The organism is Methylobacterium marchantiae (assembly GCF_042679825.1).
In the GTDB taxonomy this organism is placed as follows: Bacteria; Pseudomonadota; Alphaproteobacteria; order Rhizobiales; family Beijerinckiaceae; genus Methylobacterium; species Methylobacterium marchantiae.
Map to the genome: position 1 here is coordinate 1 of NZ_JBHTND010000035.1, position 41,782 is coordinate 41,782.

General features: G+C 63.5%; 25 protein-coding genes and 1 tRNA gene. 7 read left to right on the plus strand and 19 right to left on the minus strand.

The window, feature by feature from the left end; translation table 11 throughout:
* Positions 1–173: 173 nt before the first annotated feature.
* The gene (locus ACFQ4G_RS19030) at positions 174–494 is read right to left on the minus strand and encodes a hypothetical protein (protein WP_238209241.1); all 321 of its coding nucleotides are present in this window, start codon (positions 492–494) and stop codon (positions 174–176) included.
* Positions 495–717: 223 nt separating this feature from the next.
* On the opposite strand from ACFQ4G_RS19030, the gene htpG reads away from it, so the two are divergent.
* The 3 genes from htpG (at position 718) to ACFQ4G_RS19045 (ending at position 4,588) form a co-directional block, all read left to right on the plus strand.
* Complete coding sequence (htpG, locus tag ACFQ4G_RS19035; RefSeq protein ID WP_238209242.1) at positions 718–2,550, plus strand: molecular chaperone HtpG; 1,833 nt, start codon at positions 718–720, stop codon at positions 2,548–2,550.
* A gap of 136 nt (positions 2,551–2,686) precedes the next feature.
* Positions 2,687–2,776, plus strand: a tRNA-Ser gene (locus ACFQ4G_RS19040).
* A 99-nt stretch (positions 2,777–2,875) separates the two neighbouring features.
* Positions 2,876–4,588 carry a DUF6538 domain-containing protein gene (locus ACFQ4G_RS19045; protein WP_379040846.1) on the plus strand — a complete coding sequence of 571 codons (1,713 nt, stop codon included), beginning with the start codon at positions 2,876–2,878 and terminating at the stop codon, positions 4,586–4,588.
* 209 nt (positions 4,589–4,797) lie between these two features.
* Here ACFQ4G_RS19045 and ACFQ4G_RS19050 read toward each other — a convergent pair whose 3' ends face one another.
* A complete protein-coding gene (locus ACFQ4G_RS19050; RefSeq protein ID WP_238209244.1) occupies positions 4,798–5,604 on the minus strand; it encodes a metallophosphoesterase in 807 nt (268 codons plus the stop codon).
* Entirely contained in the window at positions 5,601–6,140 is a 540-nt protein-coding gene (locus ACFQ4G_RS19055; RefSeq protein WP_238209245.1) for a metallophosphoesterase, read from the minus strand. The genes ACFQ4G_RS19050 and ACFQ4G_RS19055 overlap by 4 nt, the downstream gene beginning before the upstream one ends.
* Before the next feature lie 1,228 nt (positions 6,141–7,368).
* On the opposite strand from ACFQ4G_RS19055, the gene ACFQ4G_RS19060 reads away from it, so the two are divergent.
* The gene (locus ACFQ4G_RS19060; RefSeq protein ID WP_238209246.1) at positions 7,369–8,298 is read left to right on the plus strand and encodes a phage exclusion protein Lit family protein; all 930 of its coding nucleotides are present in this window, start codon (positions 7,369–7,371) and stop codon (positions 8,296–8,298) included.
* Between the two features lie 100 nt (positions 8,299–8,398).
* Here the strand turns inward: ACFQ4G_RS19060 and ACFQ4G_RS19065 are convergent, their stop codons facing one another.
* The 5 genes from ACFQ4G_RS19065 to ACFQ4G_RS19085 all read right to left on the minus strand — a co-directional run bounded on the left by ACFQ4G_RS19065 (position 8,399) and on the right by ACFQ4G_RS19085 (position 14,114).
* Positions 8,399–9,640: a tyrosine-type recombinase/integrase gene (locus ACFQ4G_RS19065; RefSeq protein ID WP_238209247.1), complete on the minus strand. Its 1,242-nt coding sequence runs from the start codon at positions 9,638–9,640 to the stop codon at positions 8,399–8,401.
* Positions 9,641–9,785: 145 nt separating this feature from the next.
* The gene (locus ACFQ4G_RS19070; RefSeq protein ID WP_238209248.1) at positions 9,786–10,166 is read right to left on the minus strand and encodes a helix-turn-helix domain-containing protein; all 381 of its coding nucleotides are present in this window, start codon (positions 10,164–10,166) and stop codon (positions 9,786–9,788) included.
* A 606-nt stretch (positions 10,167–10,772) separates the two neighbouring features.
* Complete coding sequence (locus ACFQ4G_RS19075) at positions 10,773–10,904, minus strand: hypothetical protein (protein WP_379040850.1); 132 nt, start codon at positions 10,902–10,904, stop codon at positions 10,773–10,775.
* Positions 10,905–10,920: 16 nt separating this feature from the next.
* A complete protein-coding gene (locus tag ACFQ4G_RS19080; RefSeq protein ID WP_238209249.1) occupies positions 10,921–11,310 on the minus strand; it encodes a hypothetical protein in 390 nt (129 codons plus the stop codon).
* 899 nt (positions 11,311–12,209) lie between these two features.
* The gene (locus ACFQ4G_RS19085; RefSeq protein WP_238209250.1) at positions 12,210–14,114 is read right to left on the minus strand and encodes an AAA family ATPase; all 1,905 of its coding nucleotides are present in this window, start codon (positions 14,112–14,114) and stop codon (positions 12,210–12,212) included.
* Positions 14,115–14,914: 800 nt separating this feature from the next.
* On the opposite strand from ACFQ4G_RS19085, the gene ACFQ4G_RS19090 reads away from it, so the two are divergent.
* Positions 14,915–15,649, plus strand: coding sequence for a DNA-binding protein (locus tag ACFQ4G_RS19090; RefSeq protein WP_238209251.1), 735 nt, complete (start codon positions 14,915–14,917; stop codon positions 15,647–15,649).
* 157 nt (positions 15,650–15,806) lie between these two features.
* Here the strand turns inward: ACFQ4G_RS19090 and ACFQ4G_RS19095 are convergent, their stop codons facing one another.
* The 7 genes from ACFQ4G_RS19095 to ACFQ4G_RS19125 form a co-directional block, all read right to left on the minus strand.
* Positions 15,807–17,177, minus strand: coding sequence for an FAD-binding protein (locus tag ACFQ4G_RS19095; protein WP_238209252.1), 1,371 nt, complete (start codon positions 17,175–17,177; stop codon positions 15,807–15,809).
* Between the two features lie 15 nt (positions 17,178–17,192).
* Positions 17,193–17,756 carry a hypothetical protein gene (locus tag ACFQ4G_RS19100; protein WP_238209253.1) on the minus strand — a complete coding sequence of 188 codons (564 nt, stop codon included), beginning with the start codon at positions 17,754–17,756 and terminating at the stop codon, positions 17,193–17,195.
* 787 nt (positions 17,757–18,543) lie between these two features.
* Complete coding sequence (locus ACFQ4G_RS19105; protein ID WP_238209254.1) at positions 18,544–20,103, minus strand: hypothetical protein; 1,560 nt, start codon at positions 20,101–20,103, stop codon at positions 18,544–18,546.
* 220 nt (positions 20,104–20,323) lie between these two features.
* Positions 20,324–22,192, minus strand: coding sequence for a UvrD-helicase domain-containing protein (locus ACFQ4G_RS19110; RefSeq protein ID WP_238209255.1), 1,869 nt, complete (start codon positions 22,190–22,192; stop codon positions 20,324–20,326).
* Positions 22,189–24,159, minus strand: coding sequence for an ATP-dependent nuclease (locus ACFQ4G_RS19115; RefSeq protein ID WP_238209256.1), 1,971 nt, complete (start codon positions 24,157–24,159; stop codon positions 22,189–22,191). The genes ACFQ4G_RS19110 and ACFQ4G_RS19115 overlap by 4 nt, the downstream gene beginning before the upstream one ends.
* A 12-nt stretch (positions 24,160–24,171) precedes the next feature.
* Positions 24,172–25,308, minus strand: a complete 1,137-nt coding sequence (locus tag ACFQ4G_RS19120; protein WP_238209257.1) for a PD-(D/E)XK nuclease domain-containing protein — start codon at positions 25,306–25,308, stop codon at positions 24,172–24,174.
* Positions 25,309–25,460: 152 nt separating this feature from the next.
* Positions 25,461–27,596, minus strand: coding sequence for a hypothetical protein (locus ACFQ4G_RS19125; protein WP_238209258.1), 2,136 nt, complete (start codon positions 27,594–27,596; stop codon positions 25,461–25,463).
* Positions 27,597–28,766: 1,170 nt separating this feature from the next.
* On the opposite strand from ACFQ4G_RS19125, the gene ACFQ4G_RS19130 reads away from it, so the two are divergent.
* Entirely contained in the window at positions 28,767–30,212 is a 1,446-nt protein-coding gene (locus ACFQ4G_RS19130; RefSeq protein ID WP_379040854.1) for a hypothetical protein, read from the plus strand.
* A gap of 220 nt (positions 30,213–30,432) precedes the next feature.
* Positions 30,433–31,566 (plus strand): hypothetical protein, encoded by a 1,134-nt coding sequence (locus ACFQ4G_RS19135; RefSeq protein ID WP_238209303.1) that lies wholly within the window; start codon positions 30,433–30,435, stop codon positions 31,564–31,566.
* A gap of 154 nt (positions 31,567–31,720) precedes the next feature.
* Here the strand turns inward: ACFQ4G_RS19135 and ACFQ4G_RS19140 are convergent, their stop codons facing one another.
* From ACFQ4G_RS19140 to ACFQ4G_RS19155, 4 genes are all read right to left on the minus strand, one after another.
* Positions 31,721–32,791: a hypothetical protein gene (locus tag ACFQ4G_RS19140; RefSeq protein ID WP_238209302.1), complete on the minus strand. Its 1,071-nt coding sequence runs from the start codon at positions 32,789–32,791 to the stop codon at positions 31,721–31,723.
* A 412-nt stretch (positions 32,792–33,203) separates the two neighbouring features.
* Positions 33,204–35,522, minus strand: coding sequence for a DEAD/DEAH box helicase (locus tag ACFQ4G_RS19145; RefSeq protein ID WP_238209301.1), 2,319 nt, complete (start codon positions 35,520–35,522; stop codon positions 33,204–33,206).
* Entirely contained in the window at positions 35,519–36,871 is a 1,353-nt protein-coding gene (locus tag ACFQ4G_RS19150) for an ATP-binding protein (protein ID WP_238209300.1), read from the minus strand. The genes ACFQ4G_RS19145 and ACFQ4G_RS19150 overlap by 4 nt, the downstream gene beginning before the upstream one ends.
* Entirely contained in the window at positions 36,868–40,161 is a 3,294-nt protein-coding gene (locus ACFQ4G_RS19155) for a TerB N-terminal domain-containing protein (protein WP_379040857.1), read from the minus strand. Before ACFQ4G_RS19155 ends, ACFQ4G_RS19150 begins: the two co-directional genes overlap by 4 nt.
* Positions 40,162–41,782: the final 1,621 nt, after the last annotated feature.

The following is a 41,782-nucleotide window of genomic DNA, read 5'->3' on the forward strand; positions in this document are numbered from 1 at the left end:
GCCCACTCTGGCAGCCTGATCGTCCCGGCCCAAGCCGGTGATCGTGGTGGTCCTCACCGAGCTACACCACGCCCAGGCACACGACCGACGGAACGCGATTGCCCGGTGCTGGTGAGCTATGTCGATCGCCGGAGTTCGCGGCGCCGGGCCGAGCCCCGGCGCCGCGCCGATACTCAGTCGACGGTCTTCAGGTCCTTCACCGACACGTCGCCCTGCCGGGACGAGAAGGTCGGCGCGGAGCCGTTGCTCTGGGAAACGCCGCTGATCTGGTGGTCGCCCGTATCGTAGGTCGTGCGCTTGCCGTCGGTGTCTATGACGAGGCGGCGCGAATCCGGGAAGAAGGCGTAGCGCATTCCGTTCTGTCCGCCGCTGGTGGAGGGCTGGCCGAGTTCCTGCGGCCACCAGGCCTCGCCGCCGGACATCGGTTTCATGGGTTTCATGGGTTCCATGGGCTTCATTGGCTCCATGGGTTTCATCGGCTTCATCGGTTCCATCGTCACCGTCCCTCAAAATGTTGCGTCTGGCACGGCTACGCCTGAGAGCGGACATGGTTGCATGTCCGCGAAGATGCGCTCCCTCGGCGGCGTGCGGAGATGAGCCCCCGGTCCGTCCAGGTCCGGACCGGCTCTCCGGAAGGCCAGGCAAACGCCCGCGCGCATTGAATTTCCGTGCAGCAGGGGTCATATCGCCCAGCGTTCGATCCCCGGAGGCAACCCCTTGAGCGATACCCTGGAACGGCACGAATTCGGTGCCGAGGTCGGGCGGCTGTTGGACCTCGTCGTCCACGCCCTCTATTCCGACCGCGAAATCTTCCTGCGCGAACTGGTGGCCAATGCCGCCGACGCCATGGACCGGCGCCGCTTCGAGGCGCTGACACAGGCGGTCTCGGCACCGTCGCCCGACGCGACGATCACGATCTCGCCCGACAAGGCCGCGCGCACCCTGACCGTCGCCGATGCGGGCATCGGCATGACCAAGGCCGAGCTGGCGCAGAACCTCGGCACCATCGCGCGTTCGGGTACCCGCGCCTTCAGCCAGTCGCTCGGCGACGGGAAGGCAGAGGACAAACCCAGCCTGATCGGGCAGTTCGGCGTCGGCTTCTACTCCGCCTTCATGGTGGCCGACCGCGTCACCGTCACCTCGCGCCGCGCCGGCGCAGACGAGGCCTGGACCTGGGCCTCCGACGGCCAGGGCAGCTATACCTTGGAGGCGGCGACCCGCGACGAGCCCGGCACCGACATCGTCCTCCACCTCAAGGAAGATGCCGACGAATACCTGGAGAGCTACCGGCTCGACCACGTCGTACGCAAATGGGCCGACCACATCACCGTGCCGGTCGCCATCGTCTCCGAAGGCAAGACCGAGACCGCGAACCAGGGCACGGCCCTGTGGCGCAAGTCGAAATCGGAGGTGACGAAGGAGCAGTACACCGAGTTCTACCGCCATGTCGGCATGAACTTCGACGAGCCCTGGGCGACCCTGCACTGGCGGGCGGAGGGCGCGCTCGAATTCTCGGCGCTGCTGTTCATCCCCGGCATGAAGCCGTTCCAGGCGGTGGAAGGCGAGCGCGCCAGCAAGCTGCGCCTCCACGTCCGTCGCATGTTCATCACCGACGAGGCCGAATTGCTGCCGACCTGGCTGCGCTTCGTCCAGGGTGTGGTTGATACCGAGGACCTGCCCCTCAACGTCTCCCGCGAGATGCTGCAGGCGACGCCGGTGCTGACGAAGATCCGGCGTGCGGTCACCGGCCGCGTCCTCTCCGAACTGACGACCAGGGCCAAGGATGCCGAGGGCTATCAGCCGTTCTGGGAGAATTTCGGCCCCGTCCTCAAGGAGGGCATCTACGAGGATTACGAGCGCCGCGCCGAGATCGCCCCGCTCCTGCGCTTCCGCTCGTCCGCGGTGGACGGCTGGACCTCGCTGCCGGATTACGTCTTGCGCATGAAGGACGGCCAGGAAGCGATCTACTATCTCGTCGCCGACGATGCCGACGCCCTGGCCTCCTCTCCGCAGCTCGAAGGGTTCCGCGCCCGCGGAGTCGAAGTGCTGCTGCTCTCCGACCATGTCGACGCGTTCTGGCCCGAACAGCTCGGCCGCTTCGAGGAGAAGCCCCTCCGGTCCGTGACGCAGGGCGGCCTCGACCTCTCAAAGATCGCTGCCGGTGAGGAGAATGGCGAGGCACCGGCTTCCGTCGATGCCCTGATCGCCGCCTTGAAGACGGCGCTCGCCAAGGACGTCGCCGACGTGCGGACCACCGATCGCCTCGTGGAGAGCGCCGTGGTGCTCTCGGCCTCCGGCGGCGGGCCGGACCTGCAGATGCAGCGTCTCCTGCGCCGGGCCGGGCGCGGCTCGGGCGGGCTGCCGATCCTCGAGATCAACCCGCGCCACCCGCTGATCGTCTCCCTCGGCGCGAAGGCGGCAGCCGGCGAGGACGTTGCCGAGGCCGCCTCCACCCTTGTCGATCTCGCCCGCATCCAAGACGGCGACACCCCGCGCGATCCCGTCGCTTTCGCCCGCAAGGTCGCCGCAGCGCTGGGCGCCCGCGCCTGAACGATGGACCGGAGGCGGCCGCTGGCAGCGGCCGCCTCCGGTAACGGGGCGGATCATCGGTTGGCGGGGCGGTTCTCGTCTTGCGATCTCCGCCGCACTCGTGCTAACGAGCCTCCGTCTCATCGAGGCGCCCCGCGGAGAGGTGGCAGAGCGGTTGATTGTACCGCACTCGAAATGCGGCATGGGTGCAAGCCCATCGGGGGTTCGAATCCCCCCCTCTCCGCCAAGCACTCCCCTAAGTGCCTGATCCGACTCAACCTATTGATTATCTTGGCTTTCTCGTCCGCCTGGTGGTACACACAGGTGGTACACATTGCCCTTGCCAATGGCCCGACCCTGGAAGCATCCGAAGACCGGCGTCTACTACCTCCGAAGGCGCGTGCCTCAGGACCTGATCGAACTCGTCGGCCGTACCCACGAGAAGAAATCGCTCGGGACCAAGGACCCGGCCCAGGCCAGGGCCCTCCAGTATGCGGCCGCCTCTAAGCTGGAGGAACGCTGGGCGAACCTCCGCAACGGTGTCCAACCCCTCACTGCCAAGCAGGTCAGTGCCCTGGCTGGCGACATCTACCGGGCAAAGGTGGCCGAACATTCCGACGAGCCGGGTCCAGCGGAGCACTGGCGCCGGCTGATAGGAGCGGACAGGGTCCTGCAGGAACTGCGTGACCGCTTTCAGCCCGCGCCATCGACACCTCATCCGACGGAAGCGAAAACCGGCCAGCCGGATTTGCGTGGACGCTTTGAGAAAAAGCCATCGGCGCTCAGGCTTGCGGCCGGCTGGACCGAGGCCGATGCAGTGGTCGACATCCGTGTCGGCGCAACCGTGGACGAATTCCTGGCTTCCAAGGGCTTCGTCGTCTCCGAGGAGGACCGTCGCCGCATCGTACTGGCCGCCGGGGAGGCGGCCCGGATGGCGCATGAAACTCTCCTGCGGAACGCCCAGGGCGATTATACCCCGGACGCGAACGCCCTCCGCTTCCCGGCGTCACTGTCGGCTGTCACACCCCTGAAGTTCGAGGAGCTTTGGGCCAAATACGTAAAGGAGACAGAGGCAAGCGCGGCGACCGTTAAGCGGTGGCATCCGGTCCTGAGGAGGTTCATTGCTTTCGTCGGCTTCGACGACCTGCGTAGGGTTACCAAGGAGGACGTGATCCGTTGGCGCGACAAGGTGTCTGGCGAGGGCTCTAAGCTTGCGCCGCTCACAATCCGGGACGTTTACCTGGCAGCACCCAAGGCGCTTTTGGGCTTCGCAGTGGAACAATCCATGCTCGGTTCCAACCCGGCCGCCGACATTACGGTGAGGGTGAAGAAGAAAAAGACCTTCAGGGAGCCTGACTTCAAGGACGAGGAAGCTGAGATGATACTGTCGGCATCGCTGGCGCCACAGAACGATCTTTCCTCGCGCGAACTGAAGGATGCCCGCCGCTGGGTGCCGTGGCTCTGCGCCTACTCGGGAGCCCGCGTCAATGAAATGACACAGCTCCGGCGGCAGGACGTGAAACTAAGGCAGGGTATCTGGGTCGTGGACATAACCCCCGAGGCGGGTACGACAAAGAACGGCAACGCACGTGAGGTCCCGATCCACGAGCACCTTATCGAGCAGGGCTTCCTGGACTTCGTCAAGAAGAAGCCAGCAGGTCCGTTGTTCTACAACCTGGGGCGTAGCCGTAACGGCTCTCCCGCGACCCCCCCCAGCGTCAGGATGGGGCAGAAGATCGCCGAGTGGGTTCGCGTGCTCGGCGTCAATGATCCGAACGTCCAGCCCAACCATGGGTGGCGTCACCGGTTCAAGACGGTGGCCAGGATCTCCGGTGTCGATTCGACAAAGCTCGACTACATCCAGGGGCATGCGCCCAGCACCGAAGGCAAGAAGTACGGGCATTTCCCGCCCCGCTCACTCAAGCCAGAAATCGACAAGATCCCCCGCTATGAGGTGGTGGCAAGCGATACCGTAGACAGGCGAAGGAGCCCGCGCAAACTTGCTGGCAGACGTACGGTACCTCCTACCGCGAAAGTGCCAGGGGACGGCACTTTATAATTCGGTAATGGGACTGTCCGGACAACTTGTTTTCTACATCCGTATCGTCCAACGCCTCGTCGCGAAGTGAATCCCTGCATAAGACGTCGGGCCTAAGCCTACGGCCATACCGGGACAACGGTACGAACCCCAGAGTGGTAACCAACGAGAGCAGGCTAATGTGTTAAGTGGGGCCTGTTCCTCACTTGGTGTTGAGCGCTTTTACCGAACTACGCCCAGCCAATCTGAAGCACCTTGCCAGGCCGGAAACCGGTACGCTCCCCGGTATGCCCCCTCGCATTACAGACCACTCGCGTCTCACCCACCCGGTAATCCGAGGCATGGTGGACGTGGCCGTGTACCCAGACGTCCGGGCCCCGGGCCAGGATAAGATCGGACAGGTCCGAGGCATCGCACCACCGAAGGTCCGCGTCGGCCCTGGGAAGGCTCGCCGGGTGGGGTGCGTGGTGGGTCACCACCACCGTGGGGCAGGGATGATTCACGGCCAGGGTGTCCTCGATGAAGGCACGGGTGATCCGGTGCATCGCGAGCACCTCCTCGGGCTCGATGCGATTGCGCGACCTCGGACCCGTCCGTATCCGGCGGTAATCCACCATCCCGCCACGCCCCTGGGCGGTCCGAAAGCCATGGTTCAGGTCGAATGACCCCAGGCGGAAGTCCGTCCAGAGGGTGCCACCTGCGAACCGAACGCCGTCGATGATGACCGCGTCGTCGATCAGGAGATGGATGCCGAGCGCGTCCGCCCGCTCACGCCCCCGGGTCAGCTGGTCATGGATCGTGTAGCGCTCCTCACCCCGGTCCCACCAGAAATCGTGGTTGCCGGGCACGTAGACCACCGGAACGCCGGGTAAGCGCTCGCCCAGCCACTCCAGCGCCCGGACCAGGGGCATGTGCACGTCACCGGCGACGACCGCCACGTCGAAACCACCCGCCGGCGCATGCGCAGCAGGGTCCCAGGCATTCTCCGGCCAGTCCTGATGCAGGTCGGAGAAAACCCAAAGGCGGGAGGCAGTCATGTCCCCGATCCGTTCGTCGCCAAGCGCGCTAGGATCCGGTCCAACGTCACGGGGGCCCAGTCCCAGCAATCCACGCCGACATCTGCCCGCGTCGCCGTGCCCGGGACCGAGCCATGGGAATGCCCATGCAGGTGAAGCCCGCCCCGGTTCGAGCGTGGATAGCTCACGTGGGGGTAATGGCTCAGCCAGATGGACCGCATCACGCCCTCCGAGTCCGGCAGGGTGATCATCGCCACGTCCCGGACGGGCTCGGCCCAGGGAAGACGCTCACCGATCCTTTCGTGATTGCCCCGGATGAGGAGCTTACGTCCGTTCAGGCGCAAAAATATCGAGAGAGCGTACGCCTCGGTGCACCGGTAGGCGAAGTCGCCCAGGTGCCAGACTGTGTCCTCCGTGCGGACGACGGCGTTCCAGCGTTCGACCAGGGTCTCGTCATGCTCCCGGATCGAAGCGAACGACCGTTGTGTCTGCATCCTCGGACTGAGGAGGGCCTGGTGCCCAACGTGGGAATCCGAGACGAAATGAACTTGGGGCATGGCAGCCTCTCGCAATGGCGGAGGCTGGGCGCGCGGCATCGCTCTCCGGGATCAGGCGGTCGGGGGCGGCACCAAGCGTTTCATCGTTACGGTCCTTTATGAGTCCGCATGATCGCCTGGCCGGACCTTGAACGCAAGGGGTGCTTGCGATCCTGCTGCTAGGGTCGCCCCGGCGATTGACGGGCGAACCATATCAGCCCAGCTGGCAGCCACAATCGGCGAGTGCGTCATGCCCTGGGCCATAAAGACCATGGCATCCCGGCATCGTAGCGGCGCCAACTCCAATCCGCGGACACGTCGTCCTGAAGTTCGCTTGCATCGACCGATAGGTATCCGGATGCAGCCAAGCACTGGTCGAGAAGATCCCGTTCTTAGGGCGTTTATGGTTCGACGTCCGCGTACGGGCATCGGGATCGGAGGAATGCGCGGCTGGGTCGGGTGGAATGTAGAACGGCAGTTTCGGAGGTTCGGCAGGCCTAAGCAGTCATTGCTACGCCATAATCGATAGCGCTCGGGTAGGCGTGCGAAGGCACCTGCTAAGGACATCTTGGGCCGCTTGAGACAATGGGGCGTGCTCCTCGACATGATCGAGGTTCGCCAGGATACGCGCCGCGAGGGTCTTGAGGAGGGGACCTCTCGGATAGCCCAATTCCGAACTCCTCGATCGTATGGCCGCGTAATCGGCAGAGGCTTAACATTCAGGCGTCCGGGGCGAGCACCTAAGACAACTTCGCCTCATCAGCCACCTAAAAACCGGGCGTTTTGAGTTTGGAACGAGTTTGGTGATTTAGGGCCCGAAGTGATGCAATGCCTGCAGATCCATGCATCGCAGATGCCTTGATTGAAATGCCAATCCCATGCTTGCCGCAGGAGGCAAGCGCCAGCAAAATCAGCCACTTATCCATCTCAGGTCGAGCGAGATTAGGGCTTTTTCCGACTTACCCTCTAAACGGAAGCAGGAAGTGTCTCACTTCATTTTGTCGCCAGGCTAAGTCATTGGAACGGCTTAAAGATGCCCCGATCACGCAGGGCGATTTGGAATCAATTTCGGGACTTTGTGTGAACCGGGCGTAGTGATCGCCGCCGAGCAGCATAGACACCACTAAAAGCCCGGCCTCAAAATGGGCCCTGGGCAAGCGGAGGATCCGCTCACCGGCATATGACGCCAGCCTGCTGTTGCTATACCCAGCATCGCTGACCAAAGCCGACGTCGCCTGAGGAGGACGTGATGGACGTTTCAGCAGCTGTGGATACGCTTTTTAGCGGCGCCGTACCTGAACGTGAGGCTGAACTCAAAGCCCAATGGGGGCTAGCGCAGGACAGAGTGCGGCTGCTCGACCGAGACGGTTTTATGCTCGGCTTCGTTCCCGGAACAGAAACGATCCAAGTCAATGAAATCGCACTCCGCCAGATCTGGCTTACCGGCTATGCAGCCTGGCGCGCTACCCAGGCCTACAACTACGCCCTCACGGTCCTTGCGTTCGAAAATCTTGATTTTGATCCCGTTAGCTGGGGCGAGGTGCCAGCGCAGGCCGAGCGGGATGGGGCCTTCGACAGGGTCTACGACAAAGTGCGCGGCCTCTCGGGGATACTTTCGCTTGCAGACTTCGACTGGCCATCGGATGTCCCCTTCCCGGCCGAGGGGATGAAACTGCCAGACCCTGAGGAGAAGGCGACATTCGATCTCGTATGCATGGCCGGAACATATGTGTTTGCTCACGAGATCCGGCATGCCCTCTTTGATGCGGGCGGAGATGCACCGCATGACATCATTGAGGAAGAGCGTGCCTGTGATGCATGGGCACTCAGCCTGATGCTCGACGGAGCCGTCAAATACGAGCAAGAGCATCACCCAAATCGTCCTGGCTGGGTTCGTGCTAAGCGTATCCTGGGTGTCATTATCGCTCAGCTTACCATCCTCGTCGTAACCCCTCGTGATCTTTGGGACGCTTCCGAGGATCATCCGCCGGTCCGCGAACGCCTTCGGGCTGTTTTAGATGCTGCAAAGGATCCCGTACCCGACTGGTTTTGGGTATCCGTGGCATCCATGCTGACGGCATTCGCTAGGCGCCTTAGTACGCTCGGGGAGCCGAGAGACTTCCCGCCGAGCCACCGTGATTTGGCCTATGATCTCTGCGACCGCTTGCGCAGCGTTTGATGGCCTACTGACGCGATTGTTGCGACCGCAGGCTGACACCTGACAAAAAAGCGGGGGCACCCCTTCGAGCGCCTCCGCTTACGTACAAACTGCACCCGGCCTACGCCTCGTTGGCCTCTGATGGGTCAGCCCCGCCCTTCTTTGCGCTCGCCAAAAGCTTAGCGTAGTAGGCGCTTGTCGCCAGCATTCTTTGCTTCACGTCTTGCGAAGTGATGCGAATGTAGTGCTTCCGTGTGAGTGATATGTTCGCGTGGCCCAACAAAGACTGAACCGCGACCAAATCACCTGTCGCTCGATGCATGCGCGCGCCTGCAGTCTTTCGCAGGTCGTGGATGCGGATGTCCTTTAGCCCAGCATTTGCACGCATCCGGGCAAAGTTAGAGCTGAATGAGTTGTAGGTGATTGGATAACGCTCACCTACGCGGAAAGTATCTCCTGTCTTCTTCCTGGTCCAATTTCTGGTCTCCACGTAAGTCCAAACGAACGTCTCGTGATGCCCCTGCTGCGCAAGAAGCATCTTTTCGATTTCGTCCGTGATCAGCACCTCATGATGCTTGTCACCCTTGACTGTGGTGCGTATGACGCGATCTTCCCAGTCGACGCTTTCCCAGATGATAAGAGCGTCGCGCTTCCTTAACCCTGTCACGAGTACGAACTGGCACAAAGCCCAGTAATCTTGACGCTGCCCACTCAAGGTTATTTCCTGGCGAACCTTGAGTTCCTGCACGCGCTCCTTGATTGGCAACCGATGGAGCTTATAATCTGGCTCATCAGGGAGCGGGATCTTCCAGCTCTTCCGTGCCCGGGTCAACACGACCCGGATAATATCTAGAACGTGCTGATTTACAGTGTTTGTCGAAACACGCCCCCACTTTGGCTTGTCGTAGCGGTACATCTGGCGCCGCTCCGCCATCAGACGAGCCACCATCTCGTCGTCGATACGAGAGATCATGGTCTTCTCACCAATGCGATCGGTGAGCCAATCGAGCGCCATCTCGATCTTGTAGCTGTTAGTCGCGAACTGCCCACGCTCGCTGAAGTAGCGGTCAGCTGCGGCGAGGAAAGTGATGTCGCGTCCCCGCGCGGCTCCAAGCTTTTGCTGAAGCGCGATGACCTTGTCTCGCTCAGCCTTAGCAAAGACAGTTGCGGCACGCTTATCACTTAACTCTGTCGAGCCTGTGACCCTCTGCTTCTTCACGCGAAAGTCCATGTGGTAAAACGGACTATTCTCCGGCTTCCAGACTAGTGCAGGAGACTTGCCCTTCTTACTGGCAGCCTTGCACTTCTTGGTGGCAATCGCCTGGATGGCGGTGATCGTGCTGGTGTCGGTCGTTGTGCTCATCGTCCGGTCCTACCTTTTTTGGACATGCGGCTCCTGTCTCCACGGGCGGTGCCGATGGAGTGGTTCAGGGCCATTTCGGTTGAGGGGTGGTTGGGACCGCCGACGGATTGAGTTCCGTCGGCGGTCTGGCGCAGACCGTTGGGTATCAGCGCCGAGCGGCTAGTCGTGCCTCCCTGCGGGCGGCGTAGCCCTTCGGCGCTGACGGCAATGGCGGAGGGGTAATCGGATCCCTAGCGGCGCGCAGCGTCGGAACGGCACCGGTCTTTCGACGGCGCACGAAGCCTTCCAAATCCTCATCGAGGATCCGCAGGTCTCTACGTTCCTTGCCGCGCCCAACATCGACGGCGATGAGGTTGCCGTCGTCGATGTGAGCCTTCACTTGTCGAACGCAAAGGCCAAGCTTTTCCGACACCTCGGCGATGGTGAACACGCGCTCGAAATGGAGGTCGACTTCACCGCCGTCGCCGCAAGGCAAGCCTTCCACTTCGCCGCCTTCATCGGCAGCGTACCTAAACGCTCCCCTCATCGTACTGACTCCCGGTTGCCCATCACGAGGGCGGGGACTTGGGAGGCGGTCCGCAGGCGGGCCGCCGGTTCGGTCAGTCGGATTCCGACACGCTGCTCAGGAGCCTGCTTTGCGGAAGTCGGACTGACCGGAGCCGGCCGGGTTCATGAGACTGCTGAGTTGAGCCGTCTGGTCTTCAGTGTTCTTGCGACCCAGTGTGGGCGTTTCAGAGAAGAACGCGTCGGACGCGTAGCTTCTTAACGGCTTCGAGGGTGTCATCGAGGCATCCTCCGGTTGAGTGACCCGTCGCGTAAGAGCGCGCGGAGCGATGAAGGGATACAGGTGGGTGGGCGGCAGAACTGTCTTTCGACACGACCGCGGGCATGGCTGTTCACTTCCAGGCAAGGGTGATGAGACGGACCCAAGGCCTCGACTTGTTGTGAGGCAGGGATCTGCCGGCGCGCAAATGCACTAACCGGCGTCAATTGCCGTGCAAGACGTGGGGGTTTTACATTAAGGTACATGATAGCCTCCCGGTCCGGCATTGCGCCGGTGCGTGGCCGCTGGGCGGCCGTCCCTCGGGGGCTTAGGTCGGCCGGTGCTCCCGGCCGAAGGTCCGCAACGACCTCAGGCTTTGGAGCCGGACTGACGGTAGGCCCACGCGAAGGCGGCCATGTGTTGCGTTGCGTTCGTCATGGTTTCCTTATGCCAGAAATGGCGTTCGGCGCCCAGGACGAAACGATCGGTTTCAAGAACCATCGACTCCTTCCTTGGGTCATGCTTGACTATTCCTTTCCGGGCGTAGACCGGGGAACCGGACCACGTTCGGGCCGGTGGGTCGGGTGTGAAATTCCTCCAGCGACCGCTCCTCCGCCACGTCCAGCCCAATCTGGATCTCGGCGAGGACCGATCCCAGGAGGTTGTCGAAGGTCAGCGGGTCAAGGGCGCGCCGGACACGGATCAGGCCGACGATGACCTGGGCCACCTGATCGTCCACGTGAGCGTCACTCAGGGTGACGCCCCGATCACGGTGCACGCGCTTCATCAGGCTGGCGCCTCGAACCGGATCGCTGACCGTACCGACCTGAGGGCCCGTCTTGCGAGGGGCGAGCTTCCGGTCCGGGGTCATTCCAGCGAAGTCGACGCCGATGAGATCGGGCTGCACGCGAACGGCTGCGCCCATGTCTCCCTTTGGCAACGACGCGCCTGTCCCCCTTTGGGATCGAGGAAATCCGCGATGTGGCCGGGGATGTTTTCGCCGGAGGCCATTGCGGCGAGGATGCGTTCAAGTCCTGACATGGCGAACTCCTGGGGATCGGGCAAGACACCGCACGCCTTCGGGCGTGCCTTCGGAAGGGTGCGAAGGTTAGGGCACCGCTGAGGTGCCAAGTCAGCTCCGGCGGGGAAGCACCAGCATGGAAGCAGCGCCGGACGGAGGGTATGAGTTCGGGGATGATATGGGCGAGAAGGGCGCCGGTACTCAGCGAAGGGGCGAGGCTATCGGGAATATCGGCGGCATCGCGTGATGATGGGGGCCTTCGGTCGATGTCGAAGGTGTGGGCGCCCAAGAGGGCGCCGGGTCATTTCCAACCGGGAAGGCGTGCAGCGTTCATAACGCCACCGAGCCGGAGAGCGATGCTGGTCATGCAGATCATGTTTGCCTCCTCCGGTCTGGGCCAGGTCATGGCCGGGTTCGCGTCTGTTGGTCGGGAGTTTTATACTGCCAGAGTTCCCCTGCCATCAGGTTAACAAAACCCTGGGCGATTGATCAAAGCCCAGGGAATGATGGAACGGTCGAGCGTTTTTCGAGAGTGCGATCCAATTCGTGACGTCATGGCCGGTTAGTTTCAGGCATGACCAGGATTGCCCGGGAATGCGATGACAACCCCCGGGGCGTGGCCATGGGTAACCATTGAGCGTCGTCCCCGGATGGCCCTCCGCTCCGCCTCAACGAGCACTTCGTGGGCAACGGCGACCCTGGCCCGCTCGATTGCCGCCTCGTAGACACCCTCGCCGAGCTCGGATCGCACTTCGACCAAGGTGCCTAAGAACGCGAGAAGCTGCTCATCCATGGCGGGGTCCCCCATTCCGGGTGGCGGGACCCTGAACGAGCTTGCGTTCATAGCCATCAATGAGTTCACGGAAGGCAACGCCGTCGATCTGGCGGTCCTTGACTAGGCGATTGGCCAAGACCTCGACGAGGTCGCGGTAGCGGGTGATGATCTCCACCGCCTGGGCGCTGAAGGCCTTAAGCGACATCTCGATGAGGCGTCTAAAATTCGCATCCTCGTCGAGCAGTGAGGCAGCGCGATCCATTAGCCGCCGCTGCACCAGACCTTCGCCCATGCCGAAGCTTGCATGGATGGAGGCCGCGAGGTTCGTGGCGGTCGTTAGGTCGCTATACGACCCGGTAGAGGCCTCCATGCCGAAGACGATCTCGCCGGCACGTCCGGCCAGGGCGGTGACGATCATGTTCTCGATGTCGGCACGGGTACGCGTGACCTCTCCGTCGGGGTAGGCCCCGATCATGCGACCGCCCTGGGTGGGGTTTGCGAGGATCGAGATCGTCTGGACAACGCATGAACCGGTCATGTGCGCCGCGAGGGCGTGTGAAACCTCATGGACGGCACATCGCCATATCGCCCCCGGTGACCGGTTATCCGGGGCAAGGATCTCGGCCATGAGGTCGCCGATCTCCATCGGGCGCCGTGCCACGCGAGCCCGTCGCCTTGCCCCCTTCGCCCACCCCGCGATAACCGCCCCCGTGGCACCGACGGCGACACCTCCGATGTGGCCAAGGTCGACGCCTTCGAGATCCTTGCCCAGGTGCTGGCGCAAGATACCGGGAATGGCCTCCTCATCGGGCGGCAGGATCTTGATGACCCTCGACAGCCTGCCCGGGCGTACCAAGGCCGGATCGAGGGCATCACCGAAATTCGTCGCACCGATGATGACGAGGTTAAACGACGATGGCGCGCTGGAGGATATGCCGTCGAGGAACTGCAGGATGTACCCAACGATAGGTGCCCAGTAATCCGCATTCCGCGAACTGGTGGTCGCCCGATTGGGAATGGCGTCGATCTCGTCCAGGAACAGGATCGCCGGGGCAGCATCCGCAGCCTTCGAAAAGGTGGCCTCGGCCTGCTTCAGCACACTGTCGAGGTAGCCGGTCCCGTCGATGAACCACTTGGCAACGCTGGTCGTGATCAGAGGCAAACCGGATGACTTGGCAATGCTTGCGACAAGCGTAGTCTTTCCTGTGCCTGGCGGACCAGCGAAGACGATTTGCCGGTCGATGGTCGAGAAATCTGGGATCTCGCCTCGGCGCCATGCATTCACGTCGTCGACCAGCCTCTTCGCCCATTGGCCCGCCTCGCCGTAACCGCACAAGTCCTCCAGCGGTGGGACATGCGCCTGGAACTGGGTCACCACCGTCATGCCGGCGGTCGCCCTCGCCAGACGATCCAGGCATGACCGGGCATCGCTGCCGACCCTGATGGCGCTCACGAGGTCGAAGAAATCGAGCCTAGCCCCAAGCTTGTCGGAGCCAGGCCTGGGCCATGTTCCGGTAGCGTCACGGATGGCCTTGCGGATCACCGCCGCCGTCGGGTGGCCGGTCCGGATCCTCATATCCGCGGCAGCCACCACGGAAGGCGGCAAGAGGCGTTCAGGAGCGTGGCTCACGGCCACCAGGCGATGCCCTGCTCCCAGAACGCGGGCGAGCTCGTTCTCGCCCTCGGTGGGCTTCCGGGCGTGCCTGGCGGTCCCGTCCCTGGCCTCGATATGCTGCCAGTTTGCCATTCCCGCCGCCGCAGAGCGCAGGGGGGCGACCCAGGCCGGGGTCGGAGCCTCGATCAGGACAGAAAGGCCGGGCGAGTACCGAAACCGCCGCAGTTGCGCCGGGGTCATCGCCGCTTCCAGCAAATGACCCCCGAGGCTCAGATGCGGGGCAACCAAGCCCGACGTCACGGTGGTAGGTTCGTCGGTCCCGTCGTCATCGGGCTCGGGATAGGCGAGGAATTCCTCGGTCGAAGTATTGCGTGTCATGGCTGCCTCCCCACACGAGGCAGCCGGGCACGCTCTTCGGCGCCGGGTCAGCCCTCGCGGGTGTCGGGGTCGGGACGGCGCTTGGCGCGCCAGTGACGGGTTGCAGGCGAGGCAATGCTCGCCGCGATGCCGGCAGCGGGTTTTCGAAAGGGGGAATGGGATCGTGTCATCGGGAGTGGTCCGTCAAATGGGTCTCCCGGGGCATCGCGTTTGGACGCGAGGCTATCCGCAGGAGGAGGAATCAGTGCGCGCCGGTCCGGGATGCCCCGTCCCGTTCGCCGAGAATTTCATCATCGAGGTCATGCCCCCCGAGATGCAGCTGATCCCATACGATTTCAAGTCATAATCTAGCGGGAGCTATGGAATTTTGTGTTTGCACTAGATGTCAGCAAGGTCGCGATGAGCAGGGCTGATTGTATAGCGATCATGAAAATGATTCATTCTCAGTAAGGTAGCGGGCTTGGCAGGCCTATCGGACAGGAAATGGGGCGCCCAGGGTCCCGTGCAATTTTTACCTCCCGATTGGTGGCGTGGCCCGATGAGGGGCGGTCGATCACCCACAGAAAGGGTTCGTCCAGGCGTTCCGGGCGACCAGGCGCAGCTAGTAAGTGCGACTCGTATGGAAGCGGGACGCGGGATGCGCATCCCGCAGCCTGCTTCCCAAACGGCAGGAAGAATTAACCCTGTGCGGGATAAGATCCGTTGTTTGACAGGGGGTTGAGATGCCGGACGAGACGCAGGTATGGCGGGCTGCGGACGAGGTCCGTCGTTCGGGTAAGCGTGTCAGCCAGCGGAATGTGATCGAGGTTTTGCAACAACACGGGCGGGGTGGGACGTCCCGAGAGGTCGGTCCGCACCTGCTGAGTTGGAAGGTTGCGCGGAACTACGACGCCCGTCTTGAGGTGAACGACATCCCCGATCGCATGAAGGGCGACCTCGTGAGCTTCGTTAGGGGCCTATGGGGTGCTGCGATGATCGAGGCGAACCATCGACTGGAAGCCGAGCTCGGGCGATTGCATGCGGAGCAGCAGGCGGCACGTGAGTTGATGGACGAGGCCTATGTCGAGGCTGAAGTGGCGACACGAGAGAACGTGCTGCTGCGGGCTCGGTTGGCGGAGATGGAGGGCGAGGTGGTGCCCCTCCGCGCGCGTCGCGTGGACTTGGAGGCCGACGTGGCGGCGTTGCGGAAGCGGGTTTCGGACCTGAAGGCGGCTGAGTTCTGGGATAGGGTGATGCGTGCGATTGCGGATGTTCTTCCGCAAGATGTGTGGGTGCCGGACCGGGATATCCTCAGGCTCCTCCCGGCATCATTGGCCGGCGAAGCCAACGCCCTTGGCGAGCCGCTGACCCGGGGCATGCTCAACAAGAAAATGGGCGTCCGTATAACGCATTGGAAATACTTTGACCTCGACGAGGATGAAGATGGCGCCAAGCGATACCGTCGTACGGCGACGTAATCCCCCGCCAATGAGGTGACGACGAATGCTTAAGGATCCGGCGGGACTGTACGACGCGGTCTAATCCTCACCACGAGCGGGCTGCCGGTTTCAGACGTCGGACTTTTTCGTCCTCCGGCGCACCGTAACGGGAATGAAGTTTTAATCCTTGAATGGCTTATTGCTGGACGCAATACGGCAGGATTTGCCTGACCCTTACGGCCTTACCTGGAAGGAAGCGCTTCGGGCCCACGAGGCCATGCCTCAGGATGACGACATCGTACGTCGTGGTGGTGATGGCACCGGCAGCATCCCTGATGCTCACGTCGTGGGCCTTGCCGTGGCAAGTCCTTGGTTTCCCCTCGCAGATGTGACCTTTGCCCACGACGCGGACGACCCGGGTGTTCGGTTTTCTGATCTCCCCGGCGGCAACGGCGATGAGTAGCAAGCCAATGAACCGGTTCAATGGGTAGCACTGAGCGAAGTACGGCTTGGAGTGCACCAAGTGGATAAGGGGCATCGAAGGGATCAGCATCGCCTTGATGGCACGGTCGACCGACGGCCAGGCAGCCGATCCCTGGAGGTGCGCGATGGCCCTGATATGTGCGGCTTCAAGGCGCTTGAATGCCATGGCGTCATGCTTCTCGTGCAAGTTCCAGGACAAGGCACGCCGGGCGATGTCCTCCGCCTCGCGGATCTCTTCCGTCATGGCCGCGAGCACGCCGGCATGGCCTCGCAGGGCGTCCAGGATGAGCGCGAAGGCCTGCGCCGCGCTTTTGCGCGTCAAGATCCGGATAAGGTCCTGGAGAGCACCGTCGCCGCCTCCCGAGATCAGGATGTTCGGCTGCGACGACAATCCGCAATTCAGGCCCTGGAACTGGTCCGTATCCCAGAAATCGAAGCCGCGATAACTCTGGGCATGAGGCGTCGAGATGGCCTCGCAACTTTCACTGCCCCACCCGATGCAACTGACGACCGCCCCAAACCGCTCCGTTGCGTATGTTACCGTTGGGGAGTTGAACGTCGCCTCAACGTCATCCCGCATGCTTCCGGAAGGGGAGAAGGCGAGCTTGACCGTTGTCGAATACCGGATGTCGAGCAACGAACCGAGCTTGCTCCGCCAGGCTCTGAGTTGATTGCTCCAATCGATGGCAATCCGGCTGGCGACCATGGCCTCCCAGGTCAGTGGCATGGTTTCACCGGCCCATGGGAAGCGCGCCTCCGGCCAGTGCGAAGCCGGCCAATCGTAGAGCGTCGGCTCGACGTCTCTTGATAGGCAGCGTCTCAATCGAAAGCCGGGCTTGTCCTTGCTCACAACGACGGTCCTGACGCCCAAGCTTGCTGCGCGGATCGCCGCCGTCAGGCCCGTGGATCCTGCCCCGATCACGAGAAGGCTAAGGCTTTCGTTGTCGAGGAGGCCGTTTTCGATCAGGCGATCGACGACCAAGCGCGCCCTGACCATCTGGTCACGGATGCTCGCAGGCGCGAACTCACCACTGATCTCGAAGCAGTTGTCGCCAGCGGCATGCGCCACCAGCACCGGGTCCATGTGCATGCGGTCGACTTATGCGACCCGCTGAGCTTCATCCAGCCTACGAAGCCATTCCTTGACGTCCTCCGCGTCAAGGCCTGAATTCCTGGCGGAATACGCACCGACAACCCTCTCGGACAGCTTCATGTCGCTGGCCGTGATGTCAGGGAGCAAGTGCTCGATACCCTTAGGCTCAGGAACCAAGCCTCGGCAAACCTCGATCCGGCCCGTGGCATCAAGCGCCCAGAACGTTTCCGGCACCTCGACGAGGTAGGCGCCCGTCTCGCAAATCGCGTCGGTTTCCTCGGAAGGCAGCTTCGGTATGGCCACCACCAACGTGGAGTCCTCGCCACCTCTCTCAGAGAGAAGCTCGCTCAGCCTAGCGGCTTTCTGCGGTGCCCCATCGATCCCACTCAGCGAGCCAACATAGGTCGGGCTCGTGTACTCGATGACCGCAATCCCATCCCATACCGGAAGGAACCCAATGTCCCGCCCAAGGGCTGCCCAAGCAGTGTCAACGCCCGGTGGGACCGCATGAGGTACCGAAGCAGCTTCGCTTTCCCGGCGAGATACATCTTCGTTTTTGAGGGCTTCCAATCCCTCCAGGAGGGTTGGTCCTGTTGCGCCTACACGCGCGATCCTCTTTTTGAGCCTGCGCAGAGCTGCTCTCTCGATATTTGAGCTTCCATCGACCCGGGGGCGATCTCCTGCGGCCAACGCACTCCCACTTGCCTGAGGCTTCCGCGGCTGCCTGGTCGAGCGGCTTAAGTCGTCGAGAGAGGGGCCAGGCGCAAGCGTCGCGGGACGGGAGGATCCCGCAGCCGCGATGAATTCGGAAATCTGCCGGAAATCACTCATTCGACTGACTCGACGCAGGGTCCTCCCCACGTCCCTTCCTGATGGAAGCAGATGATAAGGCTTGCAGACGCCAAGCGGAAGTCCCCCATCCTCAGGTGTCAACGGAAGGTTCAAGGAAACCGGTTTCTCGACACGAGTGCGGTCCCGGATCGCTGAATGGGCGGACCTCATCCGTAGCCCACCAGAGCGGCCTTTCGTTCGGAAGCGCAATGCTTCGTAGACGAAGGGATCAGCGAACCGCGACAGTGGGACTGTGTCCTTATCGTTCGCCGCACGGCCTTCCACTTCCTAGGCTGAGAGAGAGGGAACGTTGGAGCTCCTCCCCAATGGCCCCGATAGGCGGTAGGCGCCGTGCTACCTGGGCGAAGAAGGCAGGGCCCTATGGACTGGATGTCACCACGAGGCTTGGCACCGGTAGCTCGGGATGGAAAAGTCGGCCTTGCCGAGCCCACCGCAGACTTCTCCGTTGCCGGAGCGTGAAAGTCCCTTCAGGCCTAACTCTCAGTGTCGGACGCGTTTCGCTGCCCTAATCGGGCCCGCAAGTCTGGTTCCTGAAGGCCTTGCCCTGACGCAACAGCCATCCAAGTGCTTCGGGCGTTGCATCCGGTGCCACCCCGGACGCGTGTGCGAAGCTCGTCAATGCCGCTCGCAGCTCATCCTTCGCTGCCAACCCGTAGCGGAGTCGAAGCGCCCAGAGGTCGCCGGAGATGTCCCTGTGAACCGTGAACTCCCAATCCGCCCGCTGTAGGTCGAAGTTGCCTTCGGCCCTCTCCGCTGCCCGGTCGAGGTCAATGTGGGTCTTCTCATTGTCGCGGATATCGCCGAGGCAATCGCGAACGTCCTGCAGTGTCAGCATGGGCGTTCCTAAATCCGGTCGGGCCCTCCGAAGTTCGGAGCTCACGTCGCCGCAATCCGAGCAGACGAACCTCTGACGCCTATCCGATACGACGGGGGCGTCGAGATGCTCGGGGTAGAGCTCACGTCGGTAAGCTAGGTTCTCCGCGTTGCCCTCCAACCGCACGCCTTCGTGGATCCGGATTTCGCCGAACCACTGCCCGGAGCCCCCCAGCCTTAGGATCGCGCGCTTGCCCCTCCCGCAGCCCGGGCAGGACCAATCCGAAGAGGTTCTCTCCCAGGCCCGCTTCGGCTTTTCCTCGAAGGTGGCATACTCCACGTCCGTAGGTGTTCTCGCGCGGGATAAGCGCTGCGGTCGCCTCGACCTTCCGATGCCATCGCGGCTCAAGGAGCGCACGCTCAAGTCAGACCAGAGACGGCCGCGCCACGAACAAAGTTCCCGAACCGAACTCTGTTTCAGGAACTGGCGGCCAAGGAAGTCGTCCAGGGCCGAAGGCTGCACCAATGGCCGGGAGTTGGCGTTGCGCTCTACCGCGAAAGACCCGGTGGCGAGACGCTCCACCAAGACCTCGACGAACGCGAGCCTATCTTCGAACCCTGCTCTAAGATCGAGCCAGATGGCTCGCGCCGTCTCGATGTCGACCTCGTGTAGGGCGTTCGCCCGCGGGCGAACGAAACGCGAGATCTCCGAGGGCGTGAACGAGAAATGTCGATGGACGTCGCGCCCAAGCGCCTTCTTCGCCTCGCCCTCGGCAGCGTTGCATCCGTCGCAGACCATCGTGTCGAGAAAGCGCAGCACGAGGGCTCGCATGTGGTCGCTGGCATTGCGTGCCGCCGTGGGTACGTTCTTGGCCCAGGGGATTCCAAACCGCTCGTTTAAACGTCCTCCCAGGTGCTCGCGCAGATGGTCGTGGTGAACGTGCAGGTGCGCCAACAGGGTGCCGCCCTCGATAAGACGCACGATCTCGGGTTTGCGGCGTCCGCAACAAGTGCACTGCCAGTCGGTGGCGGTCTCGAACCAGTTCCAGTTTAGGTCGAGGCCCGACGCGGTGAACCGCTGGACCAGCGCCTTGGTCTGGTCGGTCCATCGCCCATCGAGATGGGGGAACCAGCGTGCCAGCCCTGCCTCGTCAAGGCCCCATACATCAGGGAGCGTCAGATCGACCCTGGTCTCGCCCGCGGGAGTGCCGGCCTCCGGGAACGGGCCGCAACCGTCTTGATCAAGCGCCATGACGGATTGCCCAACTCCTTCTCCTAGGCAGGAATTCATGTCTCGTTTTTAGGGTCAATAGCGCGGCGGTCATAGACGAATGTCCGGCACGGTCTGGGTTCCTATGGTTCATATCCGGGGCATTGCGATCCGGGACACGAACGCCAGTCAATCCACGACGGCGTGCCGCGCCGGCACCAAGGGGACGGGCGTCATGCGATTGATTGCCAACATGCCCGGATTAGGCACCGTCTCGCGGGATAGTGTCGACGGGCCCGCCAATGACGCGGGGAACGGCATCCCCAAGCAGTTCCTCCACCCAGCCGATCGGTCGACCTCGCTCGGCGCAACAGGTGAAGAATGCCCGCTGCTCGGCCCTGGTCAACGCGACGAAGAAGGAGTTCATTTCCTCGGTGTTCATGGGCTTCAGGCTCCACCAACTCTGACCGTCGAGCCCAAAGAACACGACGGTATGGAACTCCATCCCCTTGCTCTTATGGATGGTCATTAAGGGGACTTGTCCCTTGCCCTCGAAGCGATCCAGCACCTCCTGCCAGTCACGGGACGCGGACATGCACTCGCCCAGCAGGCTGACGAACCCGTCGCGTATGCGCCCATAATCGGCCCCGCGCTGATAGGCAGACGTGGATTGCCGGATCAGGTCCTCGCCGATGCCTTCGACAAGAAGCGACACCAGGGACTCCGCGAGCGCCTCCTTCGGCGAGGTTTCCGCCATGAACCGGCGGACTGAGATCGTGAGGGTTTCCACATCACGCATCACGCGGCGCGGCACGTCATCGTCGTGAACGAACCGAAGCGCCGTCATCCGTTCCACCGCCGTGGACCAAGCCTCCGGCGCCCGCGTACTCGCGCTGGCTCGTAGGAGAGGCAGGAGGAGCGTCGTCAGCTCCTCCGTCAAAAGATCTTGGAGCGTCACTTCGCCGACGCTGCGCGCGAGGTTTCGGAGGACGATGCCCTCCGCCTCGAAGGCGGGTTGTAGCTCCGCCTCAACCCTGTCGGCGTGGAGTCTCACAAGCAGGACGATGTCATGTGCCTCGACGCGACCCGAACGGATCTCCGTCGCAAGCCAGGATGCCAACCTGTCGACCTCGGCTTGCCTGTTCCTGAAGACCCAGATCGCAGATACTTGACCGTCGACTGACCGAGTTCTCTTCGCCTCCGCCCGCTCCACCCCGGGGTCGATATGGGCAGCCACCAAGTGTTGGATCGCGACAAGGTCCGCGTGCGACCGCCAGTTGGCCAGCAGGCTGACGCGTCGGGCGTGGAACGCCTCGCTGAATGTCTGGAAACCGTTCGGCATCGCCCCGGCCCAGCCCATGATGCGCTGCTTGTCGTCGCCCACCGTCGTGATGTGCGTCGTGGAGGGACAGAAGGCCGTTCCGACGAGCTCGAACTGCGCGGAGGTCGTGTCCTGGAACTCGTCGAGGAACACGAAAGGGTAGGTTGCTCGCAGCGCCGCCCGTATCCCGGCATGTTGGCGCAACATGCATTCCGCAAGCCGGTTTATCATCGTGAATGTCAGGAGTGTCGTCTCACGACCTTCGTACTGGTCCTGCCAGTAAGCTTCGAGGAGCGCCCTCGACCCCCGGGGCAAGTCCTGTCCCTCAAGGGGAAGTTTCGTGGCGGCGACCAGATCTTCAAGCTGTTTCGCAGTGAGGCTCGATCCAATCCTCGCGAGTTGTGCATTGGCGATGTCGCGAGTTGGAAAGCTGATGTCATAGTCTGCGTCCGGGGCGTAAGGCGATGGGAGCGCACGCCGAAACTGGTCCAAAAGTCCTTTGGTCCAGGCATCGAAGGTCATCGATACGAAACGGTAGGAATGAGCCCTGGGGAGTCTCAACCGGACCCGGGCACTCAACGCGGCGGCGGCATCCCTCTTGAAGCTAATGGCCAGCACCTTTTTCGGCGCAGGGCAGATTCCGGTCTGTAGGAGATAGGTCGCCTTTTGAGCCAACAGTTCGGTCTTGCCGGAACCGGCGCCGGCCGTGACGCAGACGCACTGGTCGGTCTCGCGCAATGCCTCCCATGCCCGGTCCTCAAGACTGGCGATGCCCTGCGGTCGCCAATCCTGCGGGCGCACGAGCGTCATGCTGGCAGTCCCGCCCTGATGGCTTCCACGAGCGAGACAAGTACCTCTGGCGCCCCGGTCCTGAGCGTTTCCTCATCCATCAACCCTAAAGCCGCCAAATGCGCCCCGGGCTTGCTGGCGCCTAGGAATAGATAGGGGTACCAGACGAACGCGTTGTCGTAGGTTTCATCCTCATCGTACAACGCAACGTCGCCATTCGTCTTGAGGGTGGTAGCCTTTTTCTCGGTAAGTGCCCCCGGACCGTTCCTCGGACCTCGCTTGCCCTCCGGCGTGCGCATGTAAACATCGGGAAACGCCTGTATCATCGCGAAATCGATGTCGATGGGGAAAGAGAAGTAGACGTCTTTCTCCCTGAGGGCCGTCAACCAATCGTTGTCATCACCGTCGTCCAAAAGCCTCGCATCATCGATCTCGTCGATCCTGTCGAGGTCGATGTCGCCTATGACCACCTCCCAGGTTCCTTCGAGAGAGCGGCCAACCGCCCCCAACTCCTGGACGATCTTTTCGATAGCCTTGCCCCCGCCGTGCTGGCGCCCGAGATCCAGGTCCAGAAGTGTGGCGTATGGGATCTGAAGGCTTTCGAGTAGCCTCCAGAAGTGGGTGACGAAGCGGCCGCCCAAAGGCACGACCGGCACAAATGACTTATCCAACGGAACACCCATGGCCTCCGCCAGACGTGGAAGGATAATGGCCTCGGATTCACCCTCCGCAAGGACGACATAGCGGGCGAAATACAGCTCCGGGTAGGCCTTCACTGCGAGCCGGACGAACTTGCTGGCCTCGCTTTGCTGGTCAGGAAGATTCAACTCCCGGATATGCGAGATGCCGGTTCGTGGATTGAGCCTGGCGTAGCGCACCTCCTCCGGCTCGACACGCGCAAGGATGCTCGGGCTATGGCTGGAGACGACGACCTGCGCCCCGTCCATGGCCCCGATCTCTCGCGCCTGCGTCATGATGCGGGAGAGGAAGAACGGGGAAAGGCTGTTCTCTGGTTCCTCGATAACCAGCAATGTCAGGTAGGTCCTACGTAGACGTTCCTGGTCGAAGGCTCCTTCCGTAGGCTCCCCCACGAAGGCGTCGCGTTCCATCTCCAATGTGGCTGCGGTCAGCGCGATGTGAAACAGCGACCGCTGGCCGTCGCTCAGGTCGTGCAGGTGGCGAGCCTGTCCTGATGCGTCCGGAAGGAACACGAACTCCGCTTGGCGCACCAGATCCTCAAGCCGGTTCTCGACGAGCCGTAGCACGGGTCTGGCAGCGGAATCCCCGCGATGGACCTGGTTCCATCGCCTCTCCAACCGTTCGATGATGAAACGGGAGGGAGCTTCCGCGTCGAAGCGCGCCTGCAGTTCACCAGCGGTTGCCGAAGCCGCCTCGGACATGCCGCCCGACCACCGCGCAGCCCGCCAGAGTCTGCCCTTCAGAAGGCTTGTGACTTGATCGAACGCGTTGCGGTTCGCCGGCACATAGACCAATTGAATGAGGCTGCGCTCCAGCGCCGCTACCCTTCGGCATCTTGCCCAATCATATTCGTTGTCGAACGAGGATATCCAACGGATGTCCTCCTCGACGACACCCCCAGGAGTGGTGTCGTCGGTCCAGGTCGCTTCCAACCTGATCCTCACTCTCAGGGGCTCGCCGGGCCCCGACACCCCCATGTGACTGAACACCTCCGGGACCGCAGCGTCGTCCTCACCTTCGCCGAGATGAGGAAAGCCAAGCACGCAGTCGATGACCAGTTTCGCCCCGGAGGCGACCTCGTCCAGATCCGGCGGGGCATGGAAGTCCGATCTCACGACGCTCCTTTGCGCCGTCGAGACGCCGAAGAGCCTGCCGAGCGCGGCGAATATCGCCGTCTTGCCCGAACCGTTGTTGCCGACGAAGGCCGTGACGCCCTCGTGGAACTTGATGAGGGATGGCTCGGGACCGAAGCAACGAAAGTTCTGAATTGTCAGTCGTTCAAGCTTCATCGAATTCGCCTGTCATCCCGGTTCATGGTCGCACGACCCCGACCGTGCCGAACCGGCCGGCATCGTGTCCGGTCCCCTACGCCCGGCCCTCCGGGCAACGGGGCCATTGATGACCGGAGGAACCATACGTTCCATCTTGCCCGGCCGCTGCACGACCACCGCATCGTGGACCATCTCCAGCTTGCGCAGTCCCTCGACCAGGGTGGCGTGCTCCTCGGAGCGGCGGGAGTCGTCCCATATGAACGGGATTAACACCTCCCACTTAGGGTCGGCCCCGTAGAGGGACGCGTCAGCCGCGACCTCCTCAATGATGTCCGCGAAACGTGCCCCGGGCCGCACGAACTTGACTTCCACGACCAGCCGGAGGCTGGGCACCGTCAGATCCATCCGCGGGTTCTTCTGGCCTACCGGAGGCGTGTACTCCTCCGCGTTCAGATCCGGGAACAGGGGCGCCATGACTGACCAGAGGAGGTTCTGGACATGGTACTCATGCTCGATGTCCCAGCGCACCGTTGGCGAGGTCCTGGTCCGCGGCCTGTCCTCCCAGGTCCAGTGTCGGAACGACCGCACGACACCCTGCAGGACGCGAACCACGTCATCGGCCTCAAGCCGCCCGAGCCGCGCGGGCATGTTGCGTTCGCACAGGGCATTGAAGGCACGCAGGGTCAGGACCGTCTGTGCGACCCCGCCTTCTACGGCGACATGAAGCATGGCGTTGCGCCAGGCATCGCGGTGGGTGCCGGCATCACCCGGTACGATACCAAGTTCAGCGAGAGCGACGCGAACCTCCGGCAGCATCGTCGAGAGATCCGGCCGCCCCGGCGCCTTGAGGAGGTGGGCCGCGGCCGCCATTAGTGAACGGTTAAAGGCCGATAGGCCCGAAGACGCGCAACTTGCGACCGCGAGCGCCCCGAGGCCGCCCACCTCGGTCGAGGCTCCGATGCTGTTCGCACCCAGGGCCACGCCAAGCATCGACACGCCGTCGACCTCCAGCGTCGGCGGCCGGAACGGGCGGTTCCAAGGGCGGGCGGCGAGCCAGACAAGTCCCTCCCGAAGGACCGGCAGCAGGGTGGGGTCCAGATGCTCGGACCCGGCAGCGTAGCCAAGCACGGCGACGTGTCGGGCGGAGCGCTCGGCAGGGGATGCCATCCCTTGCGCGGCCATTTCCGATAAGCCGGCGAGAGCCGCACCATCTCCGAGCGTCCAGGCTCGATGGGCCAGCAGGTGAGGCGAGGCGTCGGCTTCGAGGATAGAGCCGGCTGTGAGCCCGGCTAGTATCGCCGCGACGGATGGGCCCTCTGTCACAGGAACCACGGTCGCCTCATGACGCGGCTGCCTTCCATTGCGTCGACATCCCAGTTCGGCGTGCGTTCGAGACCCGCCAACTGCCTGGCTATCTCGTTCGCGTACCCGAGGGTGATGGGCAGCCGGGCCGGGCCGAACGTCCTCCAGGAATGGTTGGCGAAATCGGACACCTGACGGGCGAGCGTGGGCATATCCCGATAGGTCGAGAGATCGTGCAGGCGCAACAGCACCGGATCCGGCAATCCATGCATCTCATTCCTGAGCTGGTCCCGGCCGGTCAGGGTGAGAAGCCACTCCCGGTCGCCCAACTCAACCGCCTGTCCCCGTTCGGGGCCATAGGCGCCCCTTCCCGAGGTGACCGCGCGGTCGAATGTAACGAAGGCGCTGTCCTCGACGACATGGAGGAACGCGAATGTCGCCCGCTTCAAGCCCAGGTCCGCGACCGCCGCGGCGACGGCCTCCACGGCCTCGCGCCGAAGTTGGATGAAGGCGTGGAAAACGAGGCGGACCGCATCGTCCTCCCGCCAGCCCTCCTCGTGCCTGATGCGGCCGACCGCATCGACAATAGTGGCCCTCAGTGCCGCGGGATACTCTGCGAAAGGCACGGCCGCCGTGCGGCTGTCGAGGTAGTAGTGACCCTGCCCGGAGAACATCGTCGCGATGCCGACCATACGTTCGCCGGCGCCACGTCGACCTTCCTTGGTAGTATGGGATCCGAGGCCGAAGACGAGTTCATGGTCCGTGGCGGACCGGACCGGCAGCAGCCACGGTGCGCCGCCGAGCTTGGCATAGATGGCGAGGCTCATGTTCGCCATGGCCATGGCGTACCCGAGGTCCTCCAGTGCGGCGAGATCCAGGAACAGGGCTTGAACCGGCGTCTCCTGCTTCAGGAACGCAGCCTTGCTCGACCAGTATGGGCTGTCGTCGTAGGGGCGCTCCTGCCAGGACCGCCGCACCTGGACAATCGCGAGATCCCATCGCTCGTCTCGCGCCGACGCGGCGGAGACGGCCTGTCGGACACCCGCGACGTAGGCCTTGGCGCTATCGTCCGGGACCTCGAAGAAACTGACCGCCGGCTCGGCCAACCGGAATCGCCCGAGAAGACCCGTCCCATGCGGCGCAAGCGGGTTCGTACCGCCACTCCTCACATCGGGGAGCCCGCGCAAAAGGTGGTCGACTGCCACTTCCGTCCGGTGCCGGTTCTCCGCCTCGCAGATCACGGCGATGCTCAACCTCTTCTTAACGAACGACTGGCGGTCGTATGGCCCGACCTGGTCAAGGCCTTTCTGCGCCCATGTCAGGCTTGTTTCGGGCGCGATGCTCGGGTCGAAGGATAATTTCGGCTTCCAGATGCTCTCGGTGCGCGGGAAGCGCCGCGACATCGATTGGTCCATGAGCCCGTCGAACTCCAATGGCACGCCATCGGCGAGTTCGAGGCTCTTCCTGGATAGCCAAGTGAGGCTCGACTGAACCGTGTCGAGGGTCTTGCCTCCGGCATGCCATTCCGCCTCGGCGGCCTGAATGTCCCTGAGGATGCGCTCCGACCGTCCCTGGGTGAGCGCCTCGACGACCTTGTTGAAGTTTGACCGCGTCGGTTCGAGGAAGAGATCCCCGGCCGCGACAGCCTGCGCCCCTTCGCCGTGCTCATCGAGCGTGAGGACGCCGGGGTCGACGGCGACGATCCGCCCCGCATACCTCAGACGTCCGGAGACCTTCGGATCTGGATCGTCCGCGTAAGTGGTGACGGCGGACCCTAGCAAGGGTACCCCCAGATCCTGCAGATCGGCGCAGGTTGCCGCGATTGTCGTTCGTAATCGTTTCGAGCAGGTCAGGACCACGTAGGGGGCGGCATTGCGCGGATGCAGGACGCGTGTCTGGAATTCGAGTACGACGCGCTTCTTGAGCCAATCCGGAAGGCCCAGCCCCGGCGGGATCACGTTCGCATGCTTGGCGGCTTCGACCGTTGGCGGCCGCCGGCGCGTCACCCGGTAGCCTTGCTCGCCCATGCCGGCCAAGAGCCGGAACACCGTCTCGCGGGCCAGGGCGGAAACCAGTGAAAGGTTCTCGTGGGCCGGGAGACCCTGGCGCTCCCCGGGGAGAACGGCGCCGGACACCAACGGAACGACCACCATGTCCGTGGCACCGTGCCGGATTGCGAAAACGTCTTGGTCCTCTCTGTCCAGCAGAGCGTGGAGCGTGTCACGGTCATAGGGGACCAGTGCAGCTGGCAGTGGGACGCTCGGGGTGAGAAGACGGATGGCATTGAGAGCCAGGACCGGTGGTTTTCGCTCTCTTGCCTTATAAGCCATGCCTATCCACACACGGCCACGCACGGGACCGACTTGGCGCGAGCGTGCCCTCTCGCCATCTCCCGCCGAACTCGTCGGACGCCGCCTTCCGACATGTTCCTAGACAACGACTGCTGGAAATCACCCGCGGCGGTGCCTCTCGAACTGATGACGCTGCCGGATTTAGGCGTTCGTGAACAGTGCCGAGACAGGGTTATCAAGGGCGTTCAATGCCTGCGTCCTCAACCACTTCGTCGCGCCTGACGTAAGCATCCCGACCGTTGAGCTGAAACCCGGTAGGTGCGGGCAGGATGGGCAGGGAGTCAGCCCTGAGCTGACGAGGTAACTCACGGTTCCCAGTGCGTGCCCCAACGGCTGCCCGCCTCGTGAGGCAATACCAGAAATCCTGGGAGCAACGGCCGGGGGCTCGATCCACTGATGCATTGCCATTGCACTGTCTCGTCGAAAGCCCAGGCTTCCATGGGCGGACTCCCTGGCACAAGATAGTGGCAGTATACGTCCTCAAGGGGCTTCCCCTCGGGATCGAATTTTCCCGTGCCTGCGAGGATCTTTCCGTAGCGGATTCGCTCGACGTCATCCCCGTCAACGGCCTCGAAGCCAATGTGAACTATGCCGGGAACGTCCGTTGGAAGTTGGTCCGTTGCGTCGGCAAGCCGCTTGAGGACGTCCCGGGCCTTGGCATCGATAGCTGCCATGGATGAGGATTTCCAACGTAGCATCACCGCAAGGTTGCAATCTCGCATGTAGCACGGCGCCATGCCGTACTCGAACCTAGCCGCCTGAAGGTAGCTTGCATGCCTCACGAACTCGATAGGCCTACCGTGAGACGAGGGGCGCGGTAACTTCCATCCGCAAGGCTGCGCAATCGACGCAATGGGCCCCATCGGCTGGGTACGTGGTAATTCCGTCTCATCTAATGCTGGCCATATGCGAGTTATGGGGCGTTGCGCAGGGAGAACAACTTCGGCGTTCCGGAGATAGGGGAAAGCAGCCGTGGATCATTACGACCTGCTTGCCCGACCGGACTGGAGGGCGAGATCGGTGCTTGTCGTGACGCCCTACGTCGAGGGCAAGTTCTTTCGGCGCCTCGTCAGGGATCTGGCCCCGGGAATGTTGACCGTCGTCATCGACGATGGCTGCCGCCCAGAGGACATAAGGATGATCCAGGCGCTGCGCTCCAAGGGCCAGCAGATCCAGGTGGCGCTTGGCGGCGCGACGGGCCTCATGCATGCGAAGGTGTTCCACGTCGAATGGGAAACGCCCGGCGGGAGGAGCGCGCACTCCCTCGTCTACGGCTCCGGAAATGCGACGCGACAGGCTTTCGAAGGCGATATCAACGCCGAGTTGATGTGCAGAGCCCGGCTGACCGCCGTCCACCATCGACCTATTCTGCAGTGGACGCGAGCCGTACGGGATGCGGTGGCGTCCATCGCGGATGGGGACGCCAGGGTCGAAGGGGTGCGGGATGTCGCGCTGGCGGACGGCATCGTCGTGCGGCTGCCGACCATCGTGGTCAAGGACGCAACGACAAAGGCCGGCAACTTCGACCTTTGGCTGCAGAGGGGCCGCCTGGCTGCGGCTTTCCGTCCCGATCCGTCCTTCCTGCGCGTGCACATAAACCTGCACTCGGATCTTCCGCCCGGGACGTTGGAACAGACCGTGCTCGACCTCGGCTTCGAGACGCAGCGGACCCGACGGCTCGGCATACCGTACCTACGGACCGGGGGGCTCCTCGACGGCGGTACGGAGGGTCACGGGCATTGGCGCAGCCGCTACTTCGCCCTGACCCATCTGGGCGATTGGTGCTCCGCGGCCTGCCACGCCGAACGCAAGCATCAATTTCGGAAGGCCGGCCACGTAGGACGGGCCCGTACCCTCGCCCTGCTGAATGGGCTTAAGGACCCCTCACGACGCAATCGAACCCGGGCACGATACCTGGACCGTATCGAAGGCCTTTGGACCGCGTTGGGCCCGGACGCGAAAACCTATCTGTCCTCGAACGGAGGCCGGGTCGACTTGGAGCGGTATGGAAGGCTGTTCGAGCAGCGGGTCGATTATGATTTGACGCGAGCCGCCGACGAAGAATTCCGAACCCGGTTCATCGACGGCGTCGAGATCATCGACGTACCGCGTTTCCGCGTCGACACACGCGCTTGGAACGCCTTTGTCGAGAGCTTCGCGCGGCAGCTTCGCATGGAAGACATGAAGCGGAGGAGCGTCTCGCTGATCTACCGAAGAGTGAGCGCGGCGCTCGGCGTACGCCTGACGGATCCGTTTGAGAATCCCCTCCATGCGGTCAAGCTGCTCCGCAAACATTGGAACCACGAGATCCAGGACGACGACGGCGAGCCGACCACGGTTGGTGCGTACATCGATGGTTACCACTACGCCGGAGCGGACGACTTAGGTGATGGCCCGTCCTCCTCTCGTCCATCCTGAACCGTCAGGATGGTTCTTGCTCGCCCGATGCGGATGCCGGTACCCGGCTGGGCGCGATTGGCTCGTCCCCCGGTGCTCCCAGTGGATTTCGGCGAGATGCCAGAGACTGGACGGGATAGGACAGGGATCGGCTTGGAGAGCCCTGGCTTTCCTACCTCCGGGCATGGGAAAGAACCTTGGACCTAGAAAGGTCTCCGGCTTTCCGGGATAAGGACCGATCATGTCACAATCTGGGGTGTTCGTATTGAAGGGCGACGAAGCGCTCGTCCCCATGCTGCCGGCGCAGTTTGAAGCCGAGGTCGACTTCCAGAGATTGCTATCAAGGTTTCCATCCTTGCTGGTCGGCGACCAGATCGACCCTGAAAACCCGAGGCGCTTTATTCTGGTAAAGCCGGAGCTTTCCATCGGTCACGAGCAGGAGACTGCTCGCTGGTCCGTTGACCACCTCTTCCTGGATCAAGACGGAGTACCGACCCTCGTGGAGGTCAAGCGGCAGACGGACAGCCGCTTACGTCGCGAGGTAGTCGGTCAGATGCTCGACTATGCCGCAAACTTTCAGTCCTTCTGGAGTGCGGAGAGAATCGCATCGGCCTTCGAGGCCGCTTGCAGCCAGGCAGGAACGGAGGGCGACGCGGTGCTCGCCGAGTTCCTCGGCCCCGAAGTGACATCCGAATGGTTCTGGACTGCCGTGGACACGAACATCCGTGCGGGTAAGCTGAGGCTGATGTTCGTGGCCGACCACGTTCCCTCGGAGTTGCGCCGCATCGTTGAGTTCCTGAACGAGCAGATGAGCCCGGCCGAGGTGCTGGCCCTGGAGCTTCGACAGTTCGCCGGTCAGGGACTTCGAACCATCGTGCCCGTCGTATTCGGGCAAACCCGGGAAGCAGTCGGCCGCAAGCAGGCGGTCAGGGGAAGCCGCTGGACCGAGGAGCGCCTGATGGCAGCCTTCGAGGACAAGTTCCCTCCGGAGGTATGCTCGGTCGCAGCTGCGGTGATGGATTGGATGAAGGGCACCGGCCTTCCGATCGTCTTCGGCACCGGTCGCGAAAATGGATCGGCGTACCCACTCCTGAAGCCTCAGGGCGTGGCGATCAACCCGGCGTATCTTTCGACGGAGGGCAAGATCTGGCTCCAGTTCAAGTCGTTGGAAGGCAAGCCTGTGTTCGGCGACATGGAGCTGCGACGCGAGTTGCTGCGGCGTTTTGCTAGGGTCGACGGCACGGACCTCAAGGAAACATCGCTGACCGGTTGGGCGGCAGTGCCATTGGCGCGGGTCGCCGCCGACCTGGACGGGTCGGCCAAGCTGATCTCAGCGCTGGATTGGATGGTGCGGCAGGTGAAGGATGCTCCTTGAGAAGTTCGTCGGGCAAGTATCCAGGGATTAGGGCGTTTCGACCGACAACCCGGCGTTCGATTCTTCCAGCCCTCACCGGAACCGACCGAAGGCGTGGCCCGGCCGTCAAATCAGCCCCCGGAAAGGTTGGTCTGCTCATGTCTCGCGGCGGACATCAGGCCCTTGGCCGGATCCGCCTCTCCTCGAATGACCGGCCGGAATGCTGGTCGCTGTTCTGATGCCTACGCCAGAAGTCGAACAGGTCCAGTCCCTGATCGAGCCTTTCGAGGTGGGCCACCTGCGTGGTTCCGTCCTCACGCATCGGTGCTTCCAGCCCCGCGACCGTGGAGGCGTCACCCTCCACGATGTAGTCGAACCGCTTCAGGGCGGATTGTATGGGCGAGATGCTCAGGTCGACGAACTTCAGCGTCGCGCCCGGGCTCATCGCCACCCGGACGATCTCGGACCCGACGATCTCATAATATGCGGGATTCGGGGGCACATAGGGATGGAAGAGGAGGTGGGCGGGGGCCACGATCTCGCATGGCACCTGAAACGGCAATGTGGCGGTACGGTCGGCCGTGAAGCTGCGATAGACCGGAAGGTCCAATGCGTCCTCGCGTGGCCTGTCCGACGTGGTCTGGAACGCGATCTGGCCACCGGAGCTCATCGCGATCCGGCGCAGGTCGGCTTCGTCGATGATCTTCGGCAACGTCGTGAAATAGATGTGTGAGACGTTGTCGAGCTCGGCCGTGCCAGCAATGTTATACGGACCGGACCACAGCTCGCCGCTGGCCAGGATCTTTTCCACCGTCGGTTCGACGGTGTGGTGAAACACCTCGATGGCGAAATCGCCTTCCGGGAGGCGAGCGCATCGTCCGGAGACGAGCGGCGCGAGGCGCGTGTCTGCCGGGCCGGTGTAGGTGCAGCGATAAAGCTGCGCTCCATCCTCATAGGACCGCACATGCTCGTCCGACCGGAAGGTTACCTGCAGGCGCGTTGCGGTCTCGCCCCGTGGCGCCGCGACATCCAGGCTGAGTTTCGCCTCGTGGATCCGATCGCCTGAGCCGGATCCAACCGGTATGTTGAAGGTAAGGCACGGTGGCCCGAAGAAGCTCGGGACGAAAAAACGTGTACCTCCGAAGCCTATGAGGATGTCCGGTAGAAGATAGGACCGGCCGCGGGAGTGGCACAGGCGGAGCTTGATCCAGCCGCGAAACGTATTTCCTTGTTCCCCACTCACCATGGGGGAGTATCGGACGGGGGGGCCTGCCAGGTTACCCCAGAGGGATCGGTTCGTGCTCATGGGTTCCCAGTATCGCGCATTCGAGCCCAGGCCCAGGCCCGCCATCCACTCGATGTAGGTCGACACCCTATGAGGCCATCTGCAAGGCACGATCCGCCAATGCAGGCCGCTTCGGGTCGAACCCGCTCCATCAAATGCTTGGATCTTGCATCCCACGATCAGATCAAGGCCCCGGATCGTCAGACCGCTCGCATCGCGGAATGGGCGGCGGCATCAAGCGTCTAGATCGACTGATATGTCCGGGAGACCGAATTCCGCATGAACGACCGCCGCAAGGGATTCAGCTCGGGGCGCCGTTGCCCCGGCTGTGGCTGAGACGGTCAGCCGAGGCCGACACGTTCGTTACGATCATTCACAACGGTTCGAAAATCGATCGCGCGATGGCTGGGATTGCATGCGCCTCCAAGCGCTCGACTGCCACGACTTTCGCAAGCAGGGGCTCGGTAAGGTACTGATCATACTTCTCACGCAGCTGCTTCGTTGCAGCCAACGCAAGTTCCTCGCCGTCGGGAGGTGGCGAACTCGCCATCTCCGATAAGACCGCCCGCAGATTCTCGGCCGAGCAATCCTTCACCTCGATCATGTGCCAGGTCGGCGACGCCTGGAAATGCCGCATCAGCAGCGCGAGCGCGAGCGTCTCCAGTTTCGGGCCCCCGACCCAGGGAAAGATCAAGCAGTCCCGCCCGACCGTGACAATGGACGTTCCATCCAGGCCATAGCCTTGGAACGCGCCCCTAGCCTGTTCGAGGAGCGCACGGGCCCCCGGATCGAGGAATGTCGGGGTGTGCGTCCCTGCCAGGCATTGCCGCATCACGGCCACGACCTCGTCATGGACGCCGGCTCCTTCGCCGCCGAACCGTGGCGGCAGCGCGGCGGTCGTCGGTCTCACCAGGAGGACCTTGGCGCGTGCGTCGATGGTTTCGAGGCGCCAACGACGCCCGTTGAAGATGATCGTTTGACCAGGGGCGAGCGTCGCGTTCAACGGCATCGTGCCGAGGGGCTTCCCACCCACGACCACCACCCGGTATTCCTCGGGGGTCTGGAACACGGCGTAGAACTCGTATCCGGCGACGAGGCGTTCGCCGACGCGGCCGAGCATCAATAGGCCATCCGGCGACATCTCGATCAATGCCGCCTCCGGTCGTGCGATGGCCCGCAGCACTTTGACGAACGACGCCCGATCGATGTTCCGGAAGGGGCCGCGCTGGCAGAGCACCTGCCAGGCCGTATCCGGACGGAGGCCACCGGTCTGGGCGATCAGCGCGAGCGTCTGGTGGATGAGGGTGGAGAGGTGGAGACCCTCCACCCGCGGCGGCTCGCACCATCGCCGGAGCAGGAGCTCGACCATCGCCACGGCCTGCATGAGATTGAGCCTGAGGCGATCGGCGGGATGGAGTGTCGGGCCGAAAGCGATCTCCGGGACGTAGACCCGCAGGATCGACGGTTTTCCCTTCCGTCGGCCGGACCGTCCCAACCGCTGGCGTAGCGAGGATACCGACCACCCGGGACCGATCTGCGCCACGCTCTCGACGTCGCCGATGTCGATGCCGAGTTCGAGCGTCGTCGTCGCCACCGCCGTTGTCGGACGGCCGTCCTCCCGCAGGCGGGTCTCGACCGCCTCTCGTTCGGCTCGGGCAAGGTTGCCGTGATGGGCGAAGAACTCGTTCGGAAGTCGCGCCTCCTCGGAGAGTAGGCGCAGCCGATCGGTGTAGACCTCCACGTTCTGCCGAGAGCCCGCGAACAACAGGTTTCTTCGGCCGCGCAGCACCTCGAACAGGTGACGGGCGACGGCCTCGACCGCGATCGACGGCCCCGGGTCGGCGTCCGCTTCGCGAACCGACATGAGGGAGATTTTGCTCCGGTCTGCCACGGGTCCGGCGCTCGACGGCGGTGGAAGTAGACCCTGCGGGGTTTCCGGGCGAGACGGGCGTTCGTAGCCGCGGATCTGCAGCAGAAGGTCGGCGCCTCCTTCCGTGCTCTCGACGAGTTCGACCGAGGTGGCATCGCCAGGACGCAGCGCCTCACGGGCGAGATGCATGTCGCCGAGCGTCGCGGACAGCCCGATCCGGTCGATCCGATCCCGTCCCGTCCCGGCCTCGATGCGGGAGAGGATGGATTGGAGCTGGCGGCCCCGCTCCGTCCCGATGAACGCATGCAGCTCGTCGATCACGACGGCATCGAGGCTTCCGAACAGGCGTCCCGCGTCGGCACCGCGTCGTACGAGCGTCGCCTCCAGCGACTCCGGTGTGATGAGCACCACGCCTTGCGGGCGCTCCCGGGCCTTTCGCTTGGCCTCCGCCGAGACATCGCCGTGCCAGCGGTGGAGTGGTAGGTCGCAGGCTTCGAGGAGGCTCTCAAGGCGTCTGAACTGATCGTTGATGAGGGCCTTGAGGGGGCTGACATAGAGGACGGTGAAGCCGGGCCGCCCACCGTCCAGTTTCGGAAGAATCCGCGAGAGCAGCGGCAGGAAGGCGGCCTCCGTCTTCCCCGCGGCGGTGCGCGCCGCGAGGATCACGTCGCCACCGGCCAGGATGGCGGGAATGGCCTGCTCCTGCACGTCCCGCAGCTCGGACCACCCCTGCTGCCAGATCCAGCGACGGACCGGCTCGGCGAGCAGTTCGAACGCCCGCGAGGCACCGTCCTCGGAGACCGCCGGCCCCGTGCCACTCACAGGCGCAACTGGGTAAGTTCGTCGTCCGCGTTTCGGGGCCCACCGTCACCATCGGTGCCGCCCGCGACCGCCATCTCATCGACGCCGCCGCGATCCGCGGCCACGTCCAGGACGCCCAACCGCTCGCGCCAGTCCGTCCCGGGATTCTGTTCGAGTACGGCGAGAAGGTCCACGAAGGCCTTCACCGTGTTGCGTGGCGTCCGGAAGTACGCGTCGCCCACCCGGGCCCGGCAGTGATCGAGGAAGGCGTGCAAGGCCTCGTCCGGCACGAGATGGCGTGTGGGGTTCCCGCCAGCGAAGACAGTCCTGAGGCGTTCCAGCAGTACGAACATCTCCTCGGGTGTCAGGTTCTGGAGCCGGACCACGGGTCCCGAGAGGTCGACGAGTCCGTCGGTGGCGAAGCTGTTGCCGGCGAGGCGGGATTGAAGCGCCTCGTAGGAATACAGGCCGCGTCGCGTATCCAGCATGAACTCGGGCGTTCCGCCAAGCACCAGTCCCAGCCCCTCTACCGTGCCCTGCAGGACGTCGTTGAGGATGCGTAGGATCTGCTCGTAGTTCTGGTTACGCGCCTGGGCGCTCTGGAGCTTGTAGAGGTTGACCAACTCGTCGAGGCAGACGAGCAACCCTCCGTAGCCGGCGAGGCGCACAAACCGCGCAAGCAGTTTCAAACAGTCGTAGAAGTTCGCGTCGTCGATGATGCTGCGCACCCCGAGGTCCTGGCGCGCCTCGGTCTTCGTGGTGTACTCGGCGCGAAGCCAACGCAGGGCGTTCGCCTGCTTGGTCTCGTCGCCATCCTCGTGCGCCGTCGCGTAGGCCGCCACGACCGTGGCGAAGTCGTACCCCCCGACCTGTTCCTGCAGGTCGACGAGGCGGGTCCGGATCTGGGCCTCGGTGCCCCGACCTTCCCGTTTGCCGTCCTCCATGGCCTGGGCGACGAAGCGTTCTAGGACGTTGCGGAGGGCGCCCCCGTCCGGCGCGGTGCGGGTAGCGAGATTTCGCGCGAGTTCCGCGTAGAGCAGGCGCGCCTGACCTCCCGTCGCGTGGAGACGGCGGTCCGGCGCCAGGTCGGCCTGCAGCACGACGAGGTTCTTGGCGAGTGCGAGCTGCCGCACCAGGAACAGGAAGAAGGTCTTGCCCGCCCCGTATTCCCCGACGACGAAACGCATCGCGGCACCGCCGTCGGCGACGCGGGTGACATCGGCGATCAAGGCCTCGATCTCGCGTCTCCGACCGACCTGGATGTGCTGGAGGCCGAGGCGCGGGACAACACCGGCTCGCAGGGCATTGATGACGGTGTCCCTATCTCGGGGCTTGATGGATGGCGGCGACTTCGTTCCGACGGTGGTCATACGGCTTCCAACAGCGGTTCCGGGATCAGGTGTAGGTTGATGTGGACGGGGTCGCCCTCCTCGACGAGGGCGTCCTCGAAGCGGTCGAAAGCCCAATCGTTCAGGTTTTCCATGGCGGCGCCTGGCAGGAGGCCGAACTCACGCGCCAGGCGATCGAATTCCGTTCGGGGCCAATCGGACCGCACGACGAGCTCGCGGAGGAGCTGGGCGTGTCGCAGGTCCAGGCCGGCGAGGACGTCTTCCGCATCCGTCCCCTTGTCCTGTGCATCGACGCCCGTGGCGGCTTCGCCGTCCGGCGTCACGGGATCCGCGTCAAGCTCGAAGACGCTGGAGAGGACTGAACTCACCGCCACTGTCTCGGCGCGGATAGCCGCCAGGAGGTCGCTGTCGACCCGCCCCGCCGATCCGACCGTCACGCGACCCTGGACGGGCGATTCTTGCGCGAGCGGAACGCTTTTGACGAGCGGCGCGCCGGGGATGGCGTAAGTCCTCTCGTGATCGGCGCCGAGCGTGACGCGGACCAAGTCGTACCCACCCGCGGGAGTCTCCTTAGATGCCTCGGGATCCGGTCCTGCCTGGTGCAGCGCCGCGTATAGCTGGCGTTGGTCGAGACCCATGTGACGGAAAGCCTTTTCGAGCAGGGAAATCTCGGCTCGATGATGGCTACCGTCGCTGGAAGCCACACGAACCAGGCTAGCGCCGATGCTCTGCCTGTGCTCGACGCCGAGTTCGGCGAGGCGGGTACGCAGCGACGGGAGTTCCGCCGGGTTAACCTCCAACCAAGTCGCGTCAGCGGCGAGACGGTGACGTTCATCGATGCTGAGGCCAGGCGATGCGGAAGCCATCTCGCGCAGAACGGCGCGCTCGTCGTCGGAGACTTCGCCATCCGCCTTGGCCACCAACATGCCCACCGAAAGGGCCAGGAACGCTGCCCTATAGGCGTCTGATGGGACAGCGACAGTCTCGCACGGGGCGTCCAACCGGAACGGCATGACGGTCAGGGATGCCGGTAGACGCGCGGGGAAGCGTGGGTCCGGTATCATTCCCACTCCGAAGCGGCAGAGAGTGTCCGCGAGATCCCGCAATTTCGTCGGTGTCGGCTTTTCACCCGGCTGCCCGAGAACCCGTTGGCTCAATTCCATGTATGGGACGGATGTGCCGGACGCGGCGTGCATCCTGACCCAAGCCAGATCCTCGGCGGCGGTCGGTTCCAACGCCTCCTCGCGCCGAGCCGGCGGTAGCAGGGCGAAAGCCTGGAGCGTCGTGGCGCTCGCCGTCGCGGAAGCCTTCCCGAGACGCCTGCTGTAAGCATCCAGCCTGTTGGTGCAGATCTCCAACAACTCGCGTCCGGCCGTGAGTGCCTCGGGATACCGCGACAGGTCCGGCAGTGTTTCCACGCCGTCTGGCTCCAGACCGACGGTGAAGCTCCCGCTTGCGGCCCGATAGGGGATGGATGCGCCTTTGCCTTTGCGGGCCTTCAGGAGCAAGCCGCCCGACGGGTGGCGCTGGGCGAACTCCGCGGCGAACTCTGTTCTGAGATGATCGAAGGCGCGACGTGCCGGAGTGCGGACCCGTGTCTCCGGATGCGACATGGTCCATGCCAGAAGCCAATCGGCTTCGATCGGCCGGCCGTCCCGGATGCGGGACCCGACCGCTAGGCGGACCGAGGGGGAGACATCACCGCCACTCGGGACGAAGACCGGGGCCGGATCCTGCCCCGGCGTGAGGTCGAGGATTTCGAGGGCTGACAGGAGGTCCGTCGCGTAGCGGTGGAACGAGCCGTGGTGACCGTAGACCGAAAGCAGCCGTTCGACCTCCGCCCGGATGGCAGGCCGATCCTCCTGGGACCTCTCCAACACACCTCGCCGTTCCAGGCCGTAGAGGTGGACGAAGACATATCCGATGTGCGCGCTTGGGTCCGAGCGGCTGCCCGACAGCCATTCGAGGAACGCGCGTCGGGACGAGGGGCGCATGCTCTCGTAGGCCGGCCAGTAATCCATGTGCTGGCCGCTGGTGTCGCCGTTGCTCTTGGCTACGGTCATTCCCGGATCGATCAGGCAATTATCGTTGCGCCCGTAACCATCCATGCGCGGTAGTACCCGGCCGACATAGACGAGCCCCGGAAGGCTGAAGCCGGCCACGGTCGCCTTTGCGCCCGCAGGGACCCACACGCGGTCGCCCGCCAGCCGATACGGGGATAGGACGGCCTTTGGCTCGGGCGAGCGGGGAATGTTTGCTGGCCTGGCGCCGCCTACTGCCGCGGGGAACGTCGGGGGATCGCTCGCCGGGATCCGTAAGGCGGTCGTCCGTGTTCCGAACGTGATCCGGGCAACGGGAGTTGCACCCTGCACCGGAACGCCCTCGGTGGTTACGACTGGCACCGGAGGATCGGGTAGGGCCCTCGCCGTGGCGGGGGCCCGCGGAGGTTCAGGGAGGGCCGGTGTCGGGAGGGGTGAGCCGATGGGGGAGGTGGCCTGGAGGAGCCTGCCCGGGCCTTCGACGCTGTTCGGCACCGTTTCATAAGCGGCGTTCGAGGTAGCGCCAGGCGTGGCATCATCCGGTTGCTTCCGCCGCCTACGCAGCAGGCCCCACACCGCCAGGATGCCTCCAAGGACCGAGGCTGCGATCCAGGGCAACGGCGAACTTCCCATGGGTGGGACGACCGCGACGTCGTCGGTGCCGGCGACCGCGACAGCCCGTACGTCGGTTGAAATTTCGGGAGCCGGTACGACTGTGCTTGCGGATGCTGGTTGCTGGCCGGGCGACCGTGAGGAATCTACGGGGATGACGGGCTTCGGTCGCTCCTCGCTGCCGGCCGGGGATATCCATACAGGGTGCGACGAAGGAAAGCCGGGCCGAGCATTCGGATAGGCTACCGGCACGAAGATCACGGGTATGAGCACCGGAGCCGTGGATGCGCTAATCGTATTGGAGACGAACCTGGGCATCGGGGTCGATGCCGTTTGGATCGCTGAAGGGTCTGCCGCCACGAGGGACTGCCTTCTGTCCCTGAGCCGTGCGACCGTCTCAGGATTGGTGCGCCCGGTTTCAGCAAGGCCCTCGTGACGTTGGAACCGCCGAAGAGCCTCCAGCGACTGGCGCCCCCATTGACCATCGATGACGCCGGGCTCGAAACCCAGCGCACGCAGGTCGGATTGAGCAGTGCGAGCCTGGGCGGGACCGCCGAGCTGCGCCACGGCGAGCGTCGTGATCCCGTCTGCAACGCCCAATGCCGTCAATGTTCCGCACAGGATCAGCCATGGCGTTGCGATCCGATTTTTCCCGGCCACGCAGGTACTGCTCCGCCTCGCAGCCTTCCGAACTTCGGCTTGCTTCGTTCTCTTCGCGGCACTCTATTCCATGTCGCACGATCACACCAAGGCGGTATCTGCGCCCGAGGCTCGTCGAACCGCCTCAGTCGGTCCCAGACCGCCGCGAGACTCGGTTGGAGCGGAAGGGCCATGCGGCCAGGATGGATTCGACACTTCAGACATTGCTCGCTGGCCTGCCCCGTTAAAAGTGGCTCTTCGCCAAGTTTGGTGGATTGGGTTGGTGGGAGGATGCCGGAAGGTAGATACCGGCTGAACCGGGCGTGGATCCTCAGATCAGGGCATTATCCTTCTCTGTCACATTCCCTGCTCTCGCCTTCTCCATGACAGGCGTGAGGAGAGCACAGCCCTTCGCATTTCCGCTGAAGCGACGACGGATGGCGGGGCACCCGAAGTTACCGCCCGTTGCTGAAGGGCGGAAGCAAACCATAAGTCGCCATGATGTGGCGGGATGGAACGAAAGGACGTGAACCCCACGCTCGAAGGTGTCCATTTCCCATCATCGGCCATCGATGCACTTTCCAGGGCAGTTTAACTATGGGGGCCATTCGATGGCGGCCTGGCAGCGTCCCCCCACCATCGATAGCGCCCTCGGACGTGCTGTTGGTCCCCGGAAGACACGCCCTTGGTGATGGCGGGGATATCGGTCGGCCCAAACCGCCATCCTCCCCCCGTGTGAATGGCCTAAACAATCCTTGCAGCAAGGCGTGTTTTGGTGCATTTGGGTGGTACACACGATTTCCTGGTGAGACGTCTAAGCTATTGTGATAACTGGTTTATTTGGATGGTGCGGGAGAGTCCCCCCCTCTCCGCCAATTAGCCTGTCCGAGGCAGCTTCCCCAGACTTTTAGCCTTTGTAATCACTCCGCTTTTCTGGATGAGGCGATCGACGCGGTTTCGCTCAATCCCACCTGAAACCCCCGCACATGCTGGGGGCTGGGCGGACACATGGCTCGGACGGTTAACAAACTTAACGCGCTGACGGTCGGTCGTGCGAGCGCGCCGGGCAAGTACTGCCACGAGGATAGCCTCTACCCGGTCGTCGATCCCGGCGGCGCGCGTCGTTGGGCGATGATCTTGCCCGGACGCCGCGTTCTGAGAGGGCGTCGCAGAGCTCACGCAGGAAGGCATGCCAATTTCTGACCGCCGATGCAGGACCGACCAAACCACGTCCGCACGGTGCGCCTTGACCATGGCGAATTCTGCGCCTTCGACTGTCTCGACGGCGTACAAGCGTACGACGCCATCGTCCTCGACGACGAGGATGACATTCGCTGCTTTTCAGGGCCTGCCCGTCACATGGGCAGCATGGGGCCGTTTTTGTCTTGCGCAAGGTAGCGGACCATGAGCTCGCCTGTGGCCCAAGGCGCGCAATCCACAATGGGCTCGCCAGCGTAGGGTAGAATGACGTCTGCCAGCGGAAGGCAGCCCAAGGTCGCCATGAGCTTGCAGCGGGCCATACCAGCCTCGATTGCTTCCTTGATTCAGAGGAATCGCATTTGAGGATTTGATGTAGCGCCGGTTTGGGAATTGGGCTTCTGCGAGGCTTTTGGAGGGCATCGCATGCGGAGCCTGATCACGA

What these genes read in the sequence shown, in the direction of transcription:
- ACFQ4G_RS19030 (WP_238209241.1), bottom strand. Translation starts at nt 494, where the DNA reads ATGGAACCGATGAAGCCGATGAAACCCATGGAGCCAATGAAGCCCATG.
- ACFQ4G_RS19045 (WP_379040846.1), top strand. Translation starts at nt 2,876, where the DNA reads ATGGCCCGACCCTGGAAGCATCCGAAGACCGGCGTCTACTACCTCCGA.
- ACFQ4G_RS19050 (WP_238209244.1), bottom strand. Translation starts at nt 5,604, where the DNA reads ATGACTGCCTCCCGCCTTTGGGTTTTCTCCGACCTGCATCAGGACTGG.
- ACFQ4G_RS19055 (WP_238209245.1), bottom strand. Translation starts at nt 6,140, where the DNA reads ATGCCCCAAGTTCATTTCGTCTCGGATTCCCACGTTGGGCACCAGGCC.
- ACFQ4G_RS19060 (WP_238209246.1), top strand. Translation starts at nt 7,369, where the DNA reads ATGGACGTTTCAGCAGCTGTGGATACGCTTTTTAGCGGCGCCGTACCT.
- ACFQ4G_RS19065 (WP_238209247.1), bottom strand. Translation starts at nt 9,640, where the DNA reads ATGAGCACAACGACCGACACCAGCACGATCACCGCCATCCAGGCGATT.
- ACFQ4G_RS19070 (WP_238209248.1), bottom strand. Translation starts at nt 10,166, where the DNA reads ATGAGGGGAGCGTTTAGGTACGCTGCCGATGAAGGCGGCGAAGTGGAA.
- ACFQ4G_RS19075 (WP_379040850.1), bottom strand. Translation starts at nt 10,904, where the DNA reads ATGGTTCTTGAAACCGATCGTTTCGTCCTGGGCGCCGAACGCCATTTC.
- ACFQ4G_RS19090 (WP_238209251.1), top strand. Translation starts at nt 14,915, where the DNA reads ATGCCGGACGAGACGCAGGTATGGCGGGCTGCGGACGAGGTCCGTCGT.
- ACFQ4G_RS19095 (WP_238209252.1), bottom strand. Translation starts at nt 17,177, where the DNA reads ATGGACCCGGTGCTGGTGGCGCATGCCGCTGGCGACAACTGCTTCGAG.
- ACFQ4G_RS19105 (WP_238209254.1), bottom strand. Translation starts at nt 20,103, where the DNA reads ATGGCGCTTGATCAAGACGGTTGCGGCCCGTTCCCGGAGGCCGGCACT.
- ACFQ4G_RS19110 (WP_238209255.1), bottom strand. Translation starts at nt 22,192, where the DNA reads ATGACGCTCGTGCGCCCGCAGGATTGGCGACCGCAGGGCATCGCCAGT.
- ACFQ4G_RS19115 (WP_238209256.1), bottom strand. Translation starts at nt 24,159, where the DNA reads ATGAAGCTTGAACGACTGACAATTCAGAACTTTCGTTGCTTCGGTCCC.
- ACFQ4G_RS19120 (WP_238209257.1), bottom strand. Translation starts at nt 25,308, where the DNA reads ATGGCATCCCCTGCCGAGCGCTCCGCCCGACACGTCGCCGTGCTTGGC.
- ACFQ4G_RS19125 (WP_238209258.1), bottom strand. Translation starts at nt 27,596, where the DNA reads ATGGTGGTCGTTCCGTTGGTGTCCGGCGCCGTTCTCCCCGGGGAGCGC.
- ACFQ4G_RS19135 (WP_238209303.1), top strand. Translation starts at nt 30,433, where the DNA reads ATGTCACAATCTGGGGTGTTCGTATTGAAGGGCGACGAAGCGCTCGTC.
- ACFQ4G_RS19140 (WP_238209302.1), bottom strand. Translation starts at nt 32,791, where the DNA reads ATGGTGAGTGGGGAACAAGGAAATACGTTTCGCGGCTGGATCAAGCTC.
- ACFQ4G_RS19150 (WP_238209300.1), bottom strand. Translation starts at nt 36,871, where the DNA reads ATGACCACCGTCGGAACGAAGTCGCCGCCATCCATCAAGCCCCGAGAT.